The sequence below is a fragment of the Corynebacterium sp. HMSC034E11 genome (assembly GCF_001835905.1).
In the GTDB taxonomy this organism is placed as follows: domain Bacteria; phylum Actinomycetota; class Actinomycetes; order Mycobacteriales; family Mycobacteriaceae; genus Corynebacterium; species Corynebacterium coyleae.
Genome location: NZ_KV826415.1, coordinates 219,523 through 271,234, shown reverse-complemented (window position 1 = coordinate 271,234; position 51,712 = coordinate 219,523). Strand labels below are relative to the sequence as shown.

General features: G+C 61.8%; 46 protein-coding genes, 4 tRNA genes and 1 pseudogene. 35 read left to right on the top strand and 16 right to left on the bottom strand.

Annotated elements, in window-relative coordinates; all coding sequences use genetic code 11:
- The 3 genes and pseudogenes from HMPREF2690_RS09720 to HMPREF2690_RS09710 form a co-directional block, all read left to right on the top strand.
- Positions 1-768, top strand: a pseudogene (locus HMPREF2690_RS09720) (IS256 family transposase); the annotation flags it as partial.
- 240 nt (positions 769-1,008) lie between these two features.
- Entirely contained in the window at positions 1,009-2,826 is a 1,818-nt protein-coding gene (locus HMPREF2690_RS09715) for a GmrSD restriction endonuclease domain-containing protein (RefSeq protein WP_070820761.1), read from the top strand.
- Position 2,827: 1 nt separating this feature from the next.
- Entirely contained in the window at positions 2,828-3,799 is a 972-nt protein-coding gene (locus HMPREF2690_RS09710) for a GIY-YIG nuclease family protein (RefSeq protein WP_070820760.1), read from the top strand.
- On the opposite strand, the gene HMPREF2690_RS09705 is transcribed toward HMPREF2690_RS09710, so the two are convergent.
- The 9 genes from HMPREF2690_RS09705 to HMPREF2690_RS09675 form a co-directional block, all read right to left on the bottom strand.
- On the bottom strand, positions 3,800-8,737 hold the full coding sequence (locus HMPREF2690_RS09705; RefSeq protein WP_070820759.1) for a DEAD/DEAH box helicase: 4,938 nt from the start codon (positions 8,735-8,737) through the stop codon (positions 3,800-3,802). It lies immediately after the preceding gene.
- Between the two features lie 117 nt (positions 8,738-8,854).
- Positions 8,855-10,108 carry a peptidase T gene (gene pepT, locus HMPREF2690_RS09700; RefSeq protein ID WP_070820758.1) on the bottom strand — a complete coding sequence of 418 codons (1,254 nt, stop codon included), beginning with the start codon at positions 10,106-10,108 and terminating at the stop codon, positions 8,855-8,857.
- 30 nt (positions 10,109-10,138) lie between these two features.
- Entirely contained in the window at positions 10,139-11,761 is a 1,623-nt protein-coding gene (locus HMPREF2690_RS09695) for an AbgT family transporter (protein WP_083319392.1), read from the bottom strand.
- A 424-nt stretch (positions 11,762-12,185) separates the two neighbouring features.
- Positions 12,186-12,542: a hypothetical protein gene (locus tag HMPREF2690_RS12010; RefSeq protein WP_141760963.1), complete on the bottom strand. Its 357-nt coding sequence runs from the start codon at positions 12,540-12,542 to the stop codon at positions 12,186-12,188.
- A gap of 157 nt (positions 12,543-12,699) precedes the next feature.
- Positions 12,700-12,906, bottom strand: a complete 207-nt coding sequence (locus HMPREF2690_RS12005; RefSeq protein ID WP_141761235.1) for a hypothetical protein — start codon at positions 12,904-12,906, stop codon at positions 12,700-12,702.
- 60 nt (positions 12,907-12,966) lie between these two features.
- Positions 12,967-13,146, bottom strand: coding sequence for a hypothetical protein (locus tag HMPREF2690_RS12000; protein ID WP_141761234.1), 180 nt, complete (start codon positions 13,144-13,146; stop codon positions 12,967-12,969).
- 73 nt (positions 13,147-13,219) lie between these two features.
- Entirely contained in the window at positions 13,220-13,618 is a 399-nt protein-coding gene (locus HMPREF2690_RS09685) for a type II toxin-antitoxin system VapC family toxin (protein ID WP_070820774.1), read from the bottom strand.
- Positions 13,618-13,884, bottom strand: coding sequence for an antitoxin (locus HMPREF2690_RS09680; protein ID WP_070820757.1), 267 nt, complete (start codon positions 13,882-13,884; stop codon positions 13,618-13,620). The genes HMPREF2690_RS09685 and HMPREF2690_RS09680 overlap by 1 nt, the downstream gene beginning before the upstream one ends.
- 63 nt (positions 13,885-13,947) lie before the next feature.
- Positions 13,948-14,967 (bottom strand): 3'-5' exonuclease, encoded by a 1,020-nt coding sequence (locus tag HMPREF2690_RS09675; RefSeq protein WP_070820756.1) that lies wholly within the window; start codon positions 14,965-14,967, stop codon positions 13,948-13,950.
- Between the two features lie 403 nt (positions 14,968-15,370).
- On the opposite strand from HMPREF2690_RS09675, the gene HMPREF2690_RS09670 reads away from it, so the two are divergent.
- Together HMPREF2690_RS09670 and HMPREF2690_RS09665 are read left to right on the top strand one after the other, a co-directional pair.
- Positions 15,371-15,745, top strand: a complete 375-nt coding sequence (locus tag HMPREF2690_RS09670; protein WP_070452501.1) for a hypothetical protein — start codon at positions 15,371-15,373, stop codon at positions 15,743-15,745.
- A 31-nt stretch (positions 15,746-15,776) separates the two neighbouring features.
- Positions 15,777-15,995, top strand: a complete 219-nt coding sequence (locus tag HMPREF2690_RS09665) for a hypothetical protein (RefSeq protein WP_070815634.1) — start codon at positions 15,777-15,779, stop codon at positions 15,993-15,995.
- A gap of 3 nt (positions 15,996-15,998) precedes the next feature.
- Here the strand turns inward: HMPREF2690_RS09665 and menE are convergent, their stop codons facing one another.
- Positions 15,999-17,150 carry an o-succinylbenzoate--CoA ligase gene (menE, locus tag HMPREF2690_RS09660; RefSeq protein WP_083308093.1) on the bottom strand — a complete coding sequence of 384 codons (1,152 nt, stop codon included), beginning with the start codon at positions 17,148-17,150 and terminating at the stop codon, positions 15,999-16,001.
- 87 nt (positions 17,151-17,237) lie between these two features.
- Here menE and HMPREF2690_RS09655 point away from each other — a divergent pair, with 87 nt between their 5' ends.
- From HMPREF2690_RS09655 to HMPREF2690_RS09635, 5 genes are all read left to right on the top strand, one after another.
- Complete coding sequence (locus HMPREF2690_RS09655) at positions 17,238-18,221, top strand: hypothetical protein (RefSeq protein WP_070820755.1); 984 nt, start codon at positions 17,238-17,240, stop codon at positions 18,219-18,221.
- A gap of 54 nt (positions 18,222-18,275) precedes the next feature.
- Positions 18,276-19,388 carry a sensor histidine kinase gene (locus HMPREF2690_RS09650; protein WP_070820754.1) on the top strand — a complete coding sequence of 371 codons (1,113 nt, stop codon included), beginning with the start codon at positions 18,276-18,278 and terminating at the stop codon, positions 19,386-19,388.
- Positions 19,385-20,023 carry a response regulator gene (locus HMPREF2690_RS09645; RefSeq protein ID WP_070820753.1) on the top strand — a complete coding sequence of 213 codons (639 nt, stop codon included), beginning with the start codon at positions 19,385-19,387 and terminating at the stop codon, positions 20,021-20,023. Before HMPREF2690_RS09650 ends, HMPREF2690_RS09645 begins: the two co-directional genes overlap by 4 nt.
- Positions 20,024-20,088: 65 nt before the next feature.
- On the top strand, positions 20,089-20,790 hold the full coding sequence (locus HMPREF2690_RS09640; protein WP_070452480.1) for an ATP-binding cassette domain-containing protein: 702 nt from the start codon (positions 20,089-20,091) through the stop codon (positions 20,788-20,790).
- Positions 20,787-22,202, top strand: coding sequence for an ABC-2 family transporter permease (locus HMPREF2690_RS09635; RefSeq protein ID WP_070820752.1), 1,416 nt, complete (start codon positions 20,787-20,789; stop codon positions 22,200-22,202). The genes HMPREF2690_RS09640 and HMPREF2690_RS09635 overlap by 4 nt, the downstream gene beginning before the upstream one ends.
- Here the strand turns inward: HMPREF2690_RS09635 and HMPREF2690_RS09630 are convergent.
- Entirely contained in the window at positions 22,199-23,164 is a 966-nt protein-coding gene (locus HMPREF2690_RS09630) for a hypothetical protein (RefSeq protein ID WP_070820751.1), read from the bottom strand. The genes HMPREF2690_RS09635 and HMPREF2690_RS09630 overlap by 4 nt on opposite strands.
- 234 nt (positions 23,165-23,398) lie before the next feature.
- Between HMPREF2690_RS09630 and HMPREF2690_RS09625 the strand changes: the two genes are divergently transcribed.
- On the top strand, positions 23,399-24,853 hold the full coding sequence (locus HMPREF2690_RS09625; RefSeq protein ID WP_070820750.1) for a PepSY-associated TM helix domain-containing protein: 1,455 nt from the start codon (positions 23,399-23,401) through the stop codon (positions 24,851-24,853).
- A 312-nt stretch (positions 24,854-25,165) separates the two neighbouring features.
- Here HMPREF2690_RS09625 and HMPREF2690_RS09620 read toward each other — a convergent pair whose 3' ends face one another.
- Entirely contained in the window at positions 25,166-26,098 is a 933-nt protein-coding gene (locus tag HMPREF2690_RS09620; RefSeq protein WP_070820749.1) for a 1,4-dihydroxy-2-naphthoyl-CoA synthase, read from the bottom strand.
- 76 nt (positions 26,099-26,174) lie between these two features.
- On the opposite strand from HMPREF2690_RS09620, the gene HMPREF2690_RS09615 reads away from it, so the two are divergent.
- The 8 genes from HMPREF2690_RS09615 to HMPREF2690_RS11750 all read left to right on the top strand — a co-directional run bounded on the left by HMPREF2690_RS09615 (position 26,175) and on the right by HMPREF2690_RS11750 (position 34,580).
- Positions 26,175-27,350, top strand: coding sequence for an AAA family ATPase (locus HMPREF2690_RS09615; RefSeq protein WP_070820748.1), 1,176 nt, complete (start codon positions 26,175-26,177; stop codon positions 27,348-27,350).
- A 53-nt stretch (positions 27,351-27,403) separates the two neighbouring features.
- Entirely contained in the window at positions 27,404-28,366 is a 963-nt protein-coding gene (locus HMPREF2690_RS09610; RefSeq protein ID WP_070820747.1) for an o-succinylbenzoate synthase, read from the top strand.
- Positions 28,367-28,428: 62 nt separating this feature from the next.
- Entirely contained in the window at positions 28,429-30,009 is a 1,581-nt protein-coding gene (locus tag HMPREF2690_RS09605; RefSeq protein ID WP_070820746.1) for an SLC13 family permease, read from the top strand.
- 64 nt (positions 30,010-30,073) lie between these two features.
- A complete protein-coding gene (locus HMPREF2690_RS09600; protein ID WP_070820745.1) occupies positions 30,074-30,601 on the top strand; it encodes a hypothetical protein in 528 nt (175 codons plus the stop codon).
- Positions 30,602-30,605: 4 nt separating this feature from the next.
- Positions 30,606-32,243 carry a 2-succinyl-5-enolpyruvyl-6-hydroxy-3-cyclohexene-1-carboxylic-acid synthase gene (gene menD / locus HMPREF2690_RS09595; protein WP_070820744.1) on the top strand — a complete coding sequence of 546 codons (1,638 nt, stop codon included), beginning with the start codon at positions 30,606-30,608 and terminating at the stop codon, positions 32,241-32,243.
- Between the two features lie 32 nt (positions 32,244-32,275).
- Entirely contained in the window at positions 32,276-32,692 is a 417-nt protein-coding gene (locus HMPREF2690_RS09590; protein WP_246815457.1) for a DUF3592 domain-containing protein, read from the top strand.
- A 5-nt stretch (positions 32,693-32,697) separates the two neighbouring features.
- Positions 32,698-33,897, top strand: a complete 1,200-nt coding sequence (locus HMPREF2690_RS09585) for a glycosyltransferase family 4 protein (protein WP_070820743.1) — start codon at positions 32,698-32,700, stop codon at positions 33,895-33,897.
- A gap of 5 nt (positions 33,898-33,902) precedes the next feature.
- Positions 33,903-34,580: a metal-dependent transcriptional regulator gene (locus HMPREF2690_RS11750; protein WP_083308092.1), complete on the top strand. Its 678-nt coding sequence runs from the start codon at positions 33,903-33,905 to the stop codon at positions 34,578-34,580.
- Here the strand turns inward: HMPREF2690_RS11750 and HMPREF2690_RS09575 are convergent.
- The 3 genes from HMPREF2690_RS09575 to HMPREF2690_RS09565 are packed head-to-tail and all read right to left on the bottom strand — an operon-like array spanning position 34,481 to position 37,043.
- Positions 34,481-35,404: a metal ABC transporter permease gene (locus tag HMPREF2690_RS09575; RefSeq protein WP_070820741.1), complete on the bottom strand. Its 924-nt coding sequence runs from the start codon at positions 35,402-35,404 to the stop codon at positions 34,481-34,483. The two genes, HMPREF2690_RS11750 and HMPREF2690_RS09575, sit on opposite strands and share 100 nt — an antisense overlap.
- A complete protein-coding gene (locus HMPREF2690_RS09570) occupies positions 35,401-36,126 on the bottom strand; it encodes a metal ABC transporter ATP-binding protein (RefSeq protein WP_034997179.1) in 726 nt (241 codons plus the stop codon). The genes HMPREF2690_RS09575 and HMPREF2690_RS09570 overlap by 4 nt, the downstream gene beginning before the upstream one ends.
- Positions 36,123-37,043 (bottom strand): metal ABC transporter substrate-binding protein, encoded by a 921-nt coding sequence (locus tag HMPREF2690_RS09565; protein WP_371325693.1) that lies wholly within the window; start codon positions 37,041-37,043, stop codon positions 36,123-36,125. The genes HMPREF2690_RS09570 and HMPREF2690_RS09565 overlap by 4 nt, the downstream gene beginning before the upstream one ends.
- Positions 37,044-37,202: 159 nt before the next feature.
- Here HMPREF2690_RS09565 and HMPREF2690_RS09560 point away from each other — a divergent pair, with 159 nt between their 5' ends.
- Positions 37,203-37,895, top strand: coding sequence for a demethylmenaquinone methyltransferase (locus tag HMPREF2690_RS09560; RefSeq protein WP_070452438.1), 693 nt, complete (start codon positions 37,203-37,205; stop codon positions 37,893-37,895).
- 6 nt (positions 37,896-37,901) lie between these two features.
- Here HMPREF2690_RS09560 and HMPREF2690_RS09555 read toward each other — a convergent pair whose 3' ends face one another.
- Entirely contained in the window at positions 37,902-39,104 is a 1,203-nt protein-coding gene (locus tag HMPREF2690_RS09555; RefSeq protein ID WP_070820740.1) for a geranylgeranyl reductase family protein, read from the bottom strand.
- Between the two features lie 104 nt (positions 39,105-39,208).
- Here HMPREF2690_RS09555 and HMPREF2690_RS09550 point away from each other — a divergent pair, with 104 nt between their 5' ends.
- From HMPREF2690_RS09550 to HMPREF2690_RS09480, 15 genes are all read left to right on the top strand, one after another.
- Positions 39,209-40,225 carry a polyprenyl synthetase family protein gene (locus HMPREF2690_RS09550; RefSeq protein WP_070482131.1) on the top strand — a complete coding sequence of 339 codons (1,017 nt, stop codon included), beginning with the start codon at positions 39,209-39,211 and terminating at the stop codon, positions 40,223-40,225.
- A gap of 64 nt (positions 40,226-40,289) precedes the next feature.
- A tRNA-Tyr gene (locus HMPREF2690_RS09545) sits at positions 40,290-40,372 on the top strand.
- A 246-nt stretch (positions 40,373-40,618) separates the two neighbouring features.
- Positions 40,619-40,691, top strand: a tRNA-Thr gene (locus HMPREF2690_RS09540).
- Positions 40,692-40,741: 50 nt separating this feature from the next.
- Positions 40,742-40,813: transfer RNA gene (locus HMPREF2690_RS09535), tRNA-Met, on the top strand.
- 63 nt (positions 40,814-40,876) lie between these two features.
- Positions 40,877-40,952, top strand: a tRNA-Trp gene (locus tag HMPREF2690_RS09530).
- A gap of 21 nt (positions 40,953-40,973) precedes the next feature.
- The gene (gene secE / locus HMPREF2690_RS09525) at positions 40,974-41,291 is read left to right on the top strand and encodes a preprotein translocase subunit SecE (protein ID WP_070421763.1); all 318 of its coding nucleotides are present in this window, start codon (positions 40,974-40,976) and stop codon (positions 41,289-41,291) included.
- Between the two features lie 111 nt (positions 41,292-41,402).
- Positions 41,403-42,290 carry a transcription termination/antitermination protein NusG gene (gene nusG / locus HMPREF2690_RS09520; protein WP_070820739.1) on the top strand — a complete coding sequence of 296 codons (888 nt, stop codon included), beginning with the start codon at positions 41,403-41,405 and terminating at the stop codon, positions 42,288-42,290.
- 170 nt (positions 42,291-42,460) lie between these two features.
- A complete protein-coding gene (gene rplK / locus HMPREF2690_RS09515) occupies positions 42,461-42,889 on the top strand; it encodes a 50S ribosomal protein L11 (protein WP_070421765.1) in 429 nt (142 codons plus the stop codon).
- Positions 42,890-42,963: 74 nt separating this feature from the next.
- Entirely contained in the window at positions 42,964-43,674 is a 711-nt protein-coding gene (gene rplA / locus HMPREF2690_RS09510; RefSeq protein WP_070452428.1) for a 50S ribosomal protein L1, read from the top strand.
- A gap of 102 nt (positions 43,675-43,776) precedes the next feature.
- Positions 43,777-45,372: a TIGR03773 family transporter-associated surface protein gene (locus tag HMPREF2690_RS09505; RefSeq protein ID WP_070820738.1), complete on the top strand. Its 1,596-nt coding sequence runs from the start codon at positions 43,777-43,779 to the stop codon at positions 45,370-45,372.
- Positions 45,369-46,892, top strand: coding sequence for an anchored repeat ABC transporter, substrate-binding protein (locus tag HMPREF2690_RS09500; RefSeq protein ID WP_070452422.1), 1,524 nt, complete (start codon positions 45,369-45,371; stop codon positions 46,890-46,892). The genes HMPREF2690_RS09505 and HMPREF2690_RS09500 overlap by 4 nt, the downstream gene beginning before the upstream one ends.
- The gene (locus HMPREF2690_RS09495) at positions 46,889-47,728 is read left to right on the top strand and encodes a choice-of-anchor M domain-containing protein (RefSeq protein ID WP_070820737.1); all 840 of its coding nucleotides are present in this window, start codon (positions 46,889-46,891) and stop codon (positions 47,726-47,728) included. The genes HMPREF2690_RS09500 and HMPREF2690_RS09495 overlap by 4 nt, the downstream gene beginning before the upstream one ends.
- Positions 47,725-48,474 carry an anchored repeat-type ABC transporter ATP-binding subunit gene (locus HMPREF2690_RS09490; protein ID WP_070820736.1) on the top strand — a complete coding sequence of 250 codons (750 nt, stop codon included), beginning with the start codon at positions 47,725-47,727 and terminating at the stop codon, positions 48,472-48,474. The genes HMPREF2690_RS09495 and HMPREF2690_RS09490 overlap by 4 nt, the downstream gene beginning before the upstream one ends.
- On the top strand, positions 48,467-49,327 hold the full coding sequence (locus tag HMPREF2690_RS09485) for an anchored repeat-type ABC transporter permease subunit (RefSeq protein WP_070452416.1): 861 nt from the start codon (positions 48,467-48,469) through the stop codon (positions 49,325-49,327). The genes HMPREF2690_RS09490 and HMPREF2690_RS09485 overlap by 8 nt, the downstream gene beginning before the upstream one ends.
- A complete protein-coding gene (locus tag HMPREF2690_RS09480) occupies positions 49,324-51,609 on the top strand; it encodes a choice-of-anchor M domain-containing protein (protein WP_070820735.1) in 2,286 nt (761 codons plus the stop codon). The genes HMPREF2690_RS09485 and HMPREF2690_RS09480 overlap by 4 nt, the downstream gene beginning before the upstream one ends.
- Positions 51,610-51,712: the final 103 nt, after the last annotated feature.

Sequence of the window (51,712 nt, the reverse complement as noted above, 5' to 3'; positions counted from 1 at the left end):
ACCCCGGCGGGTACGCCTACCTGTCGTGCGACGCGTTGACAATCAAAGTGCGTGAAGGTGGCCGGGTGGTCAAATGCTCCGTACTGCTTGCCACCGGTGTCAACGCCGACGGGTACCGCGAAATGCTCGGCATGCATGTTGCCACCACGGAATCCAACGCGTCGTGGAAGGGCTTCTTCCAGGACTTAAAAGCCCGCGGACTTCGTGGTGTCTTCCTTGTCACCAGTGACGCCCATGAGGGCATCCAGCACGCGATATCTGAAGTGCTGCCCGATGCGTCGTGGCAGCGCTGTCGCACCCACTTCGCGAAAAACCTCTACGAAAAAGTCCCCAAGACCCAGTGGCCGATGGTCTTAAGCGATGTTCCAGACAATCTTCCAACAACCCGACGCCCAATCCACCTGGCGACAAGCCCGCGAAGTTGTTGACCTGTTAGAACCAAAGTTCCCGCAGGTTGCGTCCTACCTGGAGGAATCCCTCGATGACGTGTTGGCGTTTACCGCAGCACCGAAACCAGTCTGGAAGAAAGTCTGGTCCAACAACCCCACTGAACGGTTAAACCGGGAGATCCGCCGGCGCACCGACGTTGTGGGCATCTTCCCGAACCGTGAATCCATCATCCGGCTTGTCGGCGCGGTGCTTGCCGAGCAGCACGACGATTGGATCCAGCAAAAACGCTACATGTCACTATCCGCACTCGAGCACACCAAACACCTCATGCACCAAACTGGAGGTGAACATGGCGAACATCACCAGCTAACCGCCTAACAAAACCCCGAACTTCATACCGAGCCGAAAGCACAAACGGCTACACCACTACACGGGACTTGACCTGCGATCCCTCGCTGAAAATGGACTGAATCAGCGGCGCAGCAGTAGCGTTGAGGCACATCTCACCACATGACTGCGGAGTCTGACGGCATATTTGTTCGAAAAGTTTCACGGCGACGTCTTTGTGCTCTCTATGCTCGGTGGTGTTTGACGCAGTAGTGAACTGAAAGGAACACCATGGGTTTCCAGACTCCCATGTACCGGCTGGATGAGTACCTCAAGGACACCACAACCGGCGTTATCCAACTGCCGGATTTTCAGCGGCAGTACAAGTGGGATGAAGAGCGCGTTCGTCAGATTCTGGTCACTGTGCTCCGTGGGCACCCCATGGGAGTCGTGATGCTGCTGGAAACCGGTAATGACCAGGTTCGTTTCAAGCCCCGCCCCGTTGAGGGCACTGACGTGCAGGATAAAGAACCTGGTTACCTGCTTCTCGACGGACAGCAACGCTTAACCTCCCTGACCCAGGCTCTGACCGGAGACGGAGTTGTCCACACGAAGGATGCCCGAGGGAAGCTCCTCGATAGAAGGTTCTTCATCAATATTGCAGATGCGCTCGCCGACCCCGATAGGGTTGAAGACGCAGTGATTGCGGTCCCGGCGGACGGGATCATGAAGAAGAACTTCGATCGCGACGTAGTGCTGGACCTGAGCACCACTGAAAAGCAGTACGAGAACGGCTACTTCCCGTTGAACTTGCTCTACTCAAGCGCGGGCACTCGGTGGCTGATGAAGCACCCGGACAACGATGTCGCTCTTGAGTTCCTCGATACCTATGTTCAGCGGGCTTCGCAATACCAGATCCCTGCAATTGAGCTTGACAAAGAAACCGATAAGGCGGCCGTGGCCACGGTCTTTGAGAAGGTGAACATCGGTGGGCTTCCACTCAATGTGTTCGAGCTTTTGACTGCTGTATTCGCAGGTGATGGTTCCTATTACGCCGAGACCGGTGAGGATTTCAGACTTAACGACGACTGGGTGGAAACCAAAAAGCTTTGGAACGAGTACCCGGTCCTGAAGAAAGTGGAGAACACCGACTTTCTCCAGGCCGTCACCATGCTCTCGAGCTTGAAAAAGCAGCAGGCAGCACCGCCGGAACAGCGAAAGGTTGCAGTAACTGCGAAACGTGAAGACGTACTTCGCCTGACCCTCGAGGATTACCTTGAGTGGCGCGATCCGTTGCGAGAGACCTTCTTGTGGACCGCACGATTCCTCGCTGACCTGCATGTGTTCACCGCGCGAGACATCCCGTATCAGAAGCAACTGGTTCCGCTCGCTGCGATCAAGGTGGTGCTGGGGCAGGATGCTGATCTTCATTCGGTGCGCGCTCAGCTTGTCCGCTGGTACTGGTCTGGCGTGTTTGGTGAGTTGTACGGCAGTGCCATCGAAACCCGTTTCGCGCGCGACCTGGAGATGGTCCCCGCTTGGTGCAAGGACGAAACCAGCCCTGCACCGCGTACCGTCACCGATGCGAACTTTGTTGAATCCCGTCTTCACTCGATGCGCACCCGTAACTCTGCAGCGTACAAGGGTGTGATGGCGCTGCTAATGGCCAATAATTCCAAGGACTGGATGGAAGACAAGATGTTCGGTGCCGTCCAGTACAAGGACATGAACGTCGACATTCATCACATCTTCCCGCAGGCTTGGTGCAACAAGAACAACATTGACGACGAACACCGCGAGTCCATCGTGAACAAGACGATGCTCAGTGCCCGTACCAACCGCGTTATTGGTGGCGTCGCACCGTCGAGCTACGTGGGCAAGATCGAGCGGACTGCGAAGATCGCAGAAGCAGAACTCGACGAACTGCTTCGACCGCACCTCGTTGACCCACAAGCGTTGCGTTCGGATGACTTCGAATCGTTCTTCGCCACTCGTCGCGAAGCACTGTGTCAGTTGGTTGAGAGCGCGATCGGCAAACCGGTCCCGCGCGACGTCTCTGCCGGTCAGAGCGAAGAGGACTCCTCTCACTTCGACCAGGAAGAGATGTAGCGTGCAACTTCCCGAGGGACGAACGATCGACGTTCGAGATCTTTCATCGCTGGCTCCCGCGTTCAAGAAGGGCGAGTCAAAGTGTGGTGTTTACCGGCTGCACTTTGAAAATGGCGAGGCGTATCCGGGGCAGTCGAGGAATGTAGTGACACGGTTCGCGGGTCATCGTAGGCGTTGGCCAGACATTGTTGCCGTAGATTTCTTCCCCCTTCCGACAGATCAGCTCAACGAAGCCGAGCAGTTCCTCATTACAGAAACTGAAGCCGAGTATTCGGTGAGGAACATCATGCTGACGAATCGGCCACGGGGTAACGACACCGCTGAAATTGTCACCCGTGAGGGGACAACTATTGCGCTTCCATGGGAGCGTGAGCGAGCAAAGGGCGCGACGCAGTCCTACGCAGATGAGGTTGATGCCAAACTTGTAGAGCTGTTGCGCCACCCGAAGTTTCTTGAGGTTCGGGCGCTAGTCGGCTGGTATATCGCTAATACGATGCCGGATCCGGCAGCTGCTGCAGGGCAGTTGTGGACAGTTACTTGTATGCCATCGACAAACCGCACACGGTTTGAGCATCGCCTTCTGACGCTGTCCTGCGGAAACCTCGAAACGCTATTTATCGTGGCTAGCCGCTCAGAGGACTACGAGAATGACCCCAACGTCTTTGTAACTGTGGTGATGAACACTGCACTTTTGGACGACCCAACGCGTTTTCAGGGCGCTGGTTTCCCATGGGGATTCCGTGGTGTGGTCGCGTACCGCGGAGAACGTGTTTCAAGTTTCCAATTCAGCCTCGATACGTTCCTCGCAATCATCGACGGAGATCTCGAATTTCCTCACCTAGACGAGATGCTTGAAGCTGCCTATGCCTTAAACACACGGCTACTTCGGCGAGGTTCCACCATGTACTCCCGCTTCCACAACGAGAAGCTCGCTGATTTGCTGCTCGCGGAAGCGGTTACATGGGAGGAATAATTACTCCTCCAATCCTCGGACGATCCGGTTGGTCTCCATCGCTACACGCGTGACCTTGCCGATCAGGTCCACGATGTAGCGCGGGTTTCCAACCTCGTCTGCCCAGTCGTTCGGATCGTTCACAATTCCAGACGCCTTGTCCTTCTTCACTTGGTATCGGTCAATCAACCACGCCAACGCAGAACGCGAGCCCAGCATGTACTCGTCAGCTTCAGCCGGGATACCGGTGATGGTGACGTGCTTGTTGTAGATCAGCTTGGTCACGTCGTTGACGTTCTTGCCCGTCTCCGGATCCTTTTTGCGTGCCCACTTCATCTTCAACACATGCCAGGTCTCCGGATCAGACTCGTCGCCTTTCACCTCAATATCCAGTGGGTATGGCTCCACATCCTCGTAGCCAACGTGCAGGTCCATGAGTTCCTTGCCGGCGCGCGCGAACTTATCAAACTCTTCGCGCGTTCCCGGTGTCTCAATGTGCGGCAGCATCTTCTTCAAATCCGCCGCGTACGTCTCCCGATAGTTCGGGTCGTGCAGCTTGCCGTAGACGAAGTGGAAAATGTCGTCACCAGTCACATCGGCACCCAGCGCATCACGGTAGAGCGCCTTGATCTCGTCGGTGATGTTGTCCTTGCGCGCATACCCCGCAACGACCTCGCCGACCTGCCCGTAGATCGACGACTCACCCTTGCTTATCGACGCGCCCTCGCCAAACAACCCACCATCCTCAGCATCCACGGGCTCCCAGGTGAAGCGGGAGAAGAACTGGCCAGCGTTCGAACCATAGAGAGCTAGGTCTGGAAGCAGCCTCGTTCCAAATACCGAAAATGGTTTTTCTGCACCAGGATTTAGTGCGTAATAACCGATGTTGCGGTGGTGCTGTGTCGGGAACAGCGACGGCAACTGGTACACCATGTCGTTAAGCTCTTTCGCAAAATAACTGCGCTGTTTGAAAAATGGGCGGTACAACGAGGTGTAGACACGGTCCGTATCGACCGTGATCTCGGTTCCGCGGGCTAACTCCTGTTTCAGGCTGCGGTTCCATGACCCTTGCGTGCTATCGACTAACTCAGGATGCTGAGCAAACAACGCGTCGACACCCTGTTTGCTCTCCTCAAACCCTTCGTTTCGCAACAGGTCTTGCGCTTGGCGGTAGTTCGCAACGTGCGTCTCGATGTTTTCTACGAGTTGGGAGGTCGCAGAAGAATACGACCACGCATCACGTGCAGTTGAAAGGCCACGCGAGTGCTCTTCAAAGAACTTCGTCGAAGTGCCGTTTTTCTCGCCGATGACCGGCCAGGTTGAAAACTCGTCATTGCGTTGATTGAGCCAGTCACCTTCTTTATTGGGATCGATTTGCTTCCAACTCAGCGAGTCAATGTTGTTGCATGCTACTAAATTCAACTTTTCTTCTCGCGTTGCTCTGTTGGGAGTTTGTGCATAGTTCAGCGTGAATCCCGTTGCTTTAGGATTTTTGACACCTATGAGGATTGCCACGGTCGTTTGCGATCCCACACCAAAAACCTGACCGCCTTCGTCCCGCCAATTCGCAGCACGCATATTTCCGCGGAGATTGAACACATACAGGTCTGTGAAGTCATCGTCCATTGAAAGACGCACACCGTCACTAGTATTCCCGTCGATCCATCCTCCATTGGAAACAAAAGCGACGATGCCTTGCTCTCCGATCCTGTCCGTCGCCCACCGGAACGCACGCAAGTACGAGTCGTACAACGAGTTCTTATTCGTCGCCGTCGACTTTGCCGCGTACGTCTCCGCGATACGTGCATCCAGGGTTGGGTACTTCAGATTCGCGTTATTGTCATTCGCATTTTTCTGGCCCGCGGAGTACGGCGGGTTGCCAACGATCACGTTGATCGGGGCCTCTTTCTGGCGAACGATGCGCTCGTTGTTGTTCTTGAAAACCGTCAGATCCAGGATGTCGCCGTCCTCGTGGATCTGGAACGTATCGGCAAGCGCGATGCCCTCAAACGGCACGTACTCCGGCTCCGGCAGGCCCTCACGTTGCGCGGCCTCGGCCTGTAGCGCGTTAAACGTCGTCTCGATATTGACCGCCGCTACGTAGTAGGCCAGGAGCATGATTTCGGTGGCGTGCAACTCGTTGGCGTACTTCCGGGCTAGGTCCTTCGGATCGATCAACCCGGATTGCAGCAGGCGGACCATAAACGTGCCCGTGCCCGTAAACGGATCCAGGATGTGCACGCTCTCGTCCGTAAGCCCGCGGCCGAAGTGTTTCTTCGACACGTCATCGGCAGCGCGAAGGATAAAGTCCACGATCTCCACTGGGGTGTAGACGATGCCAAGCTTGTCGGCGTCGCGCTTGAATGCCTTTTGGAAGAAGCGTTCGTAGAGTTCCTTGATCACCTGCTGCTTCCCGGACGCGCTCGTGACCTCGGAAGCGCGCACACGCACCGAGGCGTAGAACTTCTCTAGCGAATCAGTCTCAGCATCCAGATCACTATCGTCGAGCGCGTCGACCATGCGCTGCATGACCTGGGAGACCGGGTTATGGGCAGCGAAGTCATGTTCGCTGAACAGCGCGTCAAACACTGGGGCGGTAATGAGGTGCTGTGAAAGCATGCTGATCGCTTCGGCATCAGAGATTGAGTCGTTGAGGTTTCCGCGCAAGCCTTCCACGAAAGTTTCGAACTCACGCTGGAGTTTCGGACTCGCAGTTTCCAGAAGCTTATTGATTCGGGTGATCTGGTTTTCAGCGATTACCGCGACATCGTCGGCCCAGTCTTCCCAGTAGGTTCGGGTGCCGACCTTGTCCACGAGCTTGGTGTAGATCGCTTCCTGCCACTTCTCTAGGGAGAAGAGTGCAACTTGCTCGGAGGTGAGCTCCGAGGTCTCATAACCAGGGGTGGAGTCGTTCTTATCGAGCTCTGCCTTTGCTTTTTCGACTTCGACGTGAGTGACATTGATCGGGAGCTCATCAGGCTTGTCACCGTTCAAACCAATCGAGTTCACCTTGGCGTTGAAGCGGTCATCGTGCGCACGCAGCGCGTTGAGAATCTGCCAAACCACCTTGAAACGAACGTTGTCGTTCAGCGCTTCGGATGGTGACTTCCCTGGAGGAACCGCGACGGGGAGGATGATGTAGCCGTAGTCCTTGCCTTCGGACTTGCGCATCACGCGGCCGACCGACTGAACCACGTCGACCATGGAATTGCGCGGGTTGAAGAAGATCACCGAGTCCAAACCAGGCACGTCAACGCCCTCAGAGAGACACCGGGCGTTGGTGAGGATGCGAGTTTCGTCCGGCTCCATGGATGCCTCGAGCCATGCGATCTTGTTGCCGCGCTCCATCGCGTTCATACTGCCGTCGACGTGCTGTACCGCGACGGACAAATCCACGTTGTGAAGAGAAACATCGTTGGTCGCAGCATGCTCGCGAAGCGTTTGTTGGTGGCTTGCGATGAGTCCCGGGTACGTTTCCGCGATCAGCTTCGAAGTCTTGATGTCCTTCGCGAAGGCAACGGTGCGCTGCATCGGTGCAGCATCTTCCTCAAATCCGCCTTTTTGCCCTTGCAACTTGCCGGAGCGCTTTGCGAGTGCGTTCCACGCACCGATCATCGCTGAAGCGGTGGTCAGGTTCATGCCTTCCTGCGTGTGCCGAGCCAGTGCTTCGGCAGCAACGTCCTCGTCCACGGTCATCACCAAGACGCGATAGTCGGTGAGCAGGCCCTTATCCACCGCTTCACCAAATCCGAGTCGGTGAAACTCTGGACCGTAGATGGCCTCGTCGTCCATGGAAGCCAGTTCGGCTGAGTGTTCTTCGGCTTTGGTTTTGACGGAGTCGTCGAAAAGCCGTGGTGTCGCGGTCATGTACAGACGACGAGCAGCCTTGATGTAGTCGGCATCATGGATTCGAACGAAATTGGATTCATCCGCTCCGGCGAGTGTGACACCGGTGGTGCGGTGAGCCTCGTCGCAGATAACGAGGTCGAAATCGTCGAGGCCCTTCGCCTGAGCATCATGAACAGCGGGCAAGGACTGGTAGGTGGAAAAGACGACGTGCAGACCATTGGCGCGCTTTCCTTGCGAGAAAAGAGTAGCGATGTCGTCGCCATCAGTGGAGACAGGGACCTCGAGGTCGTACGAGGCAATGTCTTCGGCCTGGCGGCTGGCCTTGTTATCGGAGCAAACCGCGAAGCTCTTCAGATCTAGGCGAGCCTGCGCAGTCCACTCGCGAAGTGTCTGTGCGAGCAGTGCGATGGAAGGAACGAGGAAGAGGACGCGGGCGCGGCCCCCCTTGTCCTTTGCAACTTGTTCAGCTAGGCGGAGCGCAGTGAACGTCTTTCCTGTGCCGCAGGCCATGATGAGCTTGCCGCGGTCGTGGGTATTGAACCCAGCCATGACGTTCTCGATCGCCTGCTGCTGGTGCGGACGCGGCTCGAAGGTTTCGCGCCGGGTGAGGCGAACCTGCATCTCGGAGCCGGGGAACACAACATCCCAGTTCACGGGTGATTCTGCGATCTGATTAAAGCCGATACGGCTTGTGGGGATCTGCTGGTTTTCTAGAGCATCTTCCGCATTTTTCGACCACTTATCGGTCGTCGAAATGATGTAGCGGTGAACGAAGTGTTCGACGCTCGACTCAGTCTCAAACGAGCGGCCGGAGGCCTCGAAGAACGAATCGATGTGCTGCTTCTGGATGCTCGTGGTCGGCTTGTAGAACTTGGCCTGGATTGCCACCCATTTACCGTCATCCTTGCGGCGCGCAACCAAGTCAATGCCCGTATCAGCCTTGCCACCGTTGTAGCGCCACTTATCCCAACGCTGAACCTCGTCGAACTGCGCAGAGAGAACGGGATCGGTCTTGAAGAAGTTGACCATCAACTTCTCAAACGCGATCCCGTACTTGCCCTGAGGCTGATTCTCACGGAGCTGATCGAGGACTTCGCTGAATGACGACATGGGCCTTATTGTGCCGTGTCGAAGCGAAGTCCTCTATTAAAAACACACTTCAGTTCTTGCTGATGCAGAGAAGCCAGAGCGCAAGATTCCTTTTGGGGAATAGTTGTATGGAACCAGTTACTGACGCCTTGCCAGGCGGATAAGTTCGCGAACCATCAAGAAACTCTTTTCAAAGGACGTGAGGGGAAGGAACTCGTAGATCGAATGGAAGTTGTGCGCTCCAGTGAAAAAGTTTGGAGTGAAAACCCCTTGGCTGGAAAGCCAGGATCCGTCGGTGCCCCCGCGCATTGAGAGAGGCTTGGGAGTGATGCTCAGATTCTCCATAGCCTGCAGGATGCGGTCTGTGGCAACAGCGTTCTCCAGCGTTTTCGCGTCTTCGATATTGCTGTAGGTGTCCTCAACTCGGATATCGATGGTTGCCTTGGGGTTATTCTTCCGGGCGCGATCTACGGCTTCGGCGACATGTTGCTTCTTCTCTTTGTACTTCACGCGATCGTGTTCACGAACACTGATCGTGAGCGTGGTGGTCGATTGATTTCCGTCGATGCCGTGTACCCAGATGTAGCCTTCACGGTCTTCGGTGTTTTCTGGGGTTTCTTCTCGGTCAAACGAATCGATGATGTCGTGAGCAATGAGAATCGGGTTTACAAGGTTGCCCTTGGAGTTCATCGGGTGCGCAGTGACGCCCTCGATGAAGATCGTAATGGTGGCTGCATTGAACGTAGCCTCAACAATCTCTCCGATTTCGCAAGAGTCGAGGGTGAAAGCAAAGTCAACCGGAAAGCGGTCCAAGTCGAGTGTTCGGACTCCCCGAAGACCAATCTCCTCATCTGGAACGAAGGAGAGGTACACATCTCCGTGAGGGAACGAAGCGCCCTCCAGCAACCTGACCGCTGTTTCCATTACTGAGGTAACGCCTGCTTTGTCATCAGCACCGAGAACACTTGTGCCATCCGTCACCAGGATGTTGTCGCCGATGTAAGCCTTCAATTCTGGATGCTCATCCGATCGCATCCAGATCTGCTTTTCATCGTTCAGAAGGATGTCTCCGTCGTCGTACTCGACAACGTGTGCATGAACGTCAGGGGAGAGATTGACATCCACGGTATCGAGGTGTGTGCAAAAACCGATGGTGTAGAAGTCTTCAGGATTCTCAACGTTAGAAGGGATCCGGGCGGTGACCACGGCAGTGTCACTTACATGAACGTCCTCGGCTCCCGCGTCGTTCAGCTCCTTAGCCAATAGTTTGGCCAAATCCCACTGGCCAGCGCTACTGGGCACAACTCCCTTCGACGCGTCCGATTGGCTCGAGATTGTGGAATAACGCAAGAAGCGCTCGACGAGTGCTGATTGGTCGGGTGTGACAGTCAATGGAGAGATCCTTTCAGTTTGAGCCGCAACTTAACCGGAGTAGCTGTAGGCCGCATCGATCCCAAGTGGGATGTTGAGCCCCCAGAAAACAAAGAGCATGATCGTGAAGGAGATTAGAAGTGCGGCCGAATACGGCATCATGACCGAGGACAGGGTGCCAATGCCTGCTTTCTTTACGTATTTCTGGCAATACGTAATGATCAGCGGATAGAACGCAAACATTGGTGTGACTACGTTTACAGCGGAGTCACTGATTCGGAATGTGGCTTGCGTTAGTTCTGGCGCAATACCGACACCCATAAGCATTGGGACGAAGATCGGCGCAAGGATCGCCCACTTAGCGGAGGCGGAAGTAATTACAAGGTTCAGCAGCCCGACAAAAAGAATGATGCCGATGATGGTGAGCTGCGGTGGCATATTAAGTTTCTGGAGGAATTCTGCGCCAGAAACTGCAAGTAGCGAGCCGATTTGGCTTTGGTTGAAAGCCCACATGAATTGGGCAGCAAAGAAGTAGAAGACGATTAGTGGCACCAGGGTGGTGACCATTGTCTCCATTGCTGCTGAGACATCCTTCGGGCTGCGGAACTTTCCAGACAGTGCACCATAAAGGAGACCGACCAAGCCTGTCGCCACGAAAATCAAAGTCACAATCGATTTCATGACAGGAGCATCGGGGGCGGTGAGTGAACCGCTTTCAGAGCGCCAATTCGAGTCTGCTGGAATCATGGTCACAGCCATGGCCACCATTGCGATCAGCAGCACTGCAGAGGAAATGTACAGCGCTCGGGTTTCTTGAGCAGTGAGGGGCTGGTCGACAGTCTCCACCTCGTCGGGGTGAACATCGATTGGGAAGCTGCGTTGGCACCAGGGTTCGACCCATTTGTCAGTAACTAGCCACAAGGCCGGAATAACGATGAAGGTTGCGCCAAGGCCGTAGAAGTAGTTGCTCAGGATGTTAACGCTGTAGTTCGGGTCGATGATCTGTGCTGCTGGTTCAGTGAACCCCTGGATGACGGGGTCAATGGCAGACGGGGTGTAGTTTGCAGCGAATGCACCTGCGATACCAGCAAATGATGCTGCGATACCAGCAAGTGGATGGCGGCCGACTGCATAAAACATGTAGGCAGCGACCGGAATGATGACGACGTACCCAGTGTCCGGACCTAGGTGCGAAAGCATTCCGGCGACGACGATCATTGGGGTAAGCAAGAATTTTGGCGTCCGGGCGAGCAGCTTTCTCAGCGCGGCGTTGATAAAGCCTGAACCGTCGGCGATGCCAATACCGATGGTTGCCACGATGACCATGCCCAGAGCAGGGAACGTAGCGAAATTGGTCACAGCGGAGGCGAGGAGATCAACGAGCTTCTCTGGGGCGAGCATGTTCACGATCGAGATTTGCTCGCCGGATGCTGGGTTTACGTAACCAAACGTAAACCTCGACAGCAGTGCTGAAAGCGCCAAAACGATGACCAGCGCTCCAACGAAGAGGGTTGTGATGTCGGGGATTTTGTTGCCGATTCGAACAACCGCCCCGAGGAATCCCTTCGGTTCCGCTAGGTTCGTGTCGGACTCGCCAGTCGTCTCTGTTTCGATAGCCCCTGCTGGTTTGGAGGAGCTATGGCTTCTGTCTGCTGAAGTCTTATTTCTGGCCATTAGGACCCTCCCTTAGATCATGGACTATGTGTCGTTGATCACTGTTGTGACTGAGCTATTGGCTGAGAATAGACGAAGAATTCGATCAGTGAGGCAGGTTTAGGGAGATACATGCAGGAAGACGTGGCGTGGAGGAGTACCACCGGCTGATTCCGGTAACCAGCCGGACAAGCGAAAGGCCCGGAAAGTGATGGAAGAGATCACAATCCGAGCCTTAGGCGGGCTGCTAGCCAGACTGCTTGCGGATCTGATCCGCAAGTTGATTGACTGGCCAGATAGCTAGTCTCGCCGAACCCTTGCGCTGGTAAACCAGCCCGCGCAGGGGTTCAACCGTTTTTGCCGACATGAGTGGAGGTCATGTCGTGGCTAAGTCTAACTGAATATCAGGCACGCACAAGGGTTGAAGCTGTTCGGAGCGAACGACCTACCTCCGGAACTTGCTGATCAAAGCCATAACGCCAGAAATTGCAGCGGTGAGGCCTCCCATGAGGAATCCCATAGCGAACGCACCGGTGATGAAGGACTTCGCGTCTGGGTCGAACGTCTCAGTGCAAAGGCCGAAGAGGAAGAACGACGCCAGGGCGATGGCGGCGGACCACTTGAACACCGTGGATGGGTTGGGGCGCTTCCTCGGTGGGGTAGAGGGTTCCATCGGGGCGACGTTGTACTGCGTAGGAGTGGCGGGAACCGGCGTGTAGCGCGGGGCATGCGCTGCGGCGAGCAGTTCTTCTGGGGACAGTTCGGTGGGGTCTTGCTGCGGTCGCGGCGCGTATTGCTGCAAAGGAAGGAACTTCTACCAACGACGTGCTGCGGAAGCTTATTGAAGTAGGTGTCGACCGGCATGGTGACGAGGGGGCTACTGTTCCCGTGAGCGAATTGATGCGCCTCATTGACGCAGCGCGCGGCGTGTAAAAACAGAGATGCTTGGTCGCTGCCGGCTATTGGTAGATCTCGCCTTCCGGATCTGCGGAGTGGATGACTTCCTCCACTGCGTCGCACAACGCGGGGTCGTCAATGTATCCCTGCCGGCATCCCCATTGGGTTTGTAGTTCGCCCGAGCTGGGGTTTCGCGTACCGTTTGGGGCCGTGCCGTATCCGGTTACTGTAGCGCCCTGCGGAGCCTCAGCAGGATTCTCTTCTTCCATGTAGTTCGCGCCTCCCATTTGGTTAAAGCACCACTCGGAGTACGAAACGCTGCCGTCGGATCAGCGTGCGGCCCCCGGTGTGCCAGCTAGGCACTCGACGACGGTCGGCTCTCCTGCAGGAGCGGATTCTGCAACGGGCGTCGTTTCCGTCGTGCTTGGGGTCTCGGTGACCTTGTCGGAGTCGCCGCAACCAGTGGGGACGGTAGTCAGAACTAGGGCGGCGATCATGGTGCGCTGCATGCGTGAAATCTTAGATCGACCGGGGACGGTGTCGTCGTTAAGCGGAGCTGTCCCTCGGAAACGATGCGCGGGGTTACAACCGCCAGTCCTCTACTTGTAGCAATGGGACACGGGAGAACTCCCGGGTGTTGGCGGTAACGAGAACGCAGTCGTTTGCCCGTGCCTGAGCTGCTATCCACAAATCGTTGGGACCGATTGGCTGTCCGATCGCCTCTAGCTCCAAACGGATGTCAGCGTAAAGAGCTGCCTCGGACGCTCCGGTTCCGACTACCTGGTACGCCTGCTCGAGTTGCTTGACAGCATCGGTCCGACGAATCGACGTTGACTTACCCGCACCAACCCGCAGCTCTCCAAGGACAATGGAAGACAGCACGATGTCGTCGGCTCGAGTTACGCGCATGCGTTCGAGGACATTGGCGTTACTGCGACGAAGGGCATCGATCCACACATTTGTGTCTAGGAGGAAGCGCATCATTCATCCCACTTTGGGATCGGATCTAGGGGGAGATCAGAGGGTTCTTCGAACCCGTCCGCCCACCCATCCGGTAAATCGGCAGTGATCACATCGAGCACATCGAGAGCCGAGAGCGGCTCAGGAGAGACGTAAAGCTTGCCCCCAATCTTTTTCAGCCAAACCGTTTCAGAATCGAAACGAAAGTCCTTGGGAATTCGGATTGCTTGACTGTTGCCCGACATGAAGACCGTGGTTTCGACGGAGTCTGCTGCAGCCTCAGTCATGAACACCTCCTCGTATATATGACGTAATATATACGGTTTGGGACGTCAGGACGAGCACTCCGGCTAGAAAAGCTCCCGCACCGCAGCCCGCGCTGCCCAGGTATCGCGCGGGATGGTCAGGGCGCCGGTGAAGGCGACGCGATCGCCGGGGTGCAGGGTGAAGGTGGAAGGGGTTGGGCCGGTGAGGGGGTCGCCGAGAAGCGAATGCACGAGAGCGGGATCAACGCCGAGCGCTTCTGCAATGCTGAGCAGGGTTGCGCGTTCCTCGTCGATGATTATGCCGTCTGACCAGGCTTCGACGGCGAGTTGGCGGGTGAACTCCTCGTTGATGGCCTCGACATCATCGGCGCTTAGGCCTGCGGCGATGGCGGTGGACTCGAGTTGGCGCATTTCGATGCGGGAAATCTCGCGGTCTACAAGCGCGCGAGTCAGTTCGGCACGGTAGGTGGCTTCATCCTTGGTGCCGGCCTCAGGCAATGTGCGCGAAAGCTGGCCCGCCCAGGAGGGGGCGCCGCCGCGGGGAAGCGTGCGGACCTCGGGCGCGGGCGTGGTGAACAGCGCAGCCGGATAGTGAGCGATATCCGCGCGGTGGTTCGTGTGCAGGTACGCGAGGAGATCGGCGGTGGCCTGGGCGTCCGCAAGCGCAGAGTGCGCCAAACGGTTGTGGATCTGTGCGATGGCAAGCGCATCGCTGAGTTTGCCCACGCCAAGGTGCTGCTTGGTCAGACGCATCGTGTCCAACCACTCGCACATGCCATCCTCCGCGCCCGCGCGTGCGAACTCGTTGGCCAGGAAGCGGCGCTCAAACGACGCGTTATGCGCCACCAACGTGCGGCCGTTCAGCAGCGCACCAAGATACGCGGCGACGTCGCGGAACACCGGCGCATCCACGACGTCCGTCGCCGTGATCTTATGGATGTAACTGTTCGGAATGTCACGCTCCGGCTGGATCAACGTCTCCCACGTGCCCTCCACCGTGAGGTCGGGGCGCAGCAACACCACGCCGATCTCCACAATGCGATCGAGGTTGCTTAACCCCGTCGTCTCCAGATCGACCACCGCAAACCCGTGCTGTCGGTCCATTCCTGCTCCTTATATCCGAACGGTCTAGGCGCGATTTTCGACGCCACCATCAACCTAAAGCACGCGCCGACGCGGTCAGGTGGGGAGTCGGTCGGGTGTTCGATGGAACCGTAGGCGGCCTCGCCACGTCTAACTCAATGAAAGGGTTTTCATTGTCAATGGATAGTTGACAAGAGATTGCAATGGGGGGTTGAAGTGTGAAGCGGTATGCAGTAATAAAGAAGTTGCGAGACGAGGCTCGTCGGCGTGGTCTTGAATTTGAGCAGATACCACTCAAAAGACATGATGCATTTCGAGTGGGGGAGACGACCAAAACTCTCGGACGGCACCGCGAAATCGACGATCTCGCAGCACGAAAATTCTTTGATCAATTTCAGGCGGAGCTAGGAAAAGGGTGGTGGAGATGAGGTCGTTTACTGTCACTGCTGAGCGTGGTGCGAGTGGTGCCTGGGTTTTGGAGTGCGCAGAGCTTGGCGTTGTGTCCCAAACGCGGCGGCTCGATCGCGCAGAAAAGGAAGTGCTTGAAGCGCTAGCTTTTCAGTCTGGACTTGCTCCAACCGAATTTGAGGTTGAAGTGATTCCGATTTTGCCTTCTGAAGTTGAAACACTTCGTCAGCGTGCCGAAGAGCTTGGGGTGAAGGCAAAAGAGGCAAATGGAAAGGCAGCTGCTGCTAGAAGCGAGCTTGCGCAAAAGATGAAAGCGGAAGGTTTCACGCTTCGCGAGATGGGACAGGTCCTGGGAGTGTCCTATCAGCGAGCAGCAGAGCTTGCAGGGTAAGAGGACCCTATCGCGGGAAGGAGAGAGCACGATGAGGCCTAGATATGAAGAGCTCGAATCTCTTGAGGGCGTTCGTATTTCGCGGCCGCCACATATGGGAGAGATTGCCGCTGCGCGATTTCTGGTCAAACAGATTGAGCAGGGAAGAAGCGACGGCGAGTTGTCGCCGTTTCTGCTTTGGGTTGCAAACTACGGCACCCCTGACGAGCCACCCGGGCCGATCATTCAGCCCCGCGACCAGTCTGCCTAACCGCTAGAACAGCTCCCGCACCGCAGCCCGGTCGACCTTGCCCGGCCCCAACTGCGGCAGCGCCGGCACAACCTTGAGTTCCTTCGGTACTTGCCAGCGTGCGATTTCACCGGTGTCCTCGGCGTCCGCAAACGCGTCCATGATGTCCGCCACGCTCGCAGACCCGGTGTACGCAGCGCAAATACGTTCGCCGAAGCGCGCATCTTGCTTACCGACGACACAGGCACCCGTCACCCCATCCACCTTGAGCAGGAACGTCTCCAGCACTTCGGGGTGGAGTTTGAGGCCGCCGGAGTCGATGATGTTGTCGATGCGTCCGTGGACGGTGAGGTGGTCGTCGATAAGTGAACCCGCGTCGGAGGTGCGGAACCAGCCGTCCTTGAGATCATCGGAGAGCGTCTGCGATCCGACATTGCGGTAGCCGCGTGCGACCATGGGGCCGCCGAGGTGGATGCGGCCGTCGACGATTTTTACGCGGGCGCCGGCGATGGGCACGCCGTCGTAGACGCAGCCGCCGGAGGTTTCCGAGGAGCCGTAGGTGGTCACCACGTTGATGCGCAGTTTCTTTGCCGACTCGAGCAGGCGCGGGTTGGTCGCCGCCCCGCCGACCAGCACCGCGGAGAAGGTCCGCAACGCGTCGATGCCCTTGAGCGTCGAGGTCGCCTTGGCCAACTGCATCGGCGTCAGCGAGGTGTAGGTGCGCTCTCCGGTGCTGGCCAGATCGTGGGCGTGGTGGGCGAACTCAGCGACATCGAAACCGTTCGTGAGGTCCACAAACGCCGGCTCCACGCCTGCGACCATGCTGCGCACCAGCACCTGCAGGCCCGCGATGTACGCCGCCGGCATGGCCAGCAGCCACTGGCCTTCGCCACCCAACGCCTGGTGGGTCGCGTCCGCGCTCGAGATCAGGTTCGCCGGGGTCAGCATCGCGCCCTTCGGCTTGCCCGTGGACCCGGAGGTGGAGACGACGAGGGCGATGTCGTCGTCGATAGGCGCGCCGGGCTCCAACGTGTTGCGCAGCAGGTTCGTGCGCGCCGGGTCGTTCGTCGGCACCGGCAATAGCGCGCGCTGGCCGGTCAACGCCTCCTCGAGCGCGGGCATGATAGCCAGCGGATTCGCGGGATCGACGGGCAGAAGTTCGAGCAGGTTCGTCACAGCGTACGAGCGTAGCCGGTGGGATTTCGCGCGCCGCGAAGGCCGTGACGTGTAACACCTGTTTGCGAGCCCACCGATAGAACAAGCATGAAGAAGTTCATCGCATCGGCCGTCGCCGCGGCGACCGCCTTCACCGTCACTGTCCCTACGACCCACGCCGCCACGCTCACGCCTGCGGACAACGGCCAGTGCCGCGTCACCCTCAACGACGCGGAGCGCGGCCCCGCCTGGCAAGCCGAGCGCATCGCGAAAACCCTCACCCACGGCATGTACGCCACCGCCGTCACCGAAGCATTCGAGGCAACTTTCGAGGGGCTCAAGCCGCTTGGCGACGACCACCTCACCCAACCGGCCATCATCGCCGTCCAGGAAATCCGCCTGGCAGGCGAGGAACCCGGCGCCCGCCCCGACTACGACGCCGCCCGCGCCGCCACAAAGGCCAAACTGGCAGAACTGGGCCTGACCTCCACTGACGCCGACTTTTACCTGGACATGAAGCAGGGCTCCCAGATCCCGCTCTCACCAGCAGGCAAGGCGTTGAAGGGCTCGGCTGGCTGGTACATCGGCATCGACGGCTCCGTGCCAGAAGTAAACGACCTTGGCCCGGACTACGAGTTCGGCCGCACCGGCGCGAACACCGCCCGCTTCCTCAAGCACATGCCCGAGTGGCAGCGCAACGCGTTCGCCGCCAACATGTCCAAGACCTACTTCGGTCAAGCCTTCGACTCGCTCGAGTCCCGCTACTACCACCCGCTGAGCAGGGCAAAGAAGTGCGACGACAATCCGCCGCTGCTCTTCAGCATGCAGAACGCGGAACTGCCCGCTGCACCGGAGCTGAAGAACACGCTGCCCGGCAAGCCAGCCGACCCGGATAAGCCGGCGCCGACTCCGGGCACCCCTGCGCCTGACACCCCTACGCCGGAGCAGCCGAAGACCTTCGACGCGAAGCTTGCAGAGATCATCGGCATCATCGCCGCCGTGCTCACCGCACTGGGCGCCCTGTTCGCCCTGCTGAAGACCGCCGGCTTCAACGTGCCGGACTTGCCCCAGATCCCCGGCCTGAACAAGTAGATCTCCTCCTCGGGGAGGAGGTGCGGGGCGGGGGTCGTCGATAGGCTTACGCCCATGCGCTACAAACCGGGTGACCTTGTGCTCGCGGTCGCTGTCGCCATTTTGGCGGCGGTATACACCGCGAGTGCGTTTACCCAACCCATAGACGCGGCAGGTTGGGGCCAGGCCGTGCTGTCGTGGGGCTTTGTCGCGGTGTGCGTGGTGCTCACGAGCAAGCCGAAGTTCTCCTCGGTTGCGCTTATCGCGCTGAATGTTGCCTGGTCGACGATGTGGCTGGCCGCGCCGGTAAACCTTGGCTTTTCGCCGTGGGTGTTGGCGGTCCCGGTGGCCACCTTTATCGCCGGGCGGTTTACAGGGAAACGCTTCGCGCTAGTTGTCCTCGCCGCCGCGTGCGGGTGGGCGCTGCTGTCACCGTTCATGTGGACGTGGGACGACAACTTTGTGTTGTTCTACCGGCACGGGGTCGATCTCGGGATCACGCTTGCGCTGCATTGGGGTGCGAGTGCGGTGGGGTATCTCCTGGGGGCGAATGTGGCGGCTGAGGATGAGGTGCGTCGTCGAGAAGCGAACGCGAAAGAGCAGCGTCTCGCAGCGGCGCGCGAGGAGGAACGCCGCGCCATTGCCCGCGATATTCACGACCTGCTCGGCCACTCGCTGACCCTGATCAAAGCGCAGGCCAATGCTGGTTTGGCGGTGGGGCAGGAGCGGGAGGCGCTGCAGCAGATCAACGAGGCCGCAGGGCAGTCGTTGTCGGAGATTCGCCTGCTTGTGCGGGGTCTGCGTGAGAGCGACCATGCGTTTTCGCCGGCGGCGGGGATCCCTGACCTGCCGTCGTTGGTGCAGCGTTACCGCGACGCCGGTCTGGAAGTGTCGCTGGAAGCACCAGCAGTGGATGTCTCCCCGGTGACCTCGCTTGCTACCTATCGCATCGTGGCTGAGGCACTGGCAAACGCGGCGCGCCACCAAGTCGATCCCACTGTGACGGTTCGGGTCGCACCGGGCGAGACCGTGGTGGTAGAAGTCGTTTCTACCGGCCAGATTCGACCCCAACCAGGCACCGGCGTCGGGCTGGAGGGGCTGCGTGAACGCGCGGCGAGTGCCGGTGGCACGCTGAAGACATGGCAGTCAGGGGAGACGTTTACCGTGCGGGCGGAGTTGGCAGCATGATCCGCCTGCTTCTTGCCGACGACCAACCGCTCCTCCTCAGCGCCCTCCGCACCATCTTGGACGCCCAGGACGACATCACCGTCGTCGCCACCGCCGCCGACGGCGCCGAAGCCGTGGAGAAAACCCGCGCCCACCGCATCGACGTGGCGGTGCTGGACATCCGCATGCCGGTGCTCGACGGCATCACCGCCGCCCGCACGATCATGGAGATGGGCCCACGCGTGATCATGCTGACCACCTTCGACGACGACACCTTGATCCATGCAGCTATCGACGCCGGCGTGCACGGCTTTCTCCTCAAAGACGCCGAACCCGACGTCCTGGCCAACGCTGTACGCGCCGTCGCCCGCGGCGAATCGGTCCTTGCCTCCGGGGTCACCGGCCGCGTGATGGAGTGGGTCCGCGACGGGGGAGCCACCTCAGAATCAGCAGCTGCGCTGGAGGGGCTGACGCAACGCGAACGCGACGTGCTCGCGGAAATTGGCCGCGGCGCGACGAACGCGGAAATCGCCGCCACGCTGTTTATCGCAGAGACCACGGTGAAAACGCACGTCTCCAACCTGCTTTCCAAACTTGGCGCGCGCGACCGGGTGGCGCTTGCCTTGATCGCCCAGCGCGCCGGGATCTCCTCCTAGAGGAGGAGGCAGTGTGGTCCCGCCGGCCGATGTGGTGGCTTTGCTGGGCGACGACCATGAATGCCATGACTGATACCCAACTTGCTTGCCGCGGCGTGGTCGTGTCCTTCGGGGACCACCATGTGCTTCGCGACGTGTCGTTGACCACCACTCCGGGCCGAGTCCACGCTCTGCTCGGCCCCAACGGCGCAGGTAAATCGACCCTGATGTCGGTGCTACTCGGCCTGATCGAACCCGATGCCGGCGAGGTGACACTGATGGGGCAGCCGTTTGACCGTTCGGCGCTGCGCCACGTTGGTGCCTCCATCAACGACCCCGCCTTTTACAGCCACCTCAGCGCCCGCAACAACCTCCGCGTCCACACCACGCTCTTGGGACTTCCGGACAGCGAAGCCGACCGAGTCCTCGAACTGGTCGGTCTCCAAACCGCGGGCAAGAAGAAAGCCGGCAGTTTCTCCACCGGCATGAAAGGCCGCCTTGCGCTCGCCCAAGCGCTGCTCGGCGAGCCAGAGGTGCTTATTCTCGACGAACCACAAAACGGCCTCGACCCTGAAGGCATTGCCCACCTGCGCGACTACCTCCGCGAATACGCGCGAGCTGGACGCACCGTCCTGGTCAGTTCCCACCAACTCGGCGAAGTACTCCACATGGCCGATGACGCCACCGTGATCGCAGGCGGCGGCGTCCGCTTCGCAGGCGAGCTCGCGGAACTCGGCCCCAACCTAGAAGAGTCGTTCTTCCGGCTCACCTCCGGTGGTGACCGATGAACCTCCTACACGCCGAATGGATCCGTGCGCGCGGCTCCATGCTGTGGTGGCTCGCCGGAGCAGGCCTGCTGGTCGGCGTGCTGCTGACGTTGTTCGCCCTGGCCGGAAACGTCGAGACCGCGACGAACCTGCTCTACCCGCAAGGCCTGTTAGTCACCGGCATGGCTGCGCCCGCCGCCGCACTGTTCGCCGGTTTGGCCGAAACCCGCGAGCGTGACGCCCGCGGCGGCGGCACATTGTGGCGGCCGGTTTCACCCATGCGCACCCGCGCCGCCCGCATAGTCGTGGTGTGGCTGGCGCTGGCCGCGTTCGTCGCCTTCGACTTTGTCGTGCCGTTTGCCGCCGGCCTCGTATTCAACCTGGACAACACGGCCTCGATCGCACTCGTCGGCCTATTTGTGTGGCTGGGCATGCTCGGACCCGCAGGCCTCGCCGCCGCTGCCACGCGACGCATCGGGATCCTGCCAACCATCATCCTCGGCTTCGCATTCACCATCGGCCTCGGCTACTTCGCCGAGCGCGACTGGTGGTGGATAAACCCCGGCGCCTGGCCAACCCGGTTGGCGCTGCCGACCATGGGCCTGCACTTCAACCTGCTACCCCTCGACGCCACCGACCCGATGGCGGGGGAATCTCCCATTCCCGCCCTCACCCTCACACTGCTACTCGCAGCAATTGGCTTTGTAGTGGCCGCCCTCGTACCACCGCGCACCCGACCCATACTGCGCCGCCGCCGAGTCCACCACGTCACCGCACCGCTGGCCACTTCTCCGGCGACGCCGCGCCCCGAAACCACCGGATACGTGGCTGCGGTGAAGGGGGTTGCGATGGCGGCGAGGGTGTCGTCGATAAGCGTCTTGCTCCTGCTCACCGCCCTGGTGCTGCTGTTCTCGCTGGCATACCCGGTGGACGTGCGCGAGGCGCTGTTCGCCTACGCCATCCTGCCGGTTGGGGCCGGCGTGCTGCCCACCCTCGTGTGGCCGAAACTGCGTCCCGCCTGGGCGCTCATGCAGGTCGAACACCCACACGTCCGCGCCGCATTGGCCACTTGGTGCGTTGGAGTCGTCGCCCTCGTGTGCGCGTTCGGAGCGGCCGTGGTTGGCGACGCACGCTTCGGACTCCTCGCGTTCCTCGCAGGCAGCGTATTGGCCCTCACCGCACTTGCCATCACCGTCCGCTTCGGCGTGGCGTGGACGCTGGCCACGACGATCCTGGTCACGATCGTCTCCGCCACGATCGGCGGCGACGTCCTCGCACAGTCCGCACTATGGATTCTCGCCGTCCCCGCATGGCCAATCACCGCCACCGGTGCACGCGTGTGGATTGCGGCTGCGGTGGGGTTAGCGCTGCTGGCAGTCGTTGTCGCGGCGCTGATGCGGGTGCTGCGCGGCATGCGCCCAGTGCGACGCTAACCCGCCGGGGTCAGGCGTCCATCTGCCGTGTAGCGACCATCGGGGGAGTTGTAGAAGGCGTGGGCGTGGTTGTCGTCGATAAGCAAGTGCCACGTGCCGCCGTTATCGCAGGTGCCCTCGGTGATCGTCTCACGGAAGCCATCCTCGGTTTTCGCGAGGTGGCCCGCGCAGCCAAGGTCCGGGTACGTCACCGCGATGCCGTCGGCGGTCGGTTCGAACCGGACGCGGAACTGCTCACCCTGCAGGTGCTCCACCTTGGACACCTGCCCCATCGTGCCCTCCAACGGACCACGTAGTGTTGCGCTGCCGATCTTGTCCAGCGCCGCCGCGTCCGTCGTCGGGTGCCAGGTGATCCGTGTGACATCGCTGAGCGGATTGCCGACGACCGTCTCCTCCGGGCCCCACACCTTTTCCAGACGCTGACCCCGCAGTTCGAAGTGTGTCACGTGCATCTTGGGGCCGTCCGTTTCGTACTGGTCCAAGCCCGGCTGGGTGCCGTTGGTGAACACTGTCGGGTAGGGCTCGTCCGAGTCGACGAGGTAGTCCTTCGTCCAGGTGACCTCGCCGTTCTGGGCCCGCAGCACGCGCACCGGCGATGGGTTGCCGTTGGCCGCGCCTGCGTCTGGGCCTGCGTCTGGGGCTGCGCTGACGCCTGCGCGGAGCAGCAGTTCGGGTTCGAGATCGCCGTTGATGTCCAAAACGTCGTAGGTGAACGTGCCGTCGAGATCCGCGAGGTCCGCGAAGAAGCGCGCCGGGTCTGCGATCGCTTCCGCGTACAGGTCACGGATCGAAGCGGTCGGTGTCGCTGACGCCGTGGTCGCGTCGGTTGACGTTTCGTTGGCTGCGACCGTCGTTGCTTTCGTTGCAGGCGTTTCCGGTGCAGGCGTTTGGATTGGTTCGGTCTCCGTGCCGCAGGCAGCCAGCAGGAGAGTGGTGGCGAGGATCGGTACGTGACGTTTCATGGCACCACGCTACCGAAAGCCCAAAAGACGATATCGGGATTTGGCATTCTCGCCGGAGCACGACCTGGGGAAACGGCGTCGGAAAGGTGCTAAAACCCGATATCGTCTTTTGGGCTATCCGACAGATCAGGACAGGATCTGCCAGGCGCTTTGGAAAATCGACATCTGTTGGGAACTGGCGGGCCAACGCATCCGACTAAAAATGCGTCCCTGTATCAACCGAAAGGTGTATGTGTGTCCAGTACTGTCCAACGGCGCAGCGGCCTGCCCGCGCTGACCAGAAGAATCCATTTTTACGCGGGCCTGTTCATTGCCCCGTTCATCTTTGTCGCCGCGCTAAGTGGCGCTCTCTACGCGGTCGCTCCGTCGCTCGAAAACGTCGTCTACAAAGACGTGCTGACCGTTCCCGCCTCCGACACCAACGCCCCGCTGGCCAGCCAAATCAGGGCCGCGCAGGACACACACCCGGACATGGATGTGGCGCAGGTGTGGCCGTCGTCGACACCCGATGAAGCAACGCGCGTTTTGCTTATCGACGAATCCCTCACCGAAACAAACCAACTCCGCAGCATCTTCGTCAACCCCCACACCGGTGACGTCATTGGCGACGAGCCAACCCACTCCGGCCTCGGCGAACTCCCGCTGCGCTACTGGATCTCGTCGCTACACAAGAGCCTCCACCTCGGCGAGGTCGGCGAGCTTTACGCAGAGGTGGCAGCCAGCTGGCTGTGGGTCGTCGCCCTGGGCGGCCTGTACCTGTGGTGGCGGATGGCCCGGAAGCGAGCCCTGGTTGGGTTGGAGAATGCGACGGGGCGTCGTCGTAAAGTGCTGAACTTGCACGGCGTAGCCGGAACCTGGCTGCTCGTGGCCATGCTGGGACTGTCCGCCACAGGCATCACCTGGTCCGTATTCGCCGGCGAAAACGTCGACCGCACAATCACCTGGTTGGGCGGCAAAGCAGAACCGATCGAAACCTCCCTGGTCGCCGACGCGGAAGCCGCCCCAGCCGACGAGCACGCCGACCACCACCCCGCCAGCGCACACGGAGCCGAAGGCCTGACCAAGGACGAGGTGGCCGACCAAGCCGCCACCGTCCTCGAAACCGCCCGCGCCGAAGGCCTCACCGGATCAGTGCGCCTCTTCGTCCCCAAGAACACCGACGAGGCGTGGCAGGCCAGCGAGCGCTGGGTGCCGTGGCGCACCACCTCCGACGCCGTGAGCGTGAACGGCCAAAACGGTGACCTTGTAGACAAGCTCCCATTCTCTGAACTGCCACTGTTCTCAAAACTGACCAGCTGGGGCATCTACCTGCACATGGGCATCATGTTCGGCCTGCCTCTGCAGATCCTGCTCGCTATCTGCGCGCTCGCGATCTGCGCCATGGTCGTGATGGGCTACATCCTCTGGTGGCGACGCCGCCCAACAAAGAACGCCATCGCCGGCGTCCCAGGTCAGGCTGATCTCACCGGCCGCGACTGGGCCATCCTCGCCGTCGTAGCGATCCCGGTCGGCCTGTTTCTGCCGCTACTTGGCCTTACCTTCGCCGCGATGCTTGTTGCCGATCGGTTGCTGGCCCGCCGCCGCACGGCATTTACGACGCCCGAAAAAGAACCTGTTCCCCTGGCTGCTGACGAGCGGGTCGGAGTCTCCGGAGACGAGGCTGAGCTTGGCTTAGTTGAGGTTGGCTGAGGCAAGCGTGGCGGCGCGTTCCTGACAGATCACGGCGGAATCTGTCAGTCGCCGGCATCGCGCCTGGTCAGAAATCGCCCCTGACAGATTCTGCAGAATCTGTCAGTGGAAGAGGGGGCCGGCGAAAATAGTTCCCGTGGTTGGGCCGGGATGTGGAACTTTCTTGCCTCCCAAGACAGCCGACCTGGGAGAACGCCGCCGCGGTGGAGCCAAAAACCCGAAATAGTTCCCGAGCGGGGAACTATTTTGGGTGGGGGCCGCAGGGCCGCCGGGCCGCCAGCCCGGCAAAGTACCGCCGTACCCCCAAGAAGCCTAGTAGTAGAAGGGGAAGTCGTCCCAGCGTGGCGGGCGTTTCTCCAAAAACGAGTCGCGGCCTTCGACGGCTTCGTCGGTCATGTAGGCCAGGCGGGTGGCTTCGCCGGCGAAGACTTGTTGGCCCATGAGGCCGTCGTCGACAAGGTTGAAGGCGAATTTGAGCATGCGCTGCGCGGTGGGGGACTTGCCGTTGATTTCGCGGGCGACCTGGATCGCCTCTTCTTCCAATGAAGCATGCGAGGCAACGATGTTGACCGCGCCCATGCGCTGCATCTCCTCGGCTGAGTAGGTGCGGCCGAGGAAGAAGATTTCGCGGGCGAACTTCTGGCCGACCATCTTGGCTAGGTAGGCGGAGCCGTAGCCGGCGTCGAAGGAGCCCACGTCCGCGTCGGTCTGCTTGAACCGGGCTTCCTCGCGCGACGCGATGGTCATGTCGCACACCACGTGCAGTGAGTGTCCGCCGCCGGCTGCCCAACCGTTGACCACGGCGATGACCACCTTGGGCATGGTGCGGATCAGGCGCTGGACCTCTAAAATATGAAGACGTCCGCCCTCGGCTTTCACGCGCGCCTCATCGACGGTTTCGGCGGTTTCGCCGCCGGCGTATTGGTAGCCGGAGCGGCCGCGGATGCGTTGGTCGCCGCCGGAGCAGAACGCCCAGCCGCCATCCTTCTGCGAAGGCCCGTTGCCGGTCAGCAGCACCACGCCCACAGAAGGGTCGCGCCGGGCGTGATCCAGGGCTTGGTAGAGTTCGTCGACGGTGTGGGGGCGAAACGCGTTGCGCACCTCGGGGCGGTCGAATGCGATGCGCACGGTGCCGTCGGCGCGCGTGTCGCCGACGTGGCGGTGGTAAGTGATGTCGGTGAAGTTGAAGCCTTCGACCTTGCGCCACTGGCTGGGGTCGAAGGGCTGGGCGGTGGAGTACTGCATGGGGGTAATCGTACTCACGCGTCCGCTTTATACCTCTTTATAACTAGCCCAACCTATAAAGAGGTATAAAGAGGCTATGGTTCAGCGCAGTCCGTACACACCTGGCGTGGTGGCCTCCACCATTTATGGCAGAGACCAAGTTCTTAGGGAGGCGAAGCGCGAGCTTTTCTTTATGGCTCATGATCCTGGGCTGATGGGGCAGGTGAAGGTCTACGTGGGACCCCGCGGCATAGGAAAGACCAGCTTGCTTCGAGCAGTTGAAGCAGAAGCTAAGGCTGAAGGCTTTGAAACCGCCTGGATTACAGCGGGGGACCGGCCACTTTTCAATGCCCTTTTGGACAAAATCGGCGAGATTGCTCGCAGCTGGAAGGATGAGGCTGGAGAAAAGCTGCTCGGGCTGTTGTCGTCGCTGCGGGTTGAAGCGTTTAGTGTTTCGGTTGGAGGATCTCAACCAGTTGAAGGCCTGAGGCCAGATGCGTCGGGATATGGAGACCAAATGCAGCGCGCGCTTGTTGATGCAGCGGAAACGATCCGGGGCAGGGCTAGTGGAATGGTTGTTTGTATTGACGAGATTCAGTCGGCTGATGCAGATGGCCTGCGCTCGCTTGCGTACGCGTGGCAGCAGATGCAGGAAGAAAATGCTGAGCTCCCTCTCGCCATCTTTGCAGCTGGGCTCAGTCATAGTCAGGATGTGATTACCGATGCTGTGAGTTTTGCAGAGCGCTTTAGTTATGTGCATCTTGAATCTCTGGACCGAGAACACGCTGAGGAAGCATTAGTACAACCGGCGAAGAAGAAGGGCGTGAATTGGTCTCCGGCCACGCTCCAGGAAGCTGTCCGTTTAGCAGGCGGCTACCCGTATTTCATTCAGGTTGTAGGCGATCTGGTGTGGCAAGCGGCCGATTTTCCGGACCCTGGCACTTTTATTGACCTAGCAAACCTCAAACATGTAGCGGATCGATTCCAAGAAACTCAGTTGACCATGTTCCGCTCCCGGTGGCACAAAGCTACCGACGTGGAGAGGGAATTCATTAGCGCAATGGCTGAGGATCTAGAGCCACAGGTGAAGCGAGGCGATATCGCCGAGAGAATGGGCCGACCTACAACCGGAATCAGCATGGTCCGTAGATCTTTGCTTGACAAGGGATTAATCGAGGAAAGTGGTTTCGGCTACTTGAGGTTCACTGTTCCGGGGTTCGCCGAATTCGTGAGAAACGAGCGGGGCGGGCAGGAGCGTGAGGCTCGTGGCTGACGTTTTATACCTCTTTATAACTACCCCAACCTATAAAGAGGTATAAAGCACCCATGACCCCCTCTGTCGACGAGATCCTCGAGCGCGCCCACGTTGTCGCGCTGCCCATGGCTGTGAAGTTCCGCGGCATCACCACGCGTGAGGCCTTGCTTATCGACGGCCCCGCCGGCTGGGGCGAATTCTCCCCATTCATCGAATATGCACCCGAGGAGTCCGCCGCCTGGCTGCGCGCCGGGCTCGAGGCGGCGTTCACCGGCCTGCCGGAGGCCCACGGCACTGTGGAGGTCAACGGTACGATTCCCGCGGTCGAGGACGTCGAGCCTGTGCTCGCGCGCTACCCGGGGGTTAACACGTTCAAGATCAAGGTCGCTGAGCCTTCGCAGTCGCTTGACGACGACATCCGCCGCGTCGCCGCGGTCCGTCGCCTCCGCCCCGACGCGCGTTTGCGTGTCGACGCCAACCGTGGCTGGACCGTCGACCAAGCCGTCGAAGCGGCGGAGAAGCTCGGCGAGTTGGAGTACATCGAGCAGCCGTGCGCCACGGTGGAGGAACTTGCGGAGGTGCGCCGCCGCACCAGCACCCCGATTGCTGCGGACGAGTCGATCAGGCGTGCCGCCGACCCGTACCGCGTGGCTGAACTGAACGCGGCGGACGTGGCGGTGTGCAAGGTCGCCCCGCTTGGGGGAGTGGCCAACCTGGTCACCATCGCGCGCGACCTGCACCTCGATGTCACTGTCGCTAGCGCTTTGGATACTGCCGTCGGCATGGATGCGGGGTTGATCGCGGCGAAGCTCACCGGTTCGCGTGCGGCGGGGCTGGCAACCCAGCGCCTGTTCGTGGAGGACGTTGCGGAGCCCCGCGTCATGGAAAACGGCGAACTTGCTATCACCCGCACTACCCCCGATCCGGAACGCCTCCACGGGCTTCGCGCCCCAGGTGAGCGCAGGGATTGGTGGTTCGCCAGGGTCCGTGCGTGCATGGCTGTGCTGGAGCAGGATCCCTCTTTCCGGGTGTAATTGTCCGATTTCTTATCGCATTCGCGTGTGGGATCCGGGGGCAGTCGGCTAATCTTTCGCCCATGTCGACTCCCGTGATGCACGAATCTGCCTCGCTTTCAGAAGGCGACCTGGCAAAAGCGCCCGAACCTGGCGAGTGGCGCCGCCAACTTATCGGCCTGATCACCGGTGTGGTGCTGGCTGTTTTGGTGTATTTCTTGTTCCCTGCCAACGCTGCTGAGACGGTGTTGCAGTCCTCCGGTGCGAAGGAGGGGGTGGAGTACTCCGCGGACACGATGCGCATCGTCGCTGCCACCACTGTGTTGATGGGTGCGTGGTGGATGACGGAGGCCATCCCGCTGGCCGCCACCGCCTTGGTGCCGATTGCGGTGTTCCCGATCGCAGGTGTGGCTCCGTTTAAGGAAGTGTCCTCGCCGTACGCTTCGGCGACGATCTTCCTGTTTATGGGTGGCTTCCTGATGGCGCTGGGTCTGCAGCGTTGGAACCTGCACCGCCGTCTGGCTCTGGTGGTGGTCAAGATTGTCGGTACTTCGCCGAAGCGCATCATTTTGGGCTTTATGCTGGCCACTGGCTTTATGTCCATGTGGGTGTCTAACACTGCTACCGCTGTGGTCATGCTGCCGATTGGTACGTCGGTGCTCATGCTGACCGCGGACACGGTTGGTGGCATGAAGAACCAGCGGAAGTTCGCTACCGCGCTCATGCTTGCTATCGCGTACTCGGCTTCCATTGGCTCCCTGGCCACGCTGATTGGTACTCCGCCGAACGCGCTGCTGAAGGGCTACATGGAGGAGGCCCACGGCATCGTTATCGGTTTCGGTCAGTGGATGCTGGTCGGCCTGCCGGTCGCGGTTGTGTTCACCTTCATTGCTTGGTGGTTGCTGATCACGGTGTTCAAGCCGGAGGTTGACACCATTCCGGGCGGCAAGGAGCTGATCGACGATGAGATTAAGAAGCTCGGTGCCTGGACCTTCCCGCAGGTTGCTGTTGGTGTGATCTTCCTCGTCGCCGCGCTTGCCTGGATTTTCATCCCGCTGGGCCGCAATCACTTCGGTTGGGATTTCCCGTACGACGACGCGATCGTCGGCATCATCGCCGGCATGCTCATGTTCATCATCCCGGGCACCTCTGACGGCAAGCGTCTGTTGGACTGGAAGACGGCGAACGAGATGCCGTGGGACGTGCTGATGCTCTTCGGCGGCGGTTTGTCTCTGTCGGCGATGTTCACCGCAACCGGCCTGTCCCTGTGGATCGGTGAGAAGGCGAAGGGCCTGTCCAGCTTGCCGATGTTCCTGCTCATCTTCGCCATCGCCGCGCTGGTGCTGCTGCTGACGGAGCTGACCTCCAACACCGCAACGGCTGCGACCTTCCTGCCGATCATGGGTGGTGTGGCCGTTGGTATCGGCCTGACCGAGGCGACCGAGATGAACGTTCTGCTGCTGGCTATCCCTGTTGCGCTGTCTGCAACGTGTGCGTTCATGCTGCCGGTGGCAACTCCGCCGAACGCGATCGCTTACTCGTCCGGTTACGTCACCATGGGCGAGATGATCAAGGGTGGTGTGTGGCTCAACGCGATTGCGTTGGTGCTCATCTCCCTGGCTACGTACTTCATCGCAGTACCTGTGTTTGGGCTGGTGCTCTAGGAGCATTCTGCTTATCGACGACGCGCCCCGGCAGTTCTCCTGCCGGGGCGCTAGTCTATTTGCCATGGATAACGAGACGAGACAGTACGGCCGTCCAGGCGACGAGCCGCAGCGCCCGCGCCCGAGGCAGTACTTCCCGGACCATTCCGAACAACAGGCCCAGTACGACGATCAGTACTACCAGCCGCAATACCAGCAGTACGAGCCCCCGTACGAGCCCCAGTATCAGGAGCCGTACCAGCCGGAGCCGCAGAAGGGCTCGAGTGCCGCGTCGATTGCGCTGGGTGTGTTCGCAGCGTTGGCGTTCATTGCAGCTGTGGTGCTGTTTTTCCTGTGGCAAGGGGCGGCAGCGGATGCCAAAAAGCAGCCGTTGACGGAGACGGTCACCCAGACGACCACCGCGACGGAGACCACGACTACGACGACGACGAAGTTCCCGTCGATCTTCCGCGACCGCGAGGAAGCAACCTCGATGTTGCCGCCGGAGCCGCTGCCGGATGATGTTGAGATCCCGCGCGATGTTCGGGACAGTGCCCGCGATATTCTCGACCAGATCCGCGACGGCGCGGACCAGTTTCTCCAGGAGCAGTAGGTAGATGGCAACGGCTATGGAATTGGCTACGGCGGTGGCGGGGGTCGTCGCAAAGCATTGCACTGATGTGGTGATGAGCCCGGGTTCGCGCAACTCGCCGCTGGCGTACGCGCTGCTCGCGCGTCGCGACATCACGGTGCATATGCGTATCGACGAACGCTCCGCCGCCTTCACCGCCCTCGGCCTCGCACGCGTGCAGCGCCGACACGTTGGCGTGGTGATGACCTCGGGCACGGCGGTGGCGAACGCGTACCCGGCGATGATCGAGGCGCATATGTCGCACACGCCGCTTGCCGTGATCAGCGCCGACCGCCCGGAGCGCCTCGTGGGCACCGGTGCCAGCCAGACCATTTGGCAGCAGGGCATCTTCGGCCGCTACGCCGAGACCCAACAGGTGGCGGACGAGGCGGCGGCGGAAGCGATCTCGTTCGACGCCGGCCAAGTACACATCAACGTTGCGCTGGACACCCCGCTCGTGCCGGACGCGCTGCTAGAGCCGGTTGGCGAGCCGCGCCGGGTCGGCCCGGGCGTCCTCGCACGCGGTGCGCTCGCAGGCTCGGGCGCCGGGTTCGTCGACCATGGAGTCGTGGACATCGACCTGACCCGCGACACGCTGGTCATCGCCGGCGACGAGGCCTGGGAAGTACCCGGCCTGGAACACGTGCCCACCATCGCTGAGCCGACGGCGCCGACCCCGTTCCACCAGGTCCACCCGTTGGCTGCGCGGTTCTTCGCGCAGTCGGAGGTGGCCATCTCCCACGACGGGGGTGACTTCGCCGCGTCCACCAAGCCGGAACAGGTCGTTATGGTGGGGCACCCGACGCTGCACCGCGACGTCATGGCGCTGCTGGCGGATCCGGACATCACAGTCATTGGCCTGTCGCGCACGGACACGTTTACCGGCCAGCCGGATCTGCGCGGCTCGCGCGTCAACGCCACGGGCCAGCCGACGGATACTTGGATCAAGATCTGTGAGGCAGCCGGCGAGGTCGGCGCCGACACCGTGCGCCAAGCCCTCGCCGAGGAGCAGTTCGGCTTCACCGGCCTGCACGTCGCCGCCGCCGTGTGCGACACCCTCGCGGTGGGCGACACGATGGTGCTCGGCGCGTCGAACCCGGTGCGCGATGCCTCCTTTGTCGGCATGCCGTTCGACGGCGTGGACACCTACGCCGCCCGCGGTGCCGCGGGTATCGATGGCACCGTCTCCCAAGCTGTCGGCATCGCCCTTGCCACCCAGGCACTGCGTGCGGACGAGATCCGCGCACCGCGCACCGTCGCGTTGCTGGGCGATCTGACGTTCCTGCACGACATCAACGGTCTGCTCATCGGCCCCGACGAGCCGCGCCCCGGCAACCTGACCATCGTGGTGGCCAACGACGACGGCGGAGGCATCTTTGAAACCCTCGAGCCAGCAGCGGAGCCGGTGCGAGACGTCTTTGAGCGGGCGTTTGGGACGCCGCATGGGGTGATCGTCGAGAAGCAAGCGCTCGCGTATGGGGCGAACTACCGCCGCGCCGAATCGCTTGCGGAACTGCACCAAGTGCTGCTTGAACTCGAGGCCCAGCCCGACGGCATCACAATTGTGGAGGCCGTGACCACCCGCGAAACCCGCCGCGCACTTGCGCAGCGACTGGCCAAGTAATGCGCTGGCGCAGACGCGCACACCAAGCCGTCATGGCGCTCTACGGATGCGCCGTGCTCGGCTGTGTTGCCATGGTCGCAGGGCCCGCGCTTCACGACGCCCAGATCCACGCCAACCCCGGCCGCGGCGTAGCCACCGTCACCGACCAAACCCGACTCCGCACCTACGTGGAGTACGAAACCGAAGACGGCCGGCTCGTCTCGCCGAGGGACGGGGTGCTCTATCCCACCGGGCTTGGCCCCGGCCAACAGGTGTGGGTGACCTACGCCAAGAACAACACCGAGCTGGTCAAGGTGGAAGGCCGCGGGTGGGCGCTCTCGCTCATCCCCGCCCTGTCGGTGCTGGCCGTGGCGACGATTATCGCCGCCCTGGCCTGGCTCGCCGTAGGAAAAATTCACGTCCGGTTCAGCCGGAATTCGACCGAAGTTTCACGTCAACTGGGAGAGTAAACAGCATGCGAGTGGGAATCGTCGCCGAGTCCTTTCTGCCCAACGTCAACGGAGTGACCAACTCCGTCCTTCGCGTCCTTGAGCACCTCAAACGGGAGGGCCACGACGCGATCGTGATCGCGCCTGGCGCCCGCGAGTTCCAGGACGAAGTTCCTGACTACCTTGGCTTTGAGATCGTTCGGGTGCCCACCGTTATGGTGCCGTTGATCGATTCGCTGCCCATCGGCGTTCCCACCACCACCGTCACAGCAGCACTGTCGCAGTTCAAGCCGGACATCATCCACCTGGCCAGCCCGTTCGTGCTTGGCGGAGCGGGGGCGTTCGCGGCCCGCCAACTCGGTGTGCCCGCGGTCGCGCTCTACCAGACGGACGTGGCTGGCTTTGCCACGAAGTACCAACTGTCCACCCTGGCTACCATGGCGTGGGACTGGACCCGCACCGTGCACAACATGTGCGAGATGACGCTCGCGCCGTCGTCGGAAACGATCAAGGCGCTGGAGGAGCACAACATCAAAAATATCCGCCATTGGGGCCGTGGCGTGGATGCGGAACTGTTCCACCCGTCGAAGCGCTCCGACATCCTGCGCCGTTCGTGGGATCCGACCGGTACGAAGAAGATCGTCGGGTTCGTCGGCCGCCTCGCCGCGGAGAAGTCCGTTGACCGCCTCGCCCCGCTGGTTACGGACCCGTCCATCCAGTTGGTCATCGTCGGCGGCGGCCCGGAGCGCGAGGCGCTTGAAGAGGTTTTGCCCAACGCCGTGTTCACCGGCCCGCTTTCTGGCGAGGAGCTCGCCCGCGCGTATGCCTCGCTCGACCTGTTCGTGCATACCGGCGAGTTTGAAACCTTTTGCCAGGCCATCCAGGAAGCCCAAGCCTCGGGCGTGCCCACGATCGGCCCCCGCGCTGGCGGCCCTGTTGACCTCATCGAGCACGGCGTCAACGGTTTGCTGCTCGACGTGGCCACCTTCACCGAGGAGCTCCCCGACGCAGCGCGTTGGCTTCTCGACGACACCCGCCACCCCGAACTCACCACCACCGCCAGGGCGTCCGTGGCCGACAAGACTTGGGAGGCGCTTGGGCAGCAACTCCTTGGCTACTACACCGAGGTGCTCGACTCCTACGAGCGCAAGGTGATCCACCTGTTCGGCCGCGATGTTGCACTGCCGCGCTGGGTGCCGGTGAAGGTGAAGCGCAAAGTAGACTGACGGGCATGTCTGTCGGCGACCTGTCTACCAGCACTCAGAACTACCTCAAGGGCATTTGGGCCCTTTCAGAGTGGTCGGATGCGCCGGTGACGTCGTCGTCAGTGGCAAAGCACCTTGGGCTGCGGAAATCCACGGTGTCGGACGGGGTGCGCAAACTTGGCGAGCAGGGACTTGTCACACACAAGCCTTACGGCACGATCGAACTGACCGAACTCGGCCACACGTATGCGGTGGCGATGATCCGCCGCCACCGCCTCATTGAAACGTTCCTGGTGGAAGCCCTCGGCTACACCTGGGACCAAGTGCACGACGAGGCGGAAAATCTCGAGCACTCCGTGAGCGACTTCATGGTCGAGCGCATCGACGCATTTCTTAACTACCCCACCCGCGACCCCCACGGTGACCCCATCCCCTCAGCCAGCGGGCGTGTCGACACCCCCGAAGCCGTCCCGCTGACCGGCGTGCAACCGGGCCAGACGGCCACGATTGAACGCATTGCCGACGACGACCCGAAACTGCTGCAATTCTTCGACAGCCACGGGCTCGTCGTCGGCGCAACCCTCGAGGTGGACGAGGGTGCTCCTTACTCCGGCGCGGTCGCGGTGCGGCTGGCCGGCGCGGCGGAGGCGGTGCCGCTTGGCGAGGAAGCCACGGACTCCGTCTTCGTGCGCGTGGATGCGTAACGACGACCCCGCAGCACCCCGTGCGGGCCGAACAGGTACACCACACCAAACACCACACCCTGGGCGAGCACGATCATGCCGCCGGAGGCCGTGTCGAGGTAGTAGGAGCAGTACAGGCCCACAATCGCACATACCGCCGACATGGTCGGGGCGATGATCAGCATCGTGCCGAACTTGTTGGTGAGCAGGTAGGCGGTCGCACCCGGGATGATCAGCATCGCCACCACCAGGATCACGCCAACGGCCTGGAGTGCCACCACTGACGTCAGCGCCAGCAGTGCCAGCAGGGCCGCACCGAGCAGGCGCGGATTCAACCCAATCGCGTGTGCATGGGTGGGATCGAACGCGTAGAGGGTGAAGTCGCGCCGCTTGAGCACCAGCACGCTCAACACGATCGCGCCCAGGATGGCCACCTGAAGCAGGTCCCCACGGGACACACCAAGCAGATTGCCGAAGATGATGTGGTTCAGATCCGTGTGCGAAGGGGTTACCGAAATGAGCACGAGCCCCAGCGCGAACATGGTGGTGAACACAATGCCAATGGCCGCATCCTCCTTCACCCGGGACGTATCGCGCACCAGCCCGATCAGTGCCACCGCAAGGAACCCAAACACCACCGCGCCAACGGCGAACGGCACGCCCAGAATGTAGGCCAGCACCACGCCCGGCAGGACAGCGTGGCTTACCGCATCGCCCATCAGCGACCAGCCAACCAGCACCAGCCAGCACGACAACAGCGCGCACACAACCGACGCCACTAGCGACGTTGCAAGCGCACGCATCATGAACTCGTACCCAAACGGCTCCGTAAGCAGCGCAATCATGCCGACACCCCCATTCCGAAGCCCTGCACCAAATTGTCCGGCTCTAACACCACTTCGGTCGGGGCGTGCATTAACACCCGACGGTTCAACAGCACCGTCTCCGGCGCGAGTTGCGGCAGGGCGACCAGATCGTGCGTCACCACAAAAATGGTGGTGCCTTCAGCGGCGAGGTCGCGCAACAGCTCAGTGATGGTGGCCTCGGAATGTTTGTCCACGCCGGCGAAGGGTTCGTCGAGAAGCATGATGCTCGCACCCTGAGCGATACCGCGGGCGATGAAGGCACGCTTCTTCTGGCCACCCGAAAGCTGACCGATCTGGCGGTCTGCGAACGACTCAAGGTGGGTGCGCTCAAGCGCGCGATCCACAGCCGCAATGTCCTCCGCACGCGCGTGGCGGGTAAAGCCCATGTGGCCGTAGCGGCCCATCATGACCACATCACGCACTGTGACCGGGAACTGCCAGTCCACGTCCTCGCTCTGCGGGACGTAGCCCAGCACCTGCGTCTTGCGGGCGCGCATGGGGTCGATGCCGTTGATACGAACCGTGCCGCGATCCGGCTTGACCAACCCCATGATCGCCTTGAGTAGCGTGGATTTGCCCGCGCCGTTCATCCCGATCAGCCCACAGATACGGCCTGGTTGGACGCTCAAAGTTGCGCCGTCGAGCGCGACGACGTCGCCGTAGCGCACCGCAACATCGTCAACCGCGATTGCGGGGATCACTGCTTGCCCCCGTTCAAACCGTCGATGATCACCTTCGTGTCGTGGCGAATCAGATCCAGGTAGGTCGGCACCGGACCGTTTTCCTCAGAAAGCGAATCGACGTAGAGGGTGCCGCCGTACTCCGCGCCGGTGGCCTTCACGACCTGCATCATCGGGGCGTTAGAGACTGTGGATTCGCAGAACACCGCTGGGACGTTGTTTTCCTTCACAAACTCGATCGCGCCGGCGATCTGCTGCGGGGTGGCTTCCTGCTCAGCATTGACTGGCCAGATGTAGCGCTCGGTTAGCTTCGCGTCGCGGGCCAGGTAGGAGAACGCGCCCTCACAGGTCACCAAGGCACGCTGCTTGTCGGGGACGGCGGCGAGCTTGGTCTCCAGCTCGTCTTGCACAGCCTGCAGTTCGTTTTTGTATTTCTCGCCGTTGGCCTTGAAGTCTGCGGCGTGTTCCGGGTCGAGTTCGCTGAACGCGTCAACGATGTTGTCCACGTACTTCTGCACGTTCACCGGGCTCATCCACGCGTGCGGATTGGGCTTGCCGGCGTAGGCGTCCTCGGCGATGTCGATCGGCTCGACACCCTCGCTGACCACGGCGTGCGGCACATCCAGATCGGCGACAAACTGGGCGAACCAATTCTCCAGGTTCATGCCGTTATCCAAAATCAGGTCCGCGTCGGCGGCACGAGAAATGTCGCCGGGGGTGGGCTCGTAGCCGTGGATCTCCGCACCAGGCTTGGTGATGGATTCCACCTTGAGGTGATCGCCCGCAACGTTCGCGGCGATGTCCTGGATCACGGTGAACGTTGTGAGCACGACAGGAGTGTCTTTGCCGCCTGCTGCATCAGTGCTTTCTTCAGAGCAGCTCGCCAGGCCGAGGGAGAGAGCAGCCGTAGCGACGAGCGCAAGCACTTTGGTTTTCATCATGTCGTTCCTTTGCGTTGGGAGCGTGGAGGGGAGCAGGCAATCTGTGTGCCCACGCTGGCGAATAATAAAGTTCGGTATGCCGAACTGGCAAGTGGCGTAAGGGCGTACAGCCTACTTTTGTGGGTGGCGAAGTAGACCGAAGTAGACTGACCAACCATGGCCAAGGCGGATCTGGAGAAAAAGCCCTTCGACGTTGCCGGAATGTTCGACGACGTGGGCAAGAACTACGACAAGACGAACACCGTGTTGTCGTTCGGGCTGGACAAATACTGGCGACGACGCACCCGCGAACGCCTCGAACTCAAACCAGGGGAGAAGGTGCTCGACCTCGCCGCAGGCACCGCCGTGTCCACCGTCGAGCTCGGTAAATCCGGCGCGTGGGTCGTGGCGTGCGACTTCTCCCAGGGCATGCTGGCCGCCGGCAAGGACCGTAAGGTGCCCAAGGTGGTCGGCGACGCGATGTACCTTCCGTTTGCCGACAACACCTTCGACGCGGTGACCATCTCCTACGGGCTGCGCAACGTCCATGATTTCGAGGCCGGCTTGCGCGAAATGGCGCGTGTGACCAAGCCCGGCGGGCGCCTTGTGGTCAACGAGTTCTCCACCCCCGTCATCCCAGGATTCCGCACCGTGTACAAGGAATACCTGCCACGTGCTGTGCCGGCGCTGGCCAAGGTATTTTCCTCCAACGCGGAGGCCTACGAGTACCTTGCGGAATCCATCCGCGCATGGCCCAACCAGGAGGAGCTTGCCGCGGCGATCAACGCCAACGGTTGGGAAGACGCCGGCTGGCAAGATCTCACCGCCGGCATCGTGGCGCTCCACAGCGCCGTCAAGCCGCTCGACTAAGCCGCGCTAAGCGACGTCCCAGAGCGGGGCGTTCTTCGGCACCACGCGACCTGCCGCGCGCCACAGTCGTGCGACCAGGTCGCGGTCGTCTTCCTGCACTAGGTTGCCCATCAGGCGCGCCGCTGCAGGCATGAGGTAGCGCCCGCCCAAACCGCGCAGCGCCACCGGGCCAGCCAGCGGTAGGAACTGCGGGTAGGTCAGGAGACGGGCGAGGGTGCGCGCCAGCGTGAACGCGTCGCCGTAGTGGTTGCGCAGCAACGCCGGCCACGCAAGCGTGAGGTCGCCACCCGCGTTGATCAACTCGACCGCCAGCACTGCGGTTTCCAGCCCGTAGTCGATGCCCTCGCCGTTGAGCGGGTTCACGCACGCGGCGGCGTCGCCGATAAGCACCCAGTTCGGGCCCGCAACGTTGGACACCGCTCCGCCCATCGGCAGCAGCGCAGAGGTCACCGCCTGCTCCGGGCCGAGGTTCCACGCCTCGCGCTGCTGTGCGGCATAGTCGGCGAGCAACTTCTTCGTGTTCACCTTCGCCGGGCGCGCATCGGTGGATAAGGCTCCGCAGCCGAGGTTCACGGTGCCGTCGCCAAGCGGGAAGATCCAGCCGTAACCAGGCTGAATCACGCCATCCGCGTCGCGCAGCTCCACGTGCGAATGCATCCACGGCTCGTCCGAAAACGGCGATTCGCAATACGAGCGTGCCGCAATCCCGAATACCTCCCCTTTGTGCCACTCGCGTCCCAGTTTCTTGCCAAAGGGGGAGCGCACGCCGTCGGCAACCACGACCCACTTCGCGCGTACCGAGCCCTGATCCGTCTTCACAGCACTGATCGCGCCGCCGGAAAACTCCACACCCGTCGCGGCGCAGTTCTGGCGGATGGTGGCGCCGGCGGTGCGGGCTTCGTCGACAAGCATTGCGTCAAACACCGTCCGAGGAGCCGCAGAGCCTTCACCGCGCGGCCAAGGCGCCTCGACGTCGCCGCCGTAGCCGTGCAACTTCAACCCCTTGTTGCGATACGCGGGTACCTCCAGATTGAGTGCCTCGAGCGTCTCCACCGCACGCGGGGTCAACCCATCGCCGCAAGTTTTGTCGCGGCCGGGACCCTGGACGTCGAGAAGCAAAGTCTGCAAACCCGAACGCTGCGCCGCAATCGCCGCCGCCGAACCAGCCGGTCCAGCACCCACAACCACAAGGTCGAAATACTCAGTCACGCAACTGATTGTGCCAGCGCCACCCACTGCTACAGAACCAAGGGCAAGTGGGCTACGGTAGGTGCGTTATCCATGTGCCCCTCCAACCTGCAAGGACGTTATCGATGACGTACGGCACCACCCCGTCACCCCGCCACGGATTCAAGATTGACCTTGGCGACGACGCACTCAACACCCGGCTCAACACCGGGCTAGAAGCGGTGGAGGACCTCCTCATGGCCGAACTTTCACGCGGCGAAAAGTTCCTCACCGACAAAGTCACCCACCTCGCCGCAGCCGGCGGCAAACGCTTCCGCCCCATGATGGCGCTGCTGTGCGCCGAGTTTGGCCCCAACCCGCGCGCCCAAAACGTAATCAACGGCGCCACCGTCACCGAAATGGTGCACCTGGCCACGCTGTATCACGACGACGTCATGGACGAAGCTGAACGCCGCCGCGGCGTTGAGTCCGCCAACGCGCGCTGGAGCAACACCGTCGCCATCCTTGCAGGCGACATCCTGTTTGCCCACGCCTCACGCCTGATGGGCCGAATGGACCTGGCCACCGTCGAGCACTTCGCCGACACCTTCGAGGAACTGGTCACCGGCCAGATGCGCGAAACCGTCGGCGCACAAGGCACCAACCCGGTTGAGCACTACCTGAAGGTCATCGACGAGAAAACCGGCGTGCTCATCGCGTCCGCCGCCTACCTGGGCGCGCGGCACTCCGGCGCGTCCGACGAGGTGGTCCAGCGTTGCGCGCGCATCGGCGACGCCGTGGGCATGGTGTTCCAGATCGTCGACGACATCATTGACATTTTCTCCGACCCCGAACAATCCGGAAAGACCCCAGGCACCGACCTGCGCGAAGGCGTATTCACCCTGCCAGTGCTCTACGCGCTCGAAGAGGACTCCGAGGCCGGCGAAGCCCTTCGAGGGCTCCTCACGGGCCCGCTTACCGACGACGCCGACGTCACCCGCGCCCTCGACCTCCTGGGCCAGACACGCGGCCGTGAACGCGCCCTCGAGACCGCTCGCAGATACCTGGACACCGTCGAGCGCGAACTCGACGAGTTGCCCGACATTCCCGCCCGCGAAGCGCTGCGCACCATGACACGTCTCACCGTCGAACGCGTAGGATAACCAGGCGATTTGCCTACATTGCGGTGGCGTGATGTAAGGTAATCCCCGCACTTCAAACGTGCACGCCAGGTTGCCCGAGCGGCCAAAGGGAGCGGACTGTAAATCCGCCGGCATTCGCCTTCAGAAGTTCGAATCTTCTACCTGGCACAGGCACACCCCGCCGATCCCCATCACGGATCGGCGGGGTTTTTCGCTGTGCGGTGCTGTGGTTCTGCGGCTGCAGGGCGGTAGGGAGTGATGGCCTATGGCGTAGGTTATGGAGCGGTTTATGTCGTCGATAAGCATGTGCAAAAACATGGGATGTACTGGCGATTTGTGTTTATAAACGATATCGGGTTAATCTTCTCAAGGCTTCAACGGAGCGGGTCGCAAGATCCACAACAAAGAGGCTGTGCCCCCTTAGCTCAGTCGGCAGAGCGTTTCCATGGTAAGGAAAAGGTCGACAGTTCGATTCTGTCAGGGGGCTCTGTTGTTTGCTGGGGTCCTTGCACTTCGTGCGAGCGTCAGTGAACACATGGCGGTGTAGCTCAGTGGTAGAGCAAGCGACTCATAATCGCTGTGTCGAGAGTTCAATTCTCTCCATCGCTACTCACCTCAAACGGACGCCACAAGCGCCCGTGGTAGGGTTAGGCGCACCGAATAAGGTGCCCTAGGGGCGTGGCGCAATTGGTAGCGCAACGGTCTCCAAAACCGTAGGTTGCAGGTTCGAGTCCTGTCGCCCCTGCCAAAACAACCTGGAGGAGTTTTCGTGACTAACCCCAACGGTCAGAATGCCGCACAGCCAACCGGCAAGCGCCAACTGCGAGGGGTCTCGCCCGTGTCCTCCGACGGGTACGAAGCAAAGCGCACCCCCGTCAATGCCGACGAGGCCGAGGAAAAGACCACCAGCATCGCAACCTTCCCGGGCGAAGTCGTCTCCGAGATGAGCAAGGTCATCTGGCCGACCGGCAAGCAGATGCTGAACTACACGCTGATCACATTCGCGTTCCTCATTGTGCTCACCATCCTTGTCTGGGGTACCGACACCCTGGCTTCCATGGGGATTCGTTGGATTCTCATCCGATAAGTACAATTTCACGCGTAACGTTTCCCGCCTCCTCGAACACCGAGGGAAGGCGGGATACTTTTTGCCCCGGTAACCTTGGGGCACACCCGCGAGCATACGAGGAGAACAACCATGACTGAGGTAAACGAGGACGTCAACGGCGCGATCGAAAACAACGAGCAGGAAATGATCGACGAAGGCGCGCCCGTCGACCCCCCCACCGACCCGGTCATCCACGGCGACTCCGACCCGGCCGGCACCAACGAGCAGGACGACAACGCTGAGGCGACCGAGGGCGCGGAAGCGCCGGAGGCAGAGGGCGCTGAGGCCGCGGAGGGCGTTGAGGCCCAGGACGCTGAGGCTACGTCCGACTTCGACGCTGAATACCGCAAGCGCCTGCGCGAGTACACCCGCGAACTGAAGAAGCAGCCGGGTGAGTGGTACATCATCCAGTCCTACTCCGGCTACGAAAACAAGGTGAAGACCAACCTGGAGATGCGTAGCCAGACCCTCGAGGTCGAAGACTCCATCTACGAGGTCGTCGTGCCTGTCGAGCAGGCGCTGGAGAAGAACAAGGACGGCAAGAACAAGCTGGTCAAGCGCAAGCTCCTGCCGGGCTACGTCCTCGTGCGCATGGACATGAACGATGCCGCATGGTCCGTGGTGCGTGAAACCCCGGGCGTGACCTCGTTCGTCGGTAATGAGGGCAACGCCACCCCGGTGAAGCACCGCGACGTCGCCAAGTTCCTGCTGCCGAAGTCCGCCGCGGCCGGCGCGAAGCCACAGGTCGACGCCGAAGGCGACACCGTTGTGCCGTCGGCGGAGGAGACGCCGAACAAGGTCACCCACGACTACAAGGTCGGCGAGGCCGTCACCATCCTCTCCGGTGCACTGGCGTCCGTGTCCGCCACCATCAACGCCATCGACCCGGAGACCGGCAAGATCGAGGCGCTCGTGTCCATCTTCGGCCGCGAGACCCCAGTCGAGCTGACCGCCGATCAGATCGAACGCATCATGTAAGCGCATTTTGCTTATCGACGACGCCCTGGCGTAACCTATCTCGTCGCGTGTGTTTTGCGCACACGCGACGTTTTCGTTTTCTCATCCCCGGTGGCTGGGAAAAACCCGGCATCCGGAAGCCTTACCGCTGTTCATCGCGGTGGCGAGGCTGTAACTAGGAGGTAATTGCGATGGCTAAGAAGAAGGTCACTGGCCTGATCAAGCTTCAGATCGAAGCTGGTATGGCAAACCCGGCCCCGCCGGTCGGTCCGGCACTTGGTGCACACGGTGTCAACATCGTTGAGTTCACCAAGGCATACAACGCTGCGACCGAATCCATGCGCGGCAACATTGTCCCGGTGGAGATCACGGTCTACGAAGACCGCTCCTTCGACTTCATCCTGAAGTCCCCGCCGGCTGCATCCCTGCTGCTGAAGGCTGCAGGCCTGCAGAAGGGCTCCGGCGTTCCGCACACTGACAAGGTTGGCAAGGTCACCTGGGAGCAGTGCAAGGAAATCGCCGAGACCAAGAAGAACGACCTCAACGCCCGCGACATCGAGGCTGGCGCCGCGATCATCGCTGGTACCGCACGTTCGATGGGTATTGACGTCGAGAAGTAAAGCGCACCTCGTCGCTTTACGTGGAAGGGCCTTCAGCCAGGCCCGCCAACCACAACTCCTGAAAGGAATCAAACATGGCTAAGAAGTCCAAGCGTTACATTGAGCAGCTCGCCAAGGTGGACCGCGACGCGTTCTACCACCCGCTGGATGCGGTGACCCTCGCAAAGGAGACCGCTTCCGACAAGTACGACGCAACCATCGACGTTGCGATGCGTCTGTCCGTCGACCCGCGCAAGGCCGACCAGCTGGTCCGCGGCACCGTCAACCTGCCGCACGGCACCGGTAAGACCGTCCGCGTCGCAGTCTTCGCTGAGGGCGAGAACGCCACCAAGGCGAAGGAAGCAGGCGCTGACATCGTCGGCACCGACGAGCTCATCGAGCAGATCAACGCTGGCCAGCTCGACTTCGACGTGGCTATCGCTACGCCGGACCAGATGGCTAAGGTCGGCCGCGTTGCTCGCGTGCTCGGCCCGCGTGGTCTGATGCCGAACCCGAAGACCGGTACGGTCACCCCGGACGTCGCTAAGGCGATCCAGGACTCCAAGGGCGGCAAGATTGCCTTCCGCGTGGACAAGGCATCGAACCTGCACGCAATCATCGGTAAGGCTTCCTTCACCCCGGAGCAGCTCGCTGAGAACTACGGCGCACTTCTCGACGAAGTCGTTCGCCTCAAGCCGTCTTCCGCCAAGGGTGTCTACCTGAAGAAGATCACCGTGTCCGCAACCCAGGGCCCGGGCGTTCCGGTTGATACCTCTGTGGAGAAGGACTACGCCAAGAAGGCATAGTCTTCCCGCAACGATTTCGCGCCTCGGTGGTTCACCGGGGCGCTTTTTCGTGTCTGGGGGTAGTGCTTTGTCGCAACGCTTAATGGAAGTAGTATTCGTTAAGTGTTGAAAACGGTTACCAATAGTCTTGTGGTTGTCTGCCTCGCCGCCTTGCTCACCCTGTTGACGTGTGGCGTGGCACTGGCGGATCCCGCCCGTTTTGATCGGGGCCACATCGATGTCTTCAACGTCACCGCCGACGGTGGCAGCCTGACTTTGGACCTGCAGGAGGACGTCACCGGCTCCCACGTGCGCCGCGCACCCGAGGATGTCGATTTGGTTGTCGGCGAGGCGGCCTACACCGACGAAACCGCCAACGTCCCAGAGATCGGCGAGCCCGGCTACCTGCTGCCACAGACCCAACGTGCCGACCTGCTGTGGCCCGGGTGGGACACCCAGGGCGTGCGCGAAGGTGGCTTCGGTCGCGTCGACATCGAGTTCCGCGAGGTCTCCGGGCCAGGATCCGTCTACCTGTTCCAGACAGGAAGCTTCGGCTCCTTCCAACCCGTGCTTGATAGCGACCAGCCGCAGCTCTCCTCAGGATCCCGCATTGTTCAGGACGACCCGTCCCACGTCCACGCGAACTGGCTGTTCACCCAGCCAGGCGTGTACACCATGAAGGTTGTGGCAACCGCGGACGGCGCAGAGTCCAACGAGGCGGTGTACACGTGGCACGTCGGCGACGCGAGCGCCGAGACCGGTACAAACCGCGCCAGCGCCGAATCCAAGGCCGACACGTCGAACAACGACACGACCCACAACGACGCAACCAACAGCGCAGACTCGGTTTCGAAGTCTGTTGCTTCCAAGCCGGCAGCCCAGAAATCTGCGCCCGCAGCCCCAGCAGCACCTGCGGCCAAGCCGGCGCCCGCCACCACCTCAGCAGCGGCGAAGAAATGCACACCCGCGTTGCGCCCGATGATCAAGGACGACCGCAACGTGCCCGCCACCTGGAAGCGTCCGGAAGACCTTGTGTTCGGGCTTGGCAGTGCGGCGGAGGCGGACCTGCCCCAGGCGGTCGGCCCAGTGCCTGCCGGCAAAGCGTGGATGATTGGTGCGACACAGCAGGACAATGTGCCGTGGCTGGGTGCGAACACGCAGCACGAGTCGCTCATTGAACACACCACCGGCGAGGTCACCTGGGAAGTAACAAACTTCAACGGCCCCGGCCCAATGACCGTGTTCACCCAGGGCGGCCTGGGGCAAGTGGTGGGCGAGGAGTGGTTCACCGCAGAGAATGGTCGCGGCTCCGGCAGCCACACGATCCCGGCGAACTCGCACGTGCACCCCAATTGGGTGTTCGGGGCACCCGGCACGTACAAGGTGACCATCCGTCAGACCGCCACCACAAAAGGCGGGGAGAAGGTCTCCGGCGAGGCCACGCTGACGTTCAATGTCGGCGAGACCGGCAACGCCGATAGCGGCCACTTCGATTTCGGCTCCATGTTTGACCCAGAAGGCAGCTGCAGCGCCGGAGCTGCAACGGCACAAGGCAGCGACGCCGCACGCTCAGGTGACCTCGCAGAGACCGGCACCACAGTGATGACCGTGCCGTTCGCCATCCTGGGCCTCGGCGTCGCGGTGTTCGGCGCGGCGATGTGCACGTTGGACACTGCCTTGCGACGCCGCCTGATCGCCCTCGCAGGAGCCTCGAAGTGAAGCGCGCCAAAGCTATAGCGGCCCTCGGGTTGGTTGCGGGTCTGGTGGGCTGCGCGCAGGCGGACGGTGCGGTGGATGATGGCCGGCTGCGTGTGGTGGCGTCGACAAGCATTCTCGCGGATGTCGTGCAGAATGTCGCCGGCGATGCCGCTGACGTCACCCCGTTGATGCGTCGCGGCGCCGACCCGCACTCGTATGAGCCGACCCTGCACGCCACGCGCGACATTGCCTATGCGGACGCCGTGTTCACCAACGGGCTGTTGCTGGAGCCGCAAGCATTGAGCCGCACGATCGAGTCGACGGCGCGACCCGACGCGCGTGTGGTGGCGCTCGCCGAGCAGACGCAGCGCTACGGCTACGCCCCGATCCCGCTGGTCGAGGACGCGAGCTTGGACACCGTGTGGTTGGGCCTGCGCTTCGAGGGTGACCTCCCCGCCACCGCCGTCACCGAGCTTTCGCTTGTCGACGCCACCGGCCCCGGCAAAGCTTTCGCCTTCATCCTCGGCACGTTTGGCACACCTGAGTTGCTCTTCGACTCCGACGGCGGCTCGACCATGCTGCCGGCGGGTGCGCACACGCACGTGAGTTGGGCCTTTTCAGCGCCGGGTGTGTACGAGTTGCGGCTGCGCGCGTCGGTGCGCGACGCGGTCGATGCGCCGGAGCGCAGCTCCGCCGAGCAAACCGTGACGGTGGTTGTCGGCCAGGACCCGGCACAGGTCGCGCCTGGGAAGGTGGCGATCGAGCATGGTCACGTGGACATCGCCACGCTTGTCGACGACACCACCACCCACCTGACCCTTCGCACCGACGACCACAGCCACCCCGGCCACACCGACATCAACCCCGCCGATGCCGTCGTTGTCGTACCCACAACCACCCTGCAGCCGATCCCGCCACAGCGCGAGTTCCGCTTCCTCGGCAACCCGGACGACGAGACCTACCTGCTGCCGCAGGCGGTACTCGGCCGTCACGTGCACGGCGAGCTAGACCCGCACATCTGGCACGACCCGGCCGCGATGAAAGCGGTGGTTGACGTGGTGCGCGACGAACTGTCCGCCATCGACCCGTCACGCGCCAGCCAGTTCGCGGACAACGCCAAGCGCTACCAGTCGCTTCTCGACGACACCGACCGCACCGTCCGCGCCATGTACGACTCCATCCCCGAAACCAACCGCAACCTGGTCACCACCCACCACGGCTACGCCTACCTCGGCCGCGCCTACGGGCTGCGCATCGCAGGCTTTGTCACCCCGAACCCGAGCGTGGAGCCGAGCCCCCGCGACCTGCTGGCACTCTCGCGCACCTTGGACAACCTCGACGTGCCGGCCGTGTTCGTCGAGTACGGCAGCGAACAAGAAACGCCTGTGCTCACCCAAACGGCCGCCCAGCACGGGGTGAACGTGTGCCCGATCTGGGGCGACTCTCTCGACCCGCCCGGTCAGGGGCCGGCGCAAACGTATGTGGACTTTGTGCTGGCCAATGGGTCGTCGATTAGTAACTGCTTGAAAGGACAACAATGAAAAAGATTCCAGCCCTCATCACCGCCGCCATGATCGCGGCCGCACCCGCAGCAACCGCCCAGGTACAGGACAACAACCCCGCCCTGCAACAAGTCGTTGACGCCAACGAAACGATCGCGCCGGAAGGCGAACGCACCGTCATCGACGCAGGCCACGTTGACCTCGGCCCCATGTTCGTGGACGGCAACCTGCAATTCCTCGCCCGCGACGACACCCACGAACCCGCCATGTGGCGCCACCTCAACGACGTCGTCTTCGCCGTCGGCGACGCCGCCAAGCAAACCCTGCCCGACACCAACGACTTCGACTTCACCGGCGCCAAACCAGGCTCCGACGTATGGGTCGTGCCCCAAACCGAAGTCGCAGGCGTGCCATGGCTGGGCTGGAACTCCCAAGCCCCCTCGCTGCTCGAGCGCTCCACGTCCGGCATGAGCCTCGAATTCGCCGGCCACGACGGCCCTGGCGACTTCTCCCTCTTCGTCCAACCCGGCGGCTTCCACGAACCGCAGCAACTGTGGAACTCCCGCACCGAAGGCGACCAGTCCATGTGGGTCGAACCCAACACCCACACCCACGCCAACTGGGTGTTCACCGAGCCGGGCGTGCACCTGATCAAGGTGCGCGCGAAGGTGGAGGACACCGACGGCCAGGTGCACACCGACGAGCAGCTACTGCGCCTTGCGGTCGGCGTTGACCCGCAGGAGGCGTTCGACGCGGAGTTTGCGGGCGCCGGGGAGGGGGCGTCGTCGTCAAGCAATGTGCTCCTGTTCGCAGGCTTGGGTGTGCTCGTCCTGGCGTTGGTGGCGTTCGCGGTGGTGTGGGGGCGTCGTAAGTGATCACAATCCGCGACCTTGCCGTGTCCTACCCGGGACGTGAAGTGTTTCAGGGCGTGGACGTCACGCTCAACGGCGGCGAATTCACCGGCCTGCTCGGGCCGAACGGCGCAGGCAAAACGACGCTGATGCGTGCGATGCTCGGGCTCGTACCCGCCGACGCAGGCACCGTCGAGACGACCGACTCGCGTCCGATCCGCGACGTCGTCGGCTATGTGCCTCAACGCCACAACGTCGCGTGGGATTTCCCAATCGACGTCTACACCGCCACCCTCAACGCCACGCTTGGGAAGCGCCCCTGGTTCCGCCGCGCTGGCGAACGCGACCGCATGTGGGCGCAGCGTGCGCTTGAGATGGTGAACCTTGCAGACCTCGCCGACCGCCCCATCAGCGACCTGTCCGGCGGCCAGCGCCAACGCGTGCTCATCGCGCGTGCTTTGGTGCGCCGTCCGCGCATGCTGCTTCTCGACGAACCCTTCACCGGCCTCGACATCCCCACCACGGAACATTTGCTCGGGCTGTTTCGTGAGCTCGTCGATAAGGGCCTGGGCGTTGTGATGTCCACCCACAACATCGTCGAGGCCGTCGAATCCTGCGACCGTCTCATCCTGTTCAAAGGCGGCATCGTGGCGGATAGCCCGACGCGCCTGTTTAACGACGACACCCCCTGGATGCACACCTTCTCCGTCGGCCCCGACTCGCCGTGGCTGCGAGGCGTGCGCGCACACCTGGAGGCCGCCCATGCCTGAGATTTCCTTCCTGCAATTCCTCGCCGACATGGCGAACCCACAACTGGCCTTTCTGCCACGTGCGCTGGGTGCAGCTGTGATCGCCGCGGTGCTCTGCGCGGTGGTCGGGTGCTTCGTGGTGCTGCGCGGCATGGCGTTCATCGGCGACGCCGTTGCGCACGCGGTGTTTCCCGGCATCGCCGTCGCCTTCGCCTTGCAGACGTCCGTGCTGCTCGGCGGCGCGGTGGCGGGGGCGTTGGTGGCGGTGCTGATCGCGGTGATGTCGCAACGCCGCACCATTAAAGAAGACTCCGTGATCGGCATCGTGTTTACCGCCGCGTTTGCCATCGGCCTGGTGATCATCTCGCGGGTCGAGGGCTACACCGCCTCCGTGAGCTCGTTCCTGTTCGGCTCGCTCACCGGCGTTGGCGTGCGCGAACTGGTGGTCAACGCGGTCGCTGGCGCCATCATCGTCGCCATTGTGGTCGTCCTGCGCCCGTGGCTGACCGCCGTCGCTTTGGACCGCGAAACCGCCCGCGCCATGAACCTGCCCGTCGCCGCGTTGGACCTCGCGCTGTATCTCAGCGTGACGTTCGCCGTTGTGCTCGCCGTACAGACCGTGGGCAACATCCTGGTCGTCGCACTGCTGATCACCCCGGCTGCCGCCGCGCGCCTGTTCACCGACCGGCTCGACACGATGATGCTCATCGCCGCCGCATTCGGCGTGGTTGGCAGCGTCCTGGGCGTGTGGCTGGCGTGGGCCTACGATTCCCCCACCGGTGCGACGATCGTCCTTTCCGTCACCGCCCTGTTCGCACTGAGCTGGCTGTTCGCGCCGCGTCGCGGAGTGTTCGCGAAGGTGGTGCGGGCATGAAGTTGAACCGACTTGTGACGCTGGTCGTCGCTACGCTTGCGTTTGCTGTGGCACCACTGGCGCAGGCGAGCAGCGAGCACAAACCCGGCGACCCCGGCCACAGCGTGACCCTCGACGCGGACGTCGACCACCCGTGCGCCGGCCGCAAACTGCTCTACCACTCCCACAACGACGCCCTCTACGGCACGCGCTCCGGCGGCAAGCTAGCGGTGATGGCGGTCGACGGCCAACAGGTCACCTCCCAGGACTCCGTGTGCTTCCGCCTCGCCCCAGACGCGGACGCCGACGGCAACGACCTGTCCAAACTCACCATTCCCGACGACGGCACCCTCGACTTCCTCGGCCCCCGCGGCAGCGAAGTCTGGGCAGCGCCGCAAAGCGTGGACTGGACCGACAACTGGCGCCCCATCTGGTCGGGCCTCGGCGCATTCGACCCCGCCCACGAACTCGACCCCACGTCGATCCCCACCAACTTCAAAGACGACGTCATGCACTTCGACCTCGTCGACATGGATGCGCCCGGCGACATCAACGTCATGTTCACCAGCCGCGTCTACGAACCGGAGCGACTGTTCGACTCCTCCAACCCAGACATGCGCACCATCACCTACGAAGTCGGTGGCCACGGGCATTTCACCTGGACGTTTTCCAAACCAGGCATCTACGCGTTGACGTGGCAAGGCCGAGCCGAGCGTACCGACGGCACCACCGAACGCTCCGAACCCATCACCCAATACTGGCTTGTCGGCGACGACGCCACCGTCGGCCTGCCCGAAGGCACCACCACGGGGCTGCGCACCCCAAAGTCGGCATCGACACCCACTGATGCGCAACCGACCACGTCGGCGACTACCACGGTGGCCACCACGGCACCGACCTCCACCCAAGCCTCCACGTCGGCGCAGCCAACCACCGCGCCAACCTCCACGGCACCACTGACCACAGCACAGCCAACCACCACGGCGGCACAGCCAACCAGCACGCAGCCCAAGCCGGCACCAGGCACCTCCACGCCCAACGCCGCAGCGAAGGAGCGCGCGCTAATCAAGGCGGGTCATATGGATATGGCCTTGGTGGGGGAGGGGTCGTCGTTAAGCACAGTGCTCATCGATGATTCCGACCCCCTCCACCCGGCGCACCGACCCTCCGGCAGCTTCATCTTCGCCGTGCCCGACAGTGCGCGCACCGACCTGCCCGATAGCGTGCGCGACAGCTTCCCTGGCAGCCCAGCGCAGATGTGGATACTGCCGCAAGCACAGGACAAGAACCTGCCATGGCTGGGCTTTTCCACCACGGGAGTGCCCGCGAGCGCGATTGAGGAAGGCAGCCGGATCACGGTAAGCATGCGCGACGTCACCGGCCCGGGCCGCCTGATGACATGGCACGAGGATCTGCGAGGCCTGCGCATCGAACTGGATTCGGGCGACCCGTCCAAAACGCTCCAATACCCGGTTAACGCTCACGACCACCAAGGCTTTGGGTTCACCGAGCCGGGCATCTACACGGCGACGTTCGTGTATTCCGGCACCACGCGTGACGGTGAGGCGTTTGAGAAGGAACTCGTCGCAACGTTTGCAATTGGCGACGACGCCATCACCAACGCCCCAACCAATCCCGACGACACCGATAACGCAGGCAACACGGGCAACGCGGGCAAAAGCCTGAACGTCCCACAGGCGTTGGCGGCGGGTCTGCGGCAGGTGGAGAAGGAGCTCAAGAAGTTTGGCGACGCCATCGCGCCCGCCGCAAAACCGTCCACGAAGCCGTCTGCGCAGGCGACCACACAGCGGGCGACACGGCCGACGACACGGCCGAGCAACCAGGCAACTTCTCGCCCCTCGCGCACCGCTGCACCTGCGGCCCCGGCAACCACTGCCCAGTCGGCCCGGTCGGCCCAGTCGGCTCGATCGGTGAGTACTGCGCGTGCTGCACAGGCTGCACCTCGCAGTCAGGCGGCGGCTCAATCCACGGCGAAGCAGTCTCCGACGAGGCGTGCGCAGGCAAGCCGTGCAGCGTCATCGCAACTATCGACGAGCACTAGCGCCCCCGCCACAACCTCCGCCCCTTCGCCGGAGCCCTCACCTGAGTCTGCACCCGATGCTTCGGGCAGCGGGATTCATGCCGCGCAGCCCGTCGAAGGCACGAGCAACTCCGCGACGGCCGGCGGCTTCTGGGCTGGCCTCGCGATTGGTGTTGGCATCATGGCGCTCATCGGCGGCGCAGTACTGTTTGTTGCCGCGCTGAAATTGCTCCGTCGCGCTGAGCGACACGACGAGCACTAGCCGAAGAGTTGGTCCATTGCCCCGTGGTTGGTGTTTTTCACCGGGTAGCCGCGGGGTGAGATCCATACTGGGGCACCCCGCACCATGACGATCCGGCCCCGTT

Excerpts from the sequence above, each read along its gene's own strand:
- HMPREF2690_RS09715 (WP_070820761.1), top strand. The coding sequence starts at position 1,009 with ATGGGTTTCCAGACTCCCATGTACCGGCTGGATGAGTACCTCAAGGAC.
- HMPREF2690_RS09705 (WP_070820759.1), bottom strand. The coding sequence starts at position 8,737 with ATGTCGTCATTCAGCGAAGTCCTCGATCAGCTCCGTGAGAATCAGCCT.
- HMPREF2690_RS09695 (WP_083319392.1), bottom strand. The coding sequence starts at position 11,761 with ATGGCCAGAAATAAGACTTCAGCAGACAGAAGCCATAGCTCCTCCAAA.
- HMPREF2690_RS12005 (WP_141761235.1), bottom strand. The coding sequence starts at position 12,906 with ATGGAAGAAGAGAATCCTGCTGAGGCTCCGCAGGGCGCTACAGTAACC.
- HMPREF2690_RS12000 (WP_141761234.1), bottom strand. The coding sequence starts at position 13,146 with ATGCAGCGCACCATGATCGCCGCCCTAGTTCTGACTACCGTCCCCACT.
- HMPREF2690_RS09685 (WP_070820774.1), bottom strand. The coding sequence starts at position 13,618 with ATGCGCTTCCTCCTAGACACAAATGTGTGGATCGATGCCCTTCGTCGC.
- HMPREF2690_RS09680 (WP_070820757.1), bottom strand. The coding sequence starts at position 13,884 with ATGACTGAGGCTGCAGCAGACTCCGTCGAAACCACGGTCTTCATGTCG.
- HMPREF2690_RS09675 (WP_070820756.1), bottom strand. The coding sequence starts at position 14,967 with ATGGACCGACAGCACGGGTTTGCGGTGGTCGATCTGGAGACGACGGGG.
- HMPREF2690_RS09670 (WP_070452501.1), top strand. The coding sequence starts at position 15,371 with ATGAGGTCGTTTACTGTCACTGCTGAGCGTGGTGCGAGTGGTGCCTGG.
- HMPREF2690_RS09665 (WP_070815634.1), top strand. The coding sequence starts at position 15,777 with ATGAGGCCTAGATATGAAGAGCTCGAATCTCTTGAGGGCGTTCGTATT.
- HMPREF2690_RS09655 (WP_070820755.1), top strand. The coding sequence starts at position 17,238 with ATGAAGAAGTTCATCGCATCGGCCGTCGCCGCGGCGACCGCCTTCACC.
- HMPREF2690_RS09650 (WP_070820754.1), top strand. The coding sequence starts at position 18,276 with ATGCGCTACAAACCGGGTGACCTTGTGCTCGCGGTCGCTGTCGCCATT.
- HMPREF2690_RS09645 (WP_070820753.1), top strand. The coding sequence starts at position 19,385 with ATGATCCGCCTGCTTCTTGCCGACGACCAACCGCTCCTCCTCAGCGCC.
- HMPREF2690_RS09640 (WP_070452480.1), top strand. The coding sequence starts at position 20,089 with ATGACTGATACCCAACTTGCTTGCCGCGGCGTGGTCGTGTCCTTCGGG.
- HMPREF2690_RS09635 (WP_070820752.1), top strand. The coding sequence starts at position 20,787 with ATGAACCTCCTACACGCCGAATGGATCCGTGCGCGCGGCTCCATGCTG.
- HMPREF2690_RS09630 (WP_070820751.1), bottom strand. The coding sequence starts at position 23,164 with ATGAAACGTCACGTACCGATCCTCGCCACCACTCTCCTGCTGGCTGCC.
- HMPREF2690_RS09620 (WP_070820749.1), bottom strand. The coding sequence starts at position 26,098 with ATGCAGTACTCCACCGCCCAGCCCTTCGACCCCAGCCAGTGGCGCAAG.
- HMPREF2690_RS09615 (WP_070820748.1), top strand. The coding sequence starts at position 26,175 with ATGGTTCAGCGCAGTCCGTACACACCTGGCGTGGTGGCCTCCACCATT.
- HMPREF2690_RS09610 (WP_070820747.1), top strand. The coding sequence starts at position 27,404 with ATGACCCCCTCTGTCGACGAGATCCTCGAGCGCGCCCACGTTGTCGCG.
- HMPREF2690_RS09605 (WP_070820746.1), top strand. The coding sequence starts at position 28,429 with ATGTCGACTCCCGTGATGCACGAATCTGCCTCGCTTTCAGAAGGCGAC.
- HMPREF2690_RS09600 (WP_070820745.1), top strand. The coding sequence starts at position 30,074 with ATGGATAACGAGACGAGACAGTACGGCCGTCCAGGCGACGAGCCGCAG.
- menD (WP_070820744.1), top strand. The coding sequence starts at position 30,606 with ATGGCAACGGCTATGGAATTGGCTACGGCGGTGGCGGGGGTCGTCGCA.
- HMPREF2690_RS09590 (WP_246815457.1), top strand. The coding sequence starts at position 32,276 with ATGGCGCTCTACGGATGCGCCGTGCTCGGCTGTGTTGCCATGGTCGCA.
- HMPREF2690_RS09585 (WP_070820743.1), top strand. The coding sequence starts at position 32,698 with ATGCGAGTGGGAATCGTCGCCGAGTCCTTTCTGCCCAACGTCAACGGA.
- HMPREF2690_RS11750 (WP_083308092.1), top strand. The coding sequence starts at position 33,903 with ATGTCTGTCGGCGACCTGTCTACCAGCACTCAGAACTACCTCAAGGGC.
- HMPREF2690_RS09575 (WP_070820741.1), bottom strand. The coding sequence starts at position 35,404 with ATGATTGCGCTGCTTACGGAGCCGTTTGGGTACGAGTTCATGATGCGT.
- HMPREF2690_RS09565 (WP_371325693.1), bottom strand. The coding sequence starts at position 37,043 with ATGAAAACCAAAGTGCTTGCGCTCGTCGCTACGGCTGCTCTCTCCCTC.
- HMPREF2690_RS09560 (WP_070452438.1), top strand. The coding sequence starts at position 37,203 with ATGGCCAAGGCGGATCTGGAGAAAAAGCCCTTCGACGTTGCCGGAATG.
- HMPREF2690_RS09550 (WP_070482131.1), top strand. The coding sequence starts at position 39,209 with ATGACGTACGGCACCACCCCGTCACCCCGCCACGGATTCAAGATTGAC.
- nusG (WP_070820739.1), top strand. The coding sequence starts at position 41,403 with ATGACTGAGGTAAACGAGGACGTCAACGGCGCGATCGAAAACAACGAG.
- rplK (WP_070421765.1), top strand. The coding sequence starts at position 42,461 with ATGGCTAAGAAGAAGGTCACTGGCCTGATCAAGCTTCAGATCGAAGCT.
- rplA (WP_070452428.1), top strand. The coding sequence starts at position 42,964 with ATGGCTAAGAAGTCCAAGCGTTACATTGAGCAGCTCGCCAAGGTGGAC.
- HMPREF2690_RS09495 (WP_070820737.1), top strand. The coding sequence starts at position 46,889 with ATGAAAAAGATTCCAGCCCTCATCACCGCCGCCATGATCGCGGCCGCA.
- HMPREF2690_RS09485 (WP_070452416.1), top strand. The coding sequence starts at position 48,467 with ATGCCTGAGATTTCCTTCCTGCAATTCCTCGCCGACATGGCGAACCCA.
- HMPREF2690_RS09480 (WP_070820735.1), top strand. The coding sequence starts at position 49,324 with ATGAAGTTGAACCGACTTGTGACGCTGGTCGTCGCTACGCTTGCGTTT.